This window comes from Streptomyces sp. NPDC002825, assembly GCF_040295385.1.
In the GTDB taxonomy this organism is placed as follows: Bacteria; Actinomycetota; Actinomycetes; order Streptomycetales; family Streptomycetaceae; genus Streptomyces.
In genome coordinates, this window is the sequence record NZ_JBEOVH010000024.1 from 1 (window position 1) to 56,661 (window position 56,661).

The following is a 56,661-nucleotide window of genomic DNA, read 5'->3' on the forward strand; positions in this document are numbered from 1 at the left end:
CGACGGGCGAGCTCGGCACCGGACCACTCGCGATGGGCCTGAAGCAAGGACAGCAACCGCAGAAGCCGCGCGGAGGTCTCCAACATGCGCGCGAGCAAGGGCGCCGTCCGTTGTGCCCACCCGTTCCGCCACGGGCGTAAGGGCGCGCCACAACGGCGTTCAGCCGGCCGCCGCTGAGAGGCGGGACGACAGGTCCCTCATGTACGTCACCAGTGACCCCGGGCCGTGGACCCTGAACGGGATGTCCATCAGGGCCAGCCGCAGGGCCAGCCATTCGACCGAGTCCGTGACGCGGGCGCGGAGCCGGCACGCGTCGGGGCCCTCCGCGACCGGGACGAGGTGGGACGGAAGGCGGGCCACGACGAACTCGGCCGGCGCCGCGAAGGTCACGTCGAGCTCGACCTCGCCCTGGGCCCGCGCCATCGAGCGGGCCATGTAGGTCGCCGCGTCGCCCGACGGCAGCTCCCGCGGGCTGAAGCGCGCGCCCGTCGGGAGCGGCTCGCTCACCCGGTCCACCCGGAAGGTCCGCCAGTCCTCCCGCCCCACGTCGTAGGCGACGAGGTACCAGCGCCGCCCCGTCGACACCAGCCGGTACGGCTCGACCAGCCGTTTCGTCTCCGTCCCGTCCCCCGCCCGGTAGCCGAACCGCAGCCGCTCGTGCCCGGTCACCGCGCCCGCGAGCGCCGTCAGCGTCGCGGGCGTGACCGTGGCGCCGTCGCCCCGGGTGAGCGGGATCGTCGCGTTCTGGAGGGTCGAGACCCGGTGCCGGAGCCGCGCGGGCAGCACCTGCTCCAGCTTCGCCAGGGCCCGTACGGACGCCTCCTCGACGCCCTCGATCGCGTGCCCGGCCCCGGCGCGCAGGCCGACGGCGATCGCGACGGCCTCCTCGTCGTCGAGGAGCAGCGGCGGCATGGCCGTACCGGCGACGAGGCGGTAGCCGCCGACCGCGCCCATGGTGGCCTCGACCGGGTAGCCGAGGTCGCGGAGCCGGTCGATGTCCCGGCGGATGGTGCGCGGGGAGACCGAGAGCCGTTCGGCGAGTTCGCTTCCGGGCCACTCGCGCGGGGTCTGGAGGAGCGAGAGCAGATTCAGGAGTCGTGCCGGGGTGTCCGTCATGTTTTCCAGGATGCGCCCTATCTAGGACATGACCTGACCTACATGACTTCTATCTTCTTCGTATGAGTTCACACGACGCCGCCACGGAAGCGGCAGCGGCCAGCGACAAGCGGCGCTGGATCGCCCTCGCCATCGTCATGACCGCCGCCTTCATGGACCTGGTCGACGCCACGATCGTCAACATCGCGATCCCCAGCATCGAGAAGGACCTCGGCGCCACGCCGGCGGTCATCCAGTGGATCACCGCCGGGTACGCGCTCGCGTTCGCCGCCGGTCTGATCACCGGTGGGCGGCTCGGGGACATCTACGGCCGCAAGCGCCTCTTCCTCCTCGGCACCGCCGGCTTCACCCTCGCCTCGGCGCTCTGCGGCTTCGCGGCCAACCAGGAGATGCTGGTCGCCTCCCGCCTCCTCCAGGGCGCGATGGCCGCCATGATGGTGCCGCAGGTCCTGTCGATCATCCACGCCACCTTCCCGGCGCACGAGCGCGGCAAGGTCTTCGGGATGTTCGGCGCGATCATCGGCCTCGGCGCGGTCTCCGGCCCGCTGCTCGGCGCGCTGCTCACGCAGTGGAACATCGCGGGCCTCGAATGGCGCCCGATCTTCCTGATCAACCTCCCGGTCGGCGTCGCCGCCCTGCTCCTGGGCCGGAAGTTCATCACCGAGTCGAAGGCCCCGAAGGCGCTCCGGCTCGACCTGGTCGGCGTGGTCCTGGTGACGGCCGCGCTGCTGATGCTGATCTACCCGCTGACGCGCGGCCGTGAGCTGGACTGGCCGCTGTGGGGCCACCTGATGATGGCCGGCAGCCTCCTCGTCTTCGGTGCCCTCGTCGCGTACGAGAAGTACAAGACGAAGAAGGACGGCTCGCCGCTCGTCGAGCTGTCGCTGTTCCGGGTGAAGAGCTTCGCCGCCGGTATCGCCGTGCAGCTGACCTTCGGTGTCGTGCTCGGCATCTTCTTCCTGGTCTGGACGCTGTACATGCAGATCGGGCTCGGCTGGACCCCGCTGAAGGCGGGCCTGACCGGGGTGCCGTTCTCGATCTCGGTCTCGGTGGCCGCGGGCATGTCCGTGCAGAAGCTGGTGCCGCGCTTCGGCCGGAAGGTGCTCCAGGCGGGCGCGCTGACGATGATCGCGGGCGTCCTGCTCTACCTGTTCGTGGCGGATCGTTACGGCACCGGCATCCACTCCTGGCAGATGATCCCGCCGCTGGTGGTCATGGGTCTCGGCATGGGCCTCATCGTGGCGCCGCTGACGGACGCGGTGCTGTCGGAGGTGCCGAAGGAGCACGCGGGTTCGGCCTCGGGTCTGATCAACACGACCGGGCAGATGGGCAACGCGCTCGGGCTCGGCCTGGTGTCCGTGGTCTTCTTCGGGCAGATCGACGACGAGCGGCTCGCGAAGGCTCCGGGCGAGATCGGGCAGGCGTTCGCGGACGCCTTCCAGAACGCGCTGGGCTGGGCGGCGGGCGTGCTCGCCGTGATCTTCCTGGTGATGTTCGCGCTGCCGGCGAAGCCGAAGCAGCACCTGGAGGGCGGCGGCGACGACGCCGACGAGGCGGGCGAGACCGTGACGGCCGACAAGGAGCCGGTGCTCACGCCCTGAGCCCTTCGCCCGGCTGGGGCCCTGCGCCCGGGATTCGTCCCGGGGGCAGGGCCCTTCGTCGTACGCGGCTCCGGGACCCATGTCCGTACCGGACAAGGCCCGATGTCCGCTCCCACCAGACGGATGTCCGTTTGTGCCCACATGAATGCCCGGATTCGTTTACTTGCCGGAAATCGAGGCGTAGCCTGACACTGAAACCACAGGTTCGGGCATCGAACGGACGTAGACAGGCATGTACGCACCCGAGCGCCAGCAAGAGATCCTCCGGATCGCCCGCGAGAGCGGACGCGTCGACGTCCTCTCCCTCGCCGAGGAGTTCCAGGTCACCGCCGAGACCGTACGGCGCGACCTCAAGGCCCTCGACCGGGCCGGGCTCGTCCGCCGGGTCCACGGCGGCGCCATCCCCGCCGGACGGCTCGACTTCGAGCCCGACATCGCCGAGCGCGAGTCCACCGCCGCCGACGAGAAGGACCGCATCGTCCGCGCGGCCCTCGCCGAACTCCCCACGGAGGGCAGCGTCGTCCTCGACGCCGGCACGACCCTCGCCCGCCTGGCCGCCGAGTTCCCCCTCGAGAGCGCGCTGACCGTCGTCACCCACGCCCTGCCCGTCGCCGCCCGCCTAGCCGACCACCCCGGCATCGACCTGCACCTCGTCGGCGGCCGCGTACGCCACCGCACCCGCGCCGCCGTCGACGCCTGGGCGCTCAGGGCGTACGGGGAGATCCGCGCCGACGTCGCCTTCCTCGGCGCCAACGGCTTCTCGGCCGAGCACGGGCTCACCACCCCCGACCTCGCCGAGGCCGCCGTCAAGCGCGCCGTCGTCGCCTCCGCCCGCCGGGTCGTGCTCCTCGCCGACTCCGCCAAGCACGGCCAGGAGCACTTCGCCCGCTTCGCCGACCTCGCCGACGTCGACCTGATCGTCACCGACAGCGGGCTCAGCCCCGAGGACGCCGAGGCCATCGAGGCCACCGGAACGGAAGTCGTACGCGCATGATCCTCACCGTCACCCCCAACCCCTCCCTGGACCGGACGTACGAGGTTCCCGGCCTGGAGCGCGGCGAGGTGCTGCGCGCCGCCGCCGAACGCGTCGACCCCGGCGGCAAGGGCGTCAACGTGTCCCGGGCCGTCGCCGCCGCCGGACACCGCACCGTCGCCGTCGTCCCCCTCGGCGGCGCCCCCGGCGCCCTCGTCGCCCAGCTCCTTGCTCGCCAGGGCATCGAGGTGGCCCCCGTCCCCGTCACCGGCCACACCCGCTCCAACATCGCCCTCGCGGAACCCGACGGCACCCTGACGAAGATCAACGCGCCGGGCCCCGAGCTGAGCGGCGAGGAGGCCGAGACCCTGCTCTCCGCCGTCGGCGCCTACTCGCCCGCCGCCGACTGGATCGCCTGCTGCGGCAGCCTCCCGCGCGGCCTCGCCCCCGAGTGGTACGCCCGGCTCGTCACCCGCGCCCACGGCGCCGGCGCCCGCATCGCCCTCGACACCTCGGGCCCGTCGCTGCTGGCGGCGCTCGCCGCCCGCCCGGACGTCGTCAAGCCGAACGCCGACGAACTCGCCGAGGCCGTCGGCCGCCCGCTCGCCACCGTCGGCGACGCGGTCAAGGCGGCCGAGGAACTGCGCGAGCTCGGCGCGGGCGCCGTCCTCGCCAGCCTCGGCGCCGACGGCCAGCTCCTCGTCTCCGCGGACGGCGTCTGGTACGGCCACGCGGCCGTCGCCGCCGTCCGTTCCAACGTCGGCGCGGGCGACGCCTCCCTCGCCGGCTTCCTCGCCGCCGGCGGCGAGGGCCCCGAGGCCCTCGCGGCCGCCGTCGCCCACGGGGCGGCCGCCGTGCAGCTGCCCGGCAGCGAGATGCCCACCCCGGGCGACCTGGACCCGGCGGCGGTCACGGTGACCGCCGACGTACCCCTCGACCGAGTACTCAGCGAGCAAGGGAGCCCGCGATGAGCAGGATGATCACCGCGGACCTGGTCGACCTCGACCTGTCCGCCGACAGCAAGGAAGCGGCGGCCCGTTCGCTCGCGGAGCGCATGGTCGCACGCGGCCGGGTCACCGACCTCGACGGCTTCCTCGCGGACGTCGCGGCCCGCGAGGCCCAGATGCCGACCGGCCTGGACGGCGGCATCGGCATCCCGCACTGCCGCAGCGCCCACGTCACCGAACCGACCCTCGCCTTCGGCCGCTCGGCCGCCGGCGTCGACTTCGGCGCCCCGGACGGCCCGGCGGACCTGATCTTCCTGATCGCCGCCCCGGCGGGCGCGGACGACGCCCATCTGACGATCCTGTCCTCGCTCGCGCGGCACCTGATGGACCCCGAGTTCACGGACGCGCTGCGCTCCGCGACGTCCCCGGCGGGGGCGGCGGCACTGATCGCGGGGGAGGAGGCGCCTGCTGCGGAGGAGGCGGTCTCGGAGGAGCCGGTTGCGGAGGAGGTGGTTCCGGAGGAGCCGGTCGCTGCCGGAATCCCCGCTGCTCCTGAAGCTCCCGCCGCTCCTGAAGCTCCCGCCGCTCCTGAAGCCCCGGCCGCTCCGGAAGCCCCGGCCGCCGGCGCGCCCTTCCGGATCGTCGCCGTCACCTCCTGCCCCACCGGCATCGCGCACACCTACATGGCGGCCGAGGCGCTGGAGAAGGCGGGCGAGGCCACGGGTGTCGAGGTCGCCGTCGAGACGCAGGGTTCGGCCGGGTTCACCCGGCTCGACCCGGCGGTCGTCGCTGCAGCCGACGGCGTGATCTTCGCGCACGACGTGCCCGTGCGGGAGAAGGAACGGTTCGCCGGGAAGCCGACCGTCGACGTCGGCGTCAAGGCCGGCATCAACCGCCCCGCCGAACTCATCGCCGAGGTCCGGGACAAGGCCGCGCGCGGCGAGGTCTCCGCCGCGAAGCCGACGCCCGTCGAGCGCGCGGGCGAGCCGGACGAGGGCTACGGCACCAAGCTCCGCAAGTGGCTGATGTCCGGTGTCAGTTACATGGTCCCGTTCGTCGCCGCGGGCGGTCTCCTCATCGCCCTCGGCTTCGCCATCGGCGGCTGGGACATCAACAAGGCACCCTCCGTCACCCAGCACTTCGACTGGGGGCAGGTCGACAGCTGGGCCGCGCTGATGTTCCAGATCGGCGGCCTCGCGTTCGGCTTCCTCGTCCCGGTCCTCGCCGGATACATCTCGTACGGGATGGCCGACCGCCCCGGACTCGTCCCCGGCTTCGTCGGCGGCGCGATCGCCCTCACCGTCAACGCGGGCTTCCTCGGCGGTCTCGCCGCCGGTCTGATCGCGGGCGGCACGGTCCTCGCGATCCAGCGGGTGCGGATCCCCGCCGTCCTCAGGGGCATCATGCCGGTGGTCGTGATCCCGCTGTTGTCCTCGATCGTCGTCGGCTTCCTGATGTTCCTCGTCGTCGGCAAGCCGATCGCGAGCCTCCAGAAGGCCCTGACGGACTGGCTGTCCGGCCTCTCCGGCGCCAACGCGGTCATCCTCGGCGTCATCCTCGGCCTGATGATGTGCTTCGACCTCGGCGGCCCCGTCAACAAGGTCGCGTACGCCTTCGCCGTCGGCGGCCTCGCCAACCCCAACGAGGGCTCCCTCAAGGTCATGGCCGCCGTGATGGCGGCGGGCATGGTGCCGCCGCTCGCGATGGCCCTCGCCACGACCGTACGGGGCCGGCTCTTCACGAAGACCGAGCGCGAGAACGGCAAGGCCGCCTGGGTCCTCGGGGCCTCGTTCATCTCCGAGGGCGCGATCCCCTTCGCCGCCGCCGACCCGCTGCGGGTCATCCCGGCGGCGATGGCGGGCGGCGCGGTCACCGGCGCCCTGTCGATGGCCTTCGACTGCACCCTGCGGGCCCCGCACGGCGGCATCTTCGTGATCCCGCTGATCGGAAACCCGTTCCTCTACCTGCTCGCCATCGCCGCCGGAACGGCCGTCAGCGCCGGCCTGGTGATCCTCCTCAAGAGCACCCGGAAGACCGCCCCCGAGGCCGAACCCGCGCCCGCCGCCGACACGGAGGTCACCGTGGCGGCCTGAGCCCGGCCCCCTGGGCAGGAGGGGGCCGTCCGAAGAGGGGCGGTGCGCACCGCGAGCGCACCGCCCCTCACCCCTGCCGTCAGCGCACCCGGGAGCGGGACTCCATCGCCCCGCGGGCCGCGTGCTCGTCCTCGTACACCTCGCACATGTGCCGGCCGTCCGGCGTCGCCGTGTGCTCGACCTCCCAGAGGCTGACCTCGCTGCCGTCGAGCAGCAGGAACTGGTGCTCGTAGAGGGTGAAGCCGGCGTCCCGGCCGCCCTCCACCGGGCAGTGGCGGCCGAAGGCCTGGGTGATGTGGTGCGCGAAGGCCAGCCGGAGACGGCGGGCCGTGCGCTCGCCCGGCCGGTCCGCGTTCTCCGCGCGGCGCAGGACGCGGCGCGCGTGGTCGGCGGAGTTGTCCGGCACGTACATCCGGGGCTGGGCGGGTATCGGCCGGGCGAGCAGGGCGCTCAGCAGCTCCAGGTCGTCGTCCTCGTCGAGGGCGCGGCCGTCGGTGCGCTCCGCCGTCCAGCCCGGCAGCGGCCCGGTCGGGAGCCGGGAGGCGGCGAGCCGCGCCTCCGCCTCCTCCAGGTACAGCTCGTGCTGCGTGGCGCCGTCCCGGCCGGCGTTGTGCACGAGCTCCCAGAGGCTGAGCGCGCTGCCGTCGGCGAGCAGGTACGTGTGGCGGTGGGTGGTGCGGTGCAGCGACGCGCTGTGGTGCGAGGAGTGCAGCGCGCTGGAGTGGGCGAGCGCCGTGCCGAGGCGCTCGACGGTGGAGTCGGGCAGGTCGAAGGAGTTGAGCGCCCGGCCGAGGAGTCGCTCAAGGTGCGTCTCGGTCGTCTCGTACGGATCGTGAGGATCCTGCGGATCGTTCAAGAGGGTCTCCAGGCCGTCGCCGCATGTCACTTGGTGCTTGCTTAACGTAGTCCCTGGGTCTGACATCGTGTCCGGGGTTCCGGCAAAACGAAGGGTCCGCGCGCGAAGTTCCCGCCCGATTTCTCCAACTCCCCTCCCCTTACCGGGAGTACGCCTCCGCCTCCGGCCCGTACAGCTCGCGGTACGAGGGGAAGTCGCCGCCGGGGCCGCGCAGACCGCCCGGGGCGGCGAGGAGGGCCCGGACGACGGCCCGGGTGACCAGGTCCGCGCCCGCCGTCAGGATCCCGTTCAGGGCGAGCGGCCCCTCCGGGAGGTCCCGGGCCCCTGTGGCGAGGGCGAAGACCGTGTCCCCGTCGTTCATCAGGTGCACCGGCCGCACCCCGCGCGCGATGCCGTCGTGCGCGGTGCCGGCGACCTTCAGGGCCTGGGCCCTGGTGAGCACCGCGTCGGTGGCGACGACCGCGAGCGTGGTGTTCAGCGGGGGCGGCGCGGACGCCTTCCGCGCCTCCGCGAGCCGCCGCAGGGCCGCCTCGTGGACGGAGGCGTCCGGGAAGGCGAGGGGACCCGCGCCGTAGTAGGCGCCGTACGGGACGCCGTTCGCCGGGTCGACCGCCGCGCCGGCCGCGTTCAGCACCACGAGCGCGCCGACCGTGATCCCCGACTCCAGGACGGTGCTCGCCGTCCCCACCCCGCCGCGCAGGCCGCCGGCCACGGTCCCGGTGCCCGCGCCGACCGCGCCCGTCTCCACGCGCGCGTGGTCCCCGCTCGCGGCGGCCGCCTCCACCGCCGCCCGGCCCGTCGCCGCGTCCGGGCGGGCCGTGAAGTCGCCGCCCCGGCCCAGGTCGAAGACGCACGCGGCGGGCACGACCGGCACGACGTGGGACGGATCGGGGCCCACGCGGACGCCCCGGTGCCGCTCCTCCAGCCAGGCCATCACCCCGGAGGCGGAGTCCAGGCCGTACGCGCTGCCGCCGGTGAGGACGACCGCGTCGATCCGCTGGACCACGTTCCGCGGGTCCAGGGCGTCCGTCTCCCGCGTGCCCGGACCGCCGCCCCGTACGTCCACGGCGGCGACGACCCCGCCCTCCGGGGCCAGGACGACGGTGGTGCCGGTCAGGGCGCCGGGGCGGTCCAGGCGCGCGTGGCCGACGCGGAGGCCGGTGACGTCGGTGATCGAGTCCTGGGGTGTCATGTCCCCTCCCTACCACGACGCTTGGCCGATCGCTCCGGTCAGCGCTTCGGTCAGCGCTTCGGGCCGAGGTAGGTGCCGCCCGAGGCGTCGATCACGGTGCCGGTGATCCAGCGGCCGTCCTCCGAGGCCAGGAAGGCCACCGGGTCGGCGATGTCCTCGGGCTGCCCGACCCAGGGCAGCGCCTGGCCGGCGATCAGCATCCCCTCGAGCTCGGGCACCGCGGCCATGGCGGCGGTGAGCGAGGCGGTCTGGGTCGGGCCGGGGGCGACGGTGTTGACGGTGATCCGGCGCTCCCCGACCACGTTGGCGAGGGTGCGGGTGAAGGTCTCCATGGCCCCCTTCGTCATCGCGTACGCCAGCTCGTCGGCGAGGGCGATCCGGGTGACGGCGGACCCGATGTTGATGATCCGTCCGCCGTCCCTGAGCATCGGCAGCAGGCCCTGCACGAGGAAGTACGGCGCCCGGACGTTGACGGCGAAGACGCGGTCGAACGCCTCCGGGGTCTCGTCCGCGAGGTGGCCGCCGGAGGTCGTCGCGGCGGCGTTGTTGACGAGGACGTCGAGGGCCGGCTCCCCGGTGTGGCCGGCGAGGCCGGCCCGGACGCCGTCGACCAGCGCGCGCACGCCGTCGTGCGTGGCGAGGTCGGCCCCGACGGAGAAGGCCCGCCCGCCGTCCCGGACGATCAGGTCCACGGTCTCCTGCGCGGCGGCGGCGTCCTGCCCGTAGTGCACGGCGACGACCATCCCGTCCCGGGCGAGCCGCCGGGCGAGGGCGCGGCCGATACCGCGGGAGGAGCCGGTGACGAAGGCGGTGCGGGGGTTGGCGGGGTTCTGCATGGTGGTCTCCTCGGTTCCGGTGCGCTGGGGCGGGTCCCCGGGGCACGAGAAGAAGGTCGCGCGACGCGCTGACGCCCCACTGACGACGCACTGACGCCGGTTGACGGGCGTTCGCCGGCCCCGCTGTGGGCAGGCGTTCCGCTCCGTTGTGGGCATGCGTTCCGCGCCCGTCGTTCCGTTGTGGGCAGGCGTTCCTCCCCCAGACTTCGTCCGGGAGGTGCCCCCAGGGCGGAACGGGTGAGCACAACGGAACGGCGCCCTTGCCGGTGCCAGAGGCTTCCGCGCCTGAACCCGCACCCGCAGGTACGGCACGTCGTGGTGCGGGTCCAGGCGCGGAACGCGGAGGCGCCGCTGAGGGCGCCGTCCCGTGTGCCCACCCTCCCCCAAGCTCTCGGCTTCGCTCGAGCAGGGGGGACCCCCATCGCCCCAGCGGGACGATTGCCCACACGGGGGGCGGACCGGGGCACCGCCCGCCCCGGGCGCGGGCACACGCGGGGCAGGGCGAGGCCCGGGCGGGTGGGGCGCGGGCAGGGCCGGGACGATCAAGAAGACGTTGCCGGTCGTGCCCCACCAAGCCCCGCCCCGCGCGCCGTCCTCTCCGCGCGCGTGCGGTCCGACTCCGCCGCCTCCCGGTCGCCCGACCTCTCGTGGACCGTCGCCCGGCGCCGGAGCAGGTCCACCACGTCCTCCGCGACTCCCAGTTCCTCGAAGAGCTCCAGGGCCTCCCCGAGCAGGGGCAGCGGATCGGCCGAGAGGCCCGCCAGGCCCTCCAGTGCCGTCGCCGTCCCCCATCGCTCCCCGAGCGCCCGGAACCCCGCCAGGGCCTCCCTCAGGAGCGGCTCCGCCTCCGTGGGCGCCGGCGTCAGCAGGGCGCGGCCCACGAGCCCCAGCGAACGGGACCAGGCGTCGTCGCCGAGCCGCAGGCCCTCCACCGGTCCCACGGACGTCGACCACAGGAACGCCGTGTACGGCTGCCGCAGCGGAGCCGTGCCCGCCGCGAGGAACCCCCGCGCCCGTTCGACGTGTTCGCCCTCCCGCAGGCCCGCCGCGAGCACGCACAGCGCGTACTCCTCGCCCCGCTCCTCCGTCGGCTCCACCCGGTCCAGGAGCTCCGCGACCGGCGCCGCCACCCTGCCCCGCAGCCCCCGCAGCCACCAGTACGGGCTGAGCGCGGCCACCAGCCGCAGTCCCTCCTCCGGCGTGCCCCGCCGCAGCGCCGCCCGCAGGTTCGCGTCCTCCGCGTCCAGCCGGGCCAGCCACTCCAGCTGCGCGGGCCCGCGCAGCTCGGGGTCGGCCGTCTCGGCCAGCTCCCGGTAGTACGCGTGGTGCGCGGCCGGCGCCGGGTCCCCGGCCGGGAGGCGCTCCGCGGCGTACGCGCGGATCGTCTCCAGCATCCGGTACCGGCCGTCGTCCCGGACCTCCACCAGCGACTTCTCCACGAGCGAGGCCAGCGCATACGCCCCCGGCCCGCACACCCGGGCCACCGCCTCCGCCGTCGCCCCGCCCCGGAACACCGAGAGCCGCGCCGCCAGTTCCCGTTCGCCGGGTTCGAGGAGCGACCAGCTCCACTCCACCACGGCCCGCAGGGTCCGGTGCCGCTCCGGCGCGGTGCGGTCCCCGCGCGACAGCAGCTCGAACCGCTCGCCCAGCCCGTCCGCCAGCTCCTCCACGGACAGCGTCCGGAGCCGGGCCGCCGCCAGCTCGACGGCGAGCGGCAGCCCGTCGAGCCCCGAGCAGAGCTCCGCCACGCGCGCGTGGCCCGTGAAGCCGGGCCGGACCGCCGCCGCACGCCGTACGAACAGCTCCTCCGCCGCCTCCGGTGCCAGCGCGCCGAGCGGCAGCAGGGACTCCCCGGTGATCCCGAGGGCTTCGCGGCTCGTCGTCAGGACCCGTAGCGCCGGGAGGGCGGCAAGCAGGCGCCGTACGAGGACGGCCGTCTCCACGACGACGTGCTCGCAGTTGTCCACGATCAGCACCACCGGCCGGCCGGCGAGCGCCGCTTCGAGCCGCGCCGCACCCCGCACCCCGAGACCGGCGGCGAACGCTTCCGCGACCTCACCGGACGCGGGACCCGAGCCGTCGCCCGTACCCGCCACCACCCCCAGATCCACGAACCGCACCTCGCCCCGCAGCCCCGCCCCCACCTCCAGGGCCAGGCGCGTCTTGCCCGCGCCCCCCGGACCCACCAGGGTCACCAGCCGCGCGGCGGCCATCAGGGCCGTCAGGCGCTCCCGCTCCCCCTCTCGGCCCACGAAGTCCGTCAGCGGTGCCGGGAGCGGCGGGAACGTCCGCTGCGAGGCCGTCGACTCCCCGCCCCGCAGCAGCTCCAGATGTACGGCGGACAGTTCCGGCGACGGATCCGCCCCCAGCTCCTCCGCGAGGGCCGCCCGTACCGCCTCGTACACGGCCAGCGCCTCCGCCTGGCGCCCCGCCGCGCCGAGGGCCCGCATCTGCAGGCCCCGCAGCCGTTCCCGTAGGGGATGCTCCCGGGACAGATGCTCCAACTCCCGTACGAGTAACGCAGGGTCACCGCCGGCCGTCAGCTCGGCGGCCGCCCACTCCTCCACCGCGTCGAGGCGCAGCGCGTCCAGCCTGGCCGCCTGGCCCGCCGCGAACGGCGCCTCCCGTACGTCGGCCAGCGCCGGCCCCCGCCACAGCCCGAGGGCCTCCCGCAGCAGGGCGGCCGCGCGGACGGGGTCGCCCGCCGCGCCGGCCCGCGCGCCCTCCCGGACCAGCGCCTCGAACCGGAGGACGTCGACGTCCTCGACGGCCAGCCGGTAGCCGGCGGGCGAGAACTCCACCGCCACGCCCGGCGGGAGCGCCCGGCGCAGCCGCGAGACCTGGGCCTGGAGCGCGCCCTGGGCGCCGGCCGGGGGTTCGTCCCCGTACAGGCCGTCGACGAGCCGCTCCACCGGGACCGTCCTGCCCGCGTCGAGGAGGAGCCGGGCGAGCAGGGCCCGGACCTTGGGGCCGCCGGTGACGGGGATCGGGGCGCCCGTGGCGTCGGCCACCGTGAGCGGCCCGAGGAGGCGGAACATCATGCGGCGGATTGTGCCCCGGTGGACGGCGGATCCTCCAGCCTCCCCGAGGGGGCGTCAGGTCGTCGCCCGCGCGCGCGTGACCGGGTTGCGGGCGGTCAGCGTGACCCCGACGGCGACCGTCGCCGCCGCGACGATCCCGGCCGCGAGGACCGCCCAATGGCCCGCGAACGTGCACATCAGGATCGCGAACGACGAGACCGGCAGGACCATTTGCTGCGCGATGCCGACCTTGAAGTAGCGGGCGTGCAGCAGCCACACCGACAGCAGGAACACGGCCGACGGGATCGTCACGGCGGCCGAGGCGGCGAGCGTGGAGATGTGGGCCTTGCCCACGGCCTGCTCGACGGCGATCTCCAGACCCGCCCCGACGGCGGCCGCCGACGCGAAGATCACATAGTGGCCGTAGCCCCACAGGAAGCCCTGGCGGCTGGAGGTCAGCCGGTCGTGGGCGGGCACGACGAAGTAGATCCACCAGGCGGCGAAGACGAGCAGCAGACCGCCCGCGGCGATCGGAAGCACCTCGCCGAGGGCGTCGTTCTCGACGATGCCCGTCTTCACGGCGACGGTCGCGGCGGCGACGGTCTCGCCGAGCACGATGATGGTGAACAGGCCGTAGCGCTCGGCGATGTGGTGCGGGTGCCAGGCACTGGGCGCGTCCTTCTCCGCGTACACCGGCACGGCCATCTCGGCGAGCGCCATCACCAGGAAGACCCACGGGCGGGCCGGCTCGGGCGCCAGGACCAGCGCGAGCCAGCCGACCTGGACGGCGAGGACCCCGCCCGCGTACCGGCGGCACATCGTCCGCTCGGCGGGGGCGGTGGCGTGGTGGGCGGCGCGGAGCCACTGCGAGGCCATCGCGAGGCGCATCACGACGTAGCCGAGGTAGACGACGAGGAAGTCGTGCTCCTCGAAGGCGCGCGAGACGCCGGCGGCGAGCACGAGGACGCCGGCGATCTGGATGAGGGTGACGACGCGGTAGAGGACGTCGTCGTTGTCGTACGCGGAGGCGAACCAGGAGAAGTTCATCCAGGCCCACCAGATCGCGAAGAAGACCATCGCGTAGTCGAGGATGCCCTGGCCCGCGTGGCCCTCGGCGATCGCGTGCACGAGTTCGGCGCCGGCCTGGGCGACGGCCACGACGAAGCACAGGTCGAAGAAGAGTTCCAGGGGTGTGGCGGCACGGTGCGACTCCTCGCGGGAGCGGGCGGTGAGGGGCAGGAACGGTTGTGTCATGTGCCCCAGCACACCAGAGCGGGCGGCGGGCCCCTCACATGGCACGCCCTTCGTACCGCGCCGTCCCGTGTGCCCACCCGTCCCGCCCTGCGGGACGATTGCCCACACGGAGGTGGGCAAGAGACCCGCGACCCCACGGAGTGGGGCCATGGCCGCCCAGCGGACACCGACCCTCGTCCTCATCGGCCACGGCATGGTCGTGTCACGCTGCCGGTGCTCCCGGTCCCTCCGTCCGGCCGGTGCCGGGCGCGCTGCCGGTCCCTCCGTCCCGTCGGTGACGGCCGCGCTGCCGGTCCCTCCGTCCTCCCGCTGGAGGGACCTACGCCCGACCTTCCGGCGACCATCGACTCTCACCTCCCCTCATGCCGCGGCGCAGCCTGGAAGAGCAAGGAAGCACCGTCCCGAAACATCAGGGAAGCGCCATGAGTTCCGTAGTCCAGGACAGCAGAACGGCCGGGCCGTCACCCGCCTCGTACGACACGGAGCAGTACCGTCCCGGCAAGCCGATCACCGACTGGGAGCCGGAGAACGAGCTCTTCTGGAAGTCCATCGGCAAGAAGGTCGCCACCCGCAACCTGTGGATCGCGGTGCCGGCGCTGCTCGTGGCCTTCGTCGTCTGGCAGGTGTGGTCGGTCACCGCGACCAACCTGAAGGACGTCGGCTTCGGCTTCTCGACCTCCCAGCTGTTCTGGCTGACGGCCGTCCCCGGTCTGACCGGTGGCACGGCCCGGATCTTCTACACCTTCCTCGGCCCGATGGTCGGCCAGCGCCGCTTCACCGCGCTGTCGACGGCCGTCCTCGTCGTGCCGCTGATCTGGCTCGGCGTCGCCATCCAGGACCCGACGACCCCGTACGCCGTGATGGTCGCGATCGCCGCCCTCTGCGGCATCGGCGGCGCGAACTTCGCGTCCTCCCTCGCCAACATCGGCTTCTTCTTCCCGAAGGCCAAGAAGGGCAGCGCGACAGGCATCAACGGCGGTCTCGGCAACCTCGGCGTCTCCGTCGTCCAGCTCCTGACCCCGATCGTCATCACCTGGTCGACCATCGCGATCGGCTCCGCCCAGCACAAGGCCGACGGCACCCCGGTCCATCTGCAGAACGCCGCGTTCCTGTGGGTCCCGGTGCTGCTGGTCCTCGCCGCGGTCGCCTGGTTCGGGCAGAACGACCTCAAGGTGGCGTCGACTCCCTTCCGCCGGCAGAAGGTCATCTTCAAGCGCAAGCACAACTGGCTGATGACCTGGCTGTACGTCGGCACCTTCGGTTCCTTCATCGGCTTCGCCGCCGCCCTGCCGATGCTGATCAAGACCACGTTCCCGGACTACCCGGTCGCCACGTACGCCTGGATGGGTCCCGCCGTCGGCGCCCTGGCCCGCTGGGGCGGCGGCTGGATCGCGGACAGGTGGGGCGGTGCGCGGGTCACGATCCTGTCCTTCGTGGGCATGGCCGCCTCGATCATCGGTGTGATCACCTTCCTGCCCTCGGGCGGTGACGGCGGCTCGTTCTACGGCTTCTTCTTCTGCTTCCTCGCCGCGTTCTTCTTCTCCGGCATCGGCAACGGCTCCACCTTCCGCCAGATCCCGGTCATCTTCCGCGGCACCCACCTCAAGGGCCTCACCGAAGGCACCCCGGAATACGCCAGGGCCCTGAAGCAGGCGGAAATGGAGTCCGGCGCGGTCACCGGCTTCACCTCGGCCATCGCCGCCTACGGCTTCTTCTTCATCCCGGCCCTCTTCGGCTCGGTGGCCGTGACCAGCGCGATGTGGGGCTTCGTCGCCTTCTACGTGAGCTGCATGGCCGTGACCTGGTGGTTCTACGCCCGCAAGGGTGCCGAGGCGCCCAGCTAGACCGGCCCGAGTGCCGCTGCGAAAGACCCCGCCCCGCGCGGGGTCTTTCCGCATGCCGGGGAAGGGACCTAGGGCCCCGGAATGGTGACCAATGCCGCCCGAAACGATCGATCAGAAGGAGTGGAATGAAGGTGAGCAACGACGCGATCGAATGATTCGAAGAAGGCGGTGCGGGCAGTGACTTCGACCCCTGCTGAGGCGACGGTGAACGAGCGGGCCTGGAAGGGCTTCAAGGGCGGGCTGTGGCGCGACGCCGTCGACGTCCGCGACTTCATCCAGCAGAACTACACGCCGTACGAAGGCGACGACTCCTTCCTCGCCGGGCCCACGGAGCGGACCAGGGCCGTGTGGAAGGTCCTCACGGACCGCTTCCCCGAGGAGCGCGCCAAGGGCGTGTACGACGTCTCGTACGACGTGCCCTCCACGATCACCGCCCACGCCCCCGGGTACGTCGACCGCGACAAGGACCTGATCGTCGGCCTGCAGACCGACGCCCCGCTGAAGCGCGCGATCATGCCGTACGGCGGCTGGCGCCTGGTAGCCGGAGCCCTGGAGACCTACGGCTACCCGGTCTCCGAGGACCTGGAGAAGGTCTTCACCGAGTACCGCAAGACCCACAACGCCGGTGTCTTCGACGCGTACACCCCCGAGATCCGCGCGGCCCGCAAGGCCGGCATCGTCACCGGACTCCCCGACGCCTACGGCCGCGGCCGCATCATCGGCGACTACCGCCGCGTCGCCCTCTACGGCGTCGACCGGCTCGTCGAGGTCAAGAAGGAGGAGAAGGCGGAGCTCGACTCCCTTCCCGCGGGCCGCCGTTCGCTGGAGGAGACGATCCGGCTGCGCGAGGAGCTGGCCGAGCAGATCCGCGCCCTCGGCGAGCTGAAGACGATGGCCGCCTCCTACGGCCACGACATCTCGCGCCCAGCCGCCACCGGCCACGAGGCGATCCAGTGGCTGTACTTCGCCTACCTCGCCGCCGTGAAGGAGCAGAACGGCGCCGCGATGTCGCTCGGCCGCACCTCCACCTTCCTCGACGTCTATCTCCAGCGCGACATCGAGGCCGGTCTCCTCACCGAGGAGCGGGCGCAGGAGCTCGTCGACGACTTCATCATCAAGCTCCGCATCGTCCGCTTCCTGCGCACGCCCGAGTACGACGAGCTGTTCTCCGGCGACCCCACCTGGGTCACCGAGTCCATCGCCGGCATGGGCGAGGACGGCCGCCCGCTGGTCACGAAGACCTCCTTCCGCTACCTCCAGACCCTCTACAACCTCGGCCCGGCCCCCGAGCCGAACATGACCGTCTTCTGGTCGCCGCGGCTCCCGCAGGGCTTCAAGGAGTTCTGCGCGCGGGTCTCCATCGACACCTCCTCCGTGCAGTACGAGTCGGACGAGCTGATGCGCCCCCGGTTCGGCGACGACACCGCCATCGCCTGCTGCGTCTCCGCGATGCCCGTCGGCAAGCAGATGCAGTACTTCGGCGCCCGGGTGAACCTCGCCAAGACCCTCCTGTACGCGATCAACGGCGGCCGCGACGAGAAGTCCGGCGACCAGGTCGGCCCCGCCACCGGCGCCATCACCGCGGACGTCCTCGACTACGACGAGGTCATGGCCAGGTTCGACGAGCAGATGGAGTGGCTCGCGAGCGTCTACGTGCACGCCATGAACGTCATCCACTACATGCACGACAAGTACGCGTACGAGCGCATCGAGATGGCGCTCCACGACCGTGACGTGCGCCGCACCATGGCCTTCGGCATCGCCGGCCTCTCCGTCGCCGCCGACTCCCTCGCCGCCGTGAAGTACGCCAGGGTCACCCCGGTCCGGGACGAGACCGGTCTCGCCACCGACTACGTCATCGAGGGCGAGTACCCCGCGTACGGCAACAACGACGAGCGCGTCGACGAGATCGCGGTCTGGCTGGTCGAGGAGTTCATGCGGAAGGTCCGCAAGCACCCCACCTACCGGAACGCCGAACACACCCAGTCCGTCCTGACCATCACCTCCAACGTCGTCTACGGCAAGAAGACCGGCAACACCCCCGACGGGCGCCGCGCCGGCGAGCCCTTCTCGCCGGGCGCCAACCCGATGAACGGCCGTGACACCCACGGCTACGTCGCCTCGGCCCTGTCGGTCGCCAAGCTTCCGTACGAGGACGCCGAGGACGGCATCTCGCTGACCAACACCGTCACCCCCGACGGCCTGGGCCGCACCCCCGAGGAGCGGATCAGGAACCTCGCGGGCGTCCTCGACGGCTACGTGGCCAGCGACGGCTTCCACATGAACGTCAACGTCCTCGACCGCGACGTCCTGAAGGACGCCATGGAGCACCCGGAGAACCACCCGCAGCTGACCATCCGGGTCTCCGGCTACGCGGTCAACTTCGTCCGGCTCACCCGCGAGCAGCAGCTGGACGTCCTGAACCGCACCTTCCACGGCTCCCTGTAGCCCCGTGACCGCGCCCGGGGCCGGTGGCCCTCACCCCGGCCCCGGGACGCGCCCCCACTTCCACGAAGGAGGCCCCGCCATGACCAGCCTCGCCCTCGGGCCCGCCGCCCCGGCCGTCTCGCCGGCCAGCACCCCGGCCGCCGCGGCCACCCAGCGCCCTTCCGAGGGCTCGGTCCACTCGTGGGACCTGTCGACCGGCGTCGACGGCCCCGGCACCCGCTTCGTCACCTTCCTCTCCGGCTGCCCCCTCACCTGCCTCTACTGCCACAACCCCGACACCTGGCGGATGCGCAACGGCATGGGGGTACCTCCCAGCGGTAGCTGGGGGAGCACCTCCGCCGACGCCGTGATCGCCGAGGCCTCCAAGTACGTCCGGTTCATCTCCGCGTCCGGCGGCGGGGCCACCGTCTCCGGCGGCGAACCCCTTCTCCAGCCCGTCTTCACCGGCGAGCTCCTGCACCGGATGAAGCACGAGCTCGGCCTCCACACGGCCCTCGACACCTCGGGCTTCCTGGGCGTGCGCGCCACCGACGCCCTGCTGCGCGACACCGACCTGGTGCTTCTCGACATCAAGTCCTGGGACCCGGACACGTACAAGAAGGTCACCGGGCGGCCGCTGCAGCCGACCCTGGACTTCGCCCGGCGCCTCGCCGACCTCGGCCAGGAGGTCCACGTCCGCTTCGTGCTCGTCCCGGGACTCACCGACGACCCCGCCAACGTGGAGGGTGTGGCCGCTTTCGCCGCCGGCCTCGGCAACGTGTCCCGCGTGGACATCCTGCCCTTCCACAAGCTGGGTGAAGCGAAGTGGCAAGCACTCGCCAAGCCGTTCACCCTGCACGACACCCCGTCCCCGGCCCCCGAGCAGGTCGCCGCGGCCCGCGAGGTGTTCCAGTCCCACGGCCTGCACGCCGTCTGAACCACACGTCACCCCCGACGCCTCGTCCCGGCACGTCCCCCCCCCGACACGTCATCCCCGGCGTCACCCTCACAGCAGACAAAACAGGACCAAGCAGAACATACGGCTTTACCGTGGCCGCGTGACCGAGCCACCGAAGACAGCCGAGCCGACCCCCGAACCCGGCCCCGCCCCGGCCCCCGCGCCCGGCCCGCCGGCGGCCGACGGCCCCGCCCCCGGCCTCCCGGCGGCCGACCGCCCCGCGCCCCGGACCCCCGCCGACGTGCGCCGCCGCGCCACCCTCGCCGGGACCGCCGTCTCCGTCCTGCTGATCCTCGCGATCGTCTTCGGCAGCCGCCTGCTCCGCGACTTCGACTCGGCCCTCCTGCCGTACGCCGTGGCCACCGTCTTCCTCGCCTTCGGCGTCGCCTACCGCTACACGGTCTGGATCTCCGCACCCGGCGCCCGCCGTCTCTTCCGGCAGGGCTGGCGCTCCTTCTTCTCCGCCGCGAACTTCCGCAAGGCGCCCACCGCCCTCCCGAGGATGATCGCCACCTACCTCGGCTTCCAGAAGTTCCTCGGCGCCCGCTCGCACGCCCGCTGGGCCGCCCACCAGCTCGTCTTCTGGGGCTGTCTGCTCGCCGCCGCGATCACCTTCCCGCTCACCTGGGGCTGGTTCACCTTCACCTCCTCCACCGGCTCGGGCCCCGGCTACGAGATGCGGATCTGGGGCTTCAAGGTCATCGGCTTCGACTCGCTGAACGTCGTCGGCTGGCTGATGTTCCACGGCCTCGACATCGCCGCCGTCCTCGTCATCGCCGGCGCCTCCTACTTCCTGTGGCGCCGCATGAAGGACCGCGGCGCCATCACCGGCCAGCGCTTCGCCTACGACCTGGTGCCGCTGATCGCCCTCATCGTCATCTCGGTGACCGGCCTGCTGCTCACCTTCTCGTCGATCTTCCTGCACGGCGGCGGCTACGAGTTCCTCGCCGTCCTCCACATGGTGTCCGTCGTCTTCACCCTGATCTACATCCCCTTCGGGAAGTTCTTCCACATCGTCCAGCGGCCCGCCGCCGTGGGCATGCAGCTGTTCAAGTACACGGCCCGCCGCAAGGACGAGGACGAGATCCTCACCTGCCGCCGCTGCCACGAGCCCATCGACACCGCCCCGTACGTGGAGAACCTCCAGGGCACCATGCGCGACCTCGACCTCGGCTTCGACGAGTGGGCCGAGTACTGCCCCCGCTGCAAGCGCGTCCTGCGCGGCACCGCCTACCTCGACCACGTGAAGAAGGGCTTCAAGTGACCGCGACGGACCCCGTGACCACCCCCGGCCGGCCGCTGCCGCTCGACCCCTCGCTCGCCCCGCCCGGCACCCGCAACTTCCGCGACGCCGGAGGCATCCCCGCCGACCGCTGGCACGCCGACCAGAACGGCGAGACCCTCGTCCCCACCCACTGCTGCTTCTGCGGCGTCCAGTGCGGCATGTACCTCCGCGTCGACCACCACGGCAAGGTCTTCGGCGTCGAGCCCCGCAACCACGACATCAACCGGATGCGGCTCTGCCCCAAGGGCATCAACGCCTACCAGCAGGTCAACCACCCCGACCGGCTCACCGCGCCCCTCATGCGCCGCAATCGCGACGAGGAGTTCCGCGAGGTCAGCTGGGAGGAGGCCCTCGACTTCACCGTCGCCGAGATCCGCCGCATCCAGGGCGAGTACGGCAACGACTCCTTCGGGCTCCTCGGCGGCGCCAGCCTCTTCTCCGAGAAGACCTACCTCGTCGGCAAGTTCGCCCGCGTCGCCCTCAAGTCCCGGCACGTCGACTACAACGGCCGGCTCTGCATGGTCTCCGCCGCCGGAGCCAACAAGCTCGCCTTCGGCATCGACCGCGCCGGCAACCCCTTCTCCGACATCCTCCTCACCGACTGCCTCCTCATCGCCGGCTCCAACGTCGGCGAATGCTTCCCCGTCATGACCCAGTACCTCTGGGGAGCCCGTGACCGGGGCGCCACCCTCATCGTGGTCGACCCCCGCGAGACCGCGATCGCCCGCACCGCCGACGTCCACGTCGCCCTCAAGCCCGGCACCGACTCCGCCTTCTTCAACGCCGTCCTCCACGTCGTCGTCGCGGAAGGCCTCACCGACGAGGCCTACCTCGCCGCCCACACCACCGGCTGGGACGAGGTGAAGAAGACCGTCGCCGACTACCCGCCCGCCCGCGCCGCCGAGATCTGCGGCGTCCCCGAGCAGCAGATCGTCCAGGTCGCCCGCATGTTCGCCGGCGCCGGCAAGGCCATGGCCTGGCACGCCCGCGGCGTCGAGCACCACTCCCAGGGCGTCGAGAACTGCCTCTCGATCATCAACCTGTGCGTCGCCACCGGGAACATCGGCAGGCCCGGCGCCGGCTACGGCACCATCACCGGCCAGGGCAACGGCCAGGGCGGCCGCGAGCACGGCCAGAAGTCCGACCTCCTCCCCGGCGGCCGCTCCATCACCAACCCCGAGCACCGCCGCCAGATCTGCGAGATCTGGGGCATCGACGAGGCCGAACTCCCGCCCGCCGGCACCTCCATGATGGAGATGGTCTGGCAGATGCAGCGCAAGGAGATCCGCGGTCTCGTCGGCATCTGCAACAACCCCTTCGTCTCCCTCCCGAACTACGCCACCGTCAAGGACGGCTACGACACCCTCGAGTTCCACGCCCAGTTCGACTTCTTCCTCTCCGAGACCGCGGCCAACGCGCACGTGGTCTTCCCCGTCACCGTGTGGGCCGAGGACGAGGGCGTCATGGCCAACGCCGAGGCCCGGGTCGTCAAGCACAACAAGGCCCAGGAACCCCCGGCCGGCGTCCGCACCGACACCTGGGTCATCTGCGAGCTGGCGAAGCGGCTCGGCGCCGGGGACAAGTTCGCCTTCCCCGACTCCCGCTCCGTCTTCGAGGAGCTCCGCACCGCCTCCGCCGGCACCGTCAACGACTACTACGGCATCACGTACGAGCGCCTGGAGGAGACCGGCGGCATCGCCTGGCCCTGCCCCACCACCGAGCACCCCGGCACCCCCCGCCTCTTCGAGGACGGCCGCACCTACCACCCCGACGGCAAGATCCACCTGCAGGTCGTCGAATGGCACCCGCCCATGGACCCGTACAGCGAGGAGTACCCCCTCTCGCTCACCACCGGCCGCACCGTCGCCCACTTCCTCTCCGGCAACCAGACCCGCCGCCTGGGCGCCCTCGTCGAACAGACCCCCCGTCCCTGGGTCGAGGTCCACCCCTCGCACGGCTTCCGCAACGGCGACCCCGTCCGCGTCGTCACCCGCCGCGGCAGCGAGGTCTTCCCCGCACTCGTCACCGAGGCCATCCGCCCCGACACCGTCTTCGTGCCCTACCACTGGCCCGTCCCGACGGCGGCGAACGCCCTCACCATCGACGCCCTCGACCCGCGCTCCAAGATCCCCGAGTACAAGGTGTGCGCCGCCCGCATCGAGGCCGCCGACCGCATCGACGAGGTCCCCGCCCCGCCCACCGCCCCCGGACACCAGGCCTACCCGGAGACCCAGGTCTCCCGCACCGACCCGCTGCCCCCCACCTCACCCCAGGGCCGCGGCACCGCGGAGAGGAGCTGACCCGCACATGATGGGCCGCACGATCTTCATCGACCCGGGCCGCTGCATCGGCTGCCAGGCCTGCGTCTCCGCCTGCCGCGAATGCGACTCGCACCGCGGGAAGTCGATGATCCACCTCGACTACCCCGACGAGGGCCGCTCCGTCGCCTCCCTCCCCACCGTCTGCATGCACTGCGAGGACCCCGTCGCCCCCTGTGCCGAGGTCTGCCCCGCCGACGCGATCCTCGTCACCGCCGACGGCGTCGTGCAGCAGGCCGACACCACCCGCTGCATCGGCTGCGCCAACTGCGTCAACGCCTGCCCCTTCGGCGTCCCCAAGATCGACCTCCAGGCGAAGCTGCAGATGAAGTGCAACCTCTGCTACGACCGCACCGCCTACGGCCTCGCCCCCATGTGCGCCACCGTCTGCCCCACCGGCGCCCTCTTCTACGGAACCCTCGACGAGCTCCGCGCCGAACGCCCCGGCGTCCAGGTCGCCGACTCCTTCACCTTCGGCAGCACCACCGTCTCCACCGGTGTGGCGATGGTCGTCCCCGCCGACAAGGTCCAGTGGCCGGTGCCCGGCGGCCTCCCCGTCGTCGAGATCAATGGAAGGGATGTCCGTTGAGCGTCACCGACCCCCAGCCGCCCGCTCCGGACGCCCGGACCGACGCGGCCCAGGAAGCGCTCCACGACCGGATCGCCGCCGACTCCCTCACCACCCGCCGCGACTACCTGCGGATCGTCGCCACCGTCTCCGGCGGCCTCGCCGTCGGGGGCATCGCCGTCGCCTCCGGCATCCTCCACCGGCACGGCGACAGCGAGGGCGCCCCCGAGCCCAAGCGGATCGCCGACCGGATCGAACCGGGGGAGTCCCTCGCCTTCCGCTACCCCGGCGAGGAGGACCGGGCGATCGCCGTCCGCATGGAGGACGGCACCCTCGCCGGCTACTCCGCGGTCTGCACCCACCTCGCCTGCGCCGTGCTCTGGCGCAGGGACCGGGGGAGCGAGGGCGAGCTGTACTGCCCCTGCCACGAGGGCGTCTTCGACGCCCGCACGGGAGAGGTCACCGCGGGCCCGCCGCCACGGGGCCTGCCGAAGGTGATCCTCGTCGAGGAGGTCGACGGCAGCGTCTGGGCCGTCGGCACGGCCCGCTCGGGCGAGAGCCTCGTCGAGGGCTTCTGCCGCCAGCAGGGCGACGACCGCCCGGGCTGCCCGGGCTTCGGCGCGGGCGCGCCCGCCGACAGGCAGGCCGATCCCGCCCGCACCCCGGCGGGTGCCGGCCCGAAGCCGGCCGAGAGGAGCGAGCGGACATGACCGAGAGCCCGTTCCCGAGGGACCCCGAGGCCCCACGCCCCACGGCCGCCGGGACGCCCGCGACACCGGCAGCACCCGGGGGGCCCGCGGCCCCCGCATCCGCCGGGGCACCCGGAACACCAGGGGCCTCCGTACCCCCCGCGGCAGCCGGAGCACCCGCCGCGCCCGGGTCCCCCACGGCCTCCGCCGCGCCCGCCGCGCCCGGGTCCTCCGCCGCCCCCGCCGTACCCCCGCGTCCCTCGTACACCCCCGGCAGTGCGCAGCCCCGGCTCAATCGGCCCGTGCGCGAGCGGTACCCGCAGATCCGGCCCACCAGCGGGTACGGCGATCCCCGGATCCGGCACACCGGGCCCGGTCCCGGGGCCGGCACGGAGCAGGAGCCGGAACGCTCCTCCAAGCTCTCGGCCCGCCTCGCCCTGGCGCTCACGGTGGTCATCGGCCAGCTGTGGGGCCTGACGATCGTCGTGGACGAGTGGATGACGGGCGACACCGGAACCGCCTGGTGGGGCGCGGGCTTCCTCGTCCTGTCGTTCCTCGTGGTCCTCGGACTCTGGCTGATCGATCCGAAGGACCGCTGATCAGGGGGGTCCGGGGCGGGTGAGCGGGCGTAGTCTGGATGAATGAGCACCGCCCCCGCCCACGGACCGCGAGACGCGAAGCAGCCCGGCAGGACGCCCAGTCCCGAGAACACTCCCAAGCCGGTACTCGTCTTCGACGATCCGCTGGACCAGCAATCCGCGGACGACACGGACCGCGGGTGGGGTGAGCGGCCTCCGGCCGGCGGCAGCGCCGGCGACCTCGCGCGCTTCCTCGACGAGAAGCCGCCGCACCACCTCTGAACCCGGCGTGCCGCGCCGGTCAGGAGGTGGAGTGCGCCCCGGCGCTGCCACTGCCGGCGACCCCGCTGCCCGGGTGCGTGTTGTTCACGGCCGGGATGCGCTGGGCGACCAGGTGGTCGCGGATCTCCTTGAGGACCTCCAGCTCGCTGATCTCCATGACCTCCTCGACGCCCTCCTTCGCCTTCTCCTGCGCGGCGCGCTTGGCGAGGATCTTGGCCATCGGCAGGACCATGAGGAAGTAGACGACGGCCGCGGTGATCACGAAGCTCAGCACCGCGCTGAGGACCAGGCCCCACTGGATCTGGATGCCCTGGACCTCGCCGTTGACCACCACGCAGGTGCCCTTGAGGCAGGACGAGTAGCCCTCCAGGTCCTTCGTGCCGAAGGCGCCGACGATCGGGTTGATGATGCCCTTGACCACCGAGTTCACGATGTTCGTGAAGGCGGCACCGATGACGACGGCCACCGCCAGGTCGATCACGTTGCCCCGCATCAGGAAGGCCTTGAAGCCTCCCAGCAGACTTTCCTTCTTCTCGGCCACCGAGGTGCCTTTCGTCGCGTGTGAAGTCACGTGTACCGCTGCGTGCGGTGCCATTAGGCCGTGAACGGCGCAGAGCCGTCCAATCCGTACACACGGGACGGTGACTTGACAGCGAGTCAGTGCGAATCAGCACACCGTCACCGCCAGTTGGGACGTGACACCGGCACCTGCCAGCGCCGTCGCCGTCGACCGCGGCACGGACAGGACGATCAGCGCCCCTCCGTCCGAACGAGTCTCGCCCGGCCCTGGGACTTCGGCCACTCGGGCGCCCGTCGCGACCACCCGGGCCTCTCCCGCCCCGCCCAGCGGCGAGTTGGGCGCGGCGGCGATCACGTCGACCCGGTCACCGGGCCTCAGCAGCCGTACGGTCGCGGCGTCGGCGATCCGTACCGGCGCGGACACCAGGGGCACGGCGGCGGGCGGCCGCGCGCGGGCGGGCGCCGGCGCAGGGGGAGCGGCCGGAGCCGCGCCCGTGTTCGCGACGGCCAGCGCGGCCGCCGTCAGCGCCAGGAGCAGCGCCGGACCGCGCCGCCCCCGCCGCAGGGCCCTGCGCAGCCGGTGCCGGGCGCCCCGCGCCCGTAGCGGTTCGAAGGCCGGCACCGTGCAGGGCGCGGGGACGGAGGAGGTGAGGGTCGTCGTCATGGGTGGTGCCGCCTGTCCGGTAGGAGCGAAACGAGAACGCCCCCACTCTCCCGACTCCGTTCCCACCCCGCTCCGGCCTGGGGATCACCTCGGGTCTGTGGACAACTCGCCCACACCCGCGGGTGGTTTACGGCAGCTCGATCCCCAGGTCCCAGCCGTCGTGCGCGTTCGTGCACAGGCAGTCCCGGTCCACCGTCGCCGGCAGGGCCCCCACGGCGTCGAAGAGGACCTCCCGCAGCCGGCCCACGTTCTCGCCGAACACCCGCAGCACCTCGGTGTGGGAGACGCCCTCGCCGGTCTCGGCGCCCGCGTCCAGGTCGGTGACGAGCGCGAGCGAGGTGTAGCAGAGGCCCAGCTCGCGGGCGAGGACGGCCTCGGGGTGCCCGGTCATGCCGACGACCGACCAGCCGGCGGCGGCGTGCCAGCGGGACTCGGCGCGGGTGGAGAAGCGGGGGCCTTCGACGACGACCATGGTGCCGCCGTCGACGGGCTCCCAGCCGCGGCCCCGGGCGGCCTTGACCGCGACCCGCCGTCCGTCGGGGCAGTAGGGGTCGGCGAAGGTCACGTGGACGACGTTCGGCAGGGCCCCGTCGGCCCGCCGCTCGCCGTCGAAGTAGGTCTGCGCCCGGCTCTTCGTGCGGTCGACGAGCTGGTCGGGCACGACGAGCGTGCCGGGCCCGTACTCCTCGCGCAGTCCGCCGACGGCGCAGGGCCCGAGGACCTGCCGCACGCCCACGGAGCGCAGCGCCCAGAGGTTGGCGCGGTAGTTGATCCGGTGCGGCGGGACGGTGTGGCCGCGACCGTGCCGGGGGAGGAAGGCGACCTGCCGTCCGGCGATGGAGCCGAGGAAGAGGGAGTCGCTGGGGCTGCCGTAGGGGGTGTCGACGGACACCTCGGTGACGTCCTCCAGGAACGAGTAGAAGCCGGAGCCGCCGATCACGCCGATGTCCGCGTACACGTCATGGTTGGCCATGGCGTTCACCCTAAGCGGCCCCCTGCGGAAACAGACGGCCTCCCCGGAAACGCCGAAAGCCCCGTCGCAACACGGCGACGGGGCCCTCGGGGAAAGATCAGGCGGCCGAGCTTCCGGTGCTCGACGAGGACGTCGAGGAGGCGGGAGCGGTCGACGCGGCCGGCTTCGAGTCCGAGGAGGACGACGAAGCGGACGACGACGAGGACGACGAGGACTTCGACGAGGCCGGCGAGCTGCTGGACGACGAGCCGCGGCTGTCGTTCCGGTAGAAGCCGGAGCCCTTGAAGACGATGCCGACGGCCGAGAACACCTTCTTCAGGCGTCCCTGGCAGCTGGGGCACACGGTCAGGGCGTCATCCGTGAACTTCTGCACCGCCTCGAGGCCTTCGCCGCACTCGGTGCACTGGTACTGGTAGGTCGGCACTTGACTTCCTCCTGGCACTCACACTCATCGAGTGCTAACGACGATCCATACTGACGTATTCCGGGGGATCAGTCCACCGTCACCGGCACGCGGTGACCGATACCACGTGCCGCGACCCGGCTCGCCTCGCGCGGCTTCAGCCGCGAGCGCAGGGCGAGCAGCGTGGCCAGGGCGAGGGCGGTGCCCGCCATCGGCACCAGGAATCCGGTGCTCGCGCCGTGGGCGTCGGCGAGGCGGCCGGCGACCGTGACGGCCGCGGCCTGGCCGAGCGCGACGGCGCCGGTGAGCCAGGTGAAGGCCTCGGTACGGGCCGAGGCCGGGATCAGGGTCTCGACGATGGTGTAGCCGGCGATCAGGGCGGGGGCGATGCACAGGCCGACGACCAGGCCCAGGGCGCCGAGGAGCAGCACCGAGTGCGTGGTCCACAGCAGGGAGGCGGCGACGGTGAGGCCGGCGTAGCCCGTGATCATGCGGCGGAGGGGGCCGCTCTTCCAGGCGACGGCGCCCATGGCGATGCCCGCGAGCATGTTGCCGGCGGCGAAGATCCCGTACAGCAGGCCGTTGGCGCCGGGGTTGCCGATCTCCTCGGTGAAGGCGGTGAGGGAGACCTGCATGCCGCCGAAGACGGAGCCGATGCCGAGGAAGGCGACGATCAGGACGCGGACGCCGGGGACGGAGAGCGCCGAGCGGTGGGGTTCGACGGCGGTGGCCGCGGACATCCCGTACGCGGGCTGGGTGGCGCGCTGCGCGGCGAAGAACAGGCCGCCGACGAGGGTGAGGGCGGCCTCGGCGATCAGACCCGCGGCCGGGTGGACGCCGGTGCACAGGGCGGTGGCGAGGACGGGGCCGACGACGAAGGTGAACTCGTCCGTGACGGATTCGAAGGCGGCGGCCGTCGGCATCAGCGGGGAGCCTCCCCCAGAGCCTTCGGCCTGGGAGGTACCCCCAAGCTTGGCGGCCCAGCGGGCCCGGACCATCGGCCCGACCTGGGGCACGGAGGCACCGGAGGGGACGGCGGCCAGGAACAGCGCCCAGAGCGGGGCGCCGGCCAGGGCGAGCGCGACGAGCAGCGAGACGGACGCGGTGTGGACGAGGACGCCGGGGATCAGGACGGCGCGCTGGCCGAAGCGGTCGGCGAGCTTGCCGCTCTGCGGGGCGAACAGCGCCATGGAGACGCCGGTGACGGCCGCGACCGCGCCGGCGCTGCCGAAGGAGCCGGTGGTGTGCTGGACGAGCAGGACGATGCCGATCGTCAGCATCGCGAACGGCTGCCGGGCGGCGAAGCCCGGGAGAAGGAAGGACAGTGCACCGGGTGTGCGCAGCAGCTGCCCGTAGCCGGGCCGCTTGTCCGTGATGACCGTGGACTCCACGGTCCTTGCCTTTCTGCCGCCTGGTAGCGCGCCTCCGCACGGTGGTGCGGGTGTCGCCGAGAGCTGTCCTCATGCGCGTTACTGCGGTAGATACCGGGCCGGCCCCACTGCGGAGGGGCGCCACGGCCGCCATACGGTCGCGCCAGCTCTGCGTCAGGCAGAGTTGGTTCGATCAGGTGTGCCTTCATGGTACAGGGAAGAGCGTCTTCCCGCCTGGGAAAACGCTCCCACCCCCGAAATAATGCCTGCGATTAACCGGAAGTTTTCTTGCGCCGGTCGCTGCCCGGAAGGTGCAGGCGCCCCGTGGGGGCCGGTTGCGAGGCCGCCGTCGCGCCCCCGGTGCCGAGCCAGCCGGCGAGCTTGCCGCCCTGTCCGACGGCCCGCAGCCGGCGCTCGGTGGCGTCCCGTACGGGGTCGGTGGCGACGACGAGGAGTTCGTCGCCGTGCCGCAGGACGGTCGCGGGTCCCGGTACGAAGCTGGCGTCCTCCCGTACGACGAGGGTGACGGCGGCTCCGGCGGGGAGGCGCAGCTCGGCGACCTCGACGCCGTGCATCCGGGAGCTCTCGGGGATGGCGACGGAGAGCAGGTGTCCGCGCAGCCGCTCCAGGGGTGCGGACTCGACGCCGAGGTCGGCGGTCCCGGTGGGGTCGCCCAGCTTGAGGGCCTTCGCCAGCCAGGGCAGCGTCGGGCCCTGGACGAGGGTGTAGACGACGACGAGGACGAAGACGATGTTGAAGATCCGCTCGCTGCCCTCGATCTTCGACACCATCGGGATGGTGGCGAGGATGATGGGGACGGCTCCGCGCAGGCCGGCCCAGGACATCAGCGCCTGCTCCTGCCAGGGGATCCGGAAGGGCAGCAGGCTGATCAGGACCTCCATGGGCCGTGCGACCACGGTCAGGACGAGGCCGATGACGACGGCGGGCCAGAAGTCGTGGCCGAGCTCGTGCGGGGTGACGAGCAGGCCGAGCAGGACGAACATGCCGATCTGGGCGATCCAGCCGAGTCCCTCGGCGAAGCCGCGGTTCGCGGGCGCGTGCGGCAGCTTGGCGTTGCCGAGGACCATCGAGGCCAGGTAGACGGCGAGGAAGCCGGAGCCGTGGGCCATGGCGCCGGCGGCGTACGCGACGACGGCGATGGCCATGACGGCGATGGGGTACAGGCCGGAGGCGGGCAGGGCGATGTGCTTGAGGCCGTAGGCGCCGATGAAGCCGACGGCGAGGCCGACGGCGACGCCGATGGCGAGTTCGAGGGCGATCTCGGCGATGAGCAGGTACCAGTGGTCGACCGGTCCGGCCGTGGAGAAGGCGACGACGAGGATGACGACGGGGGCGTCGTTGAAGCCGGACTCGGCCTCCAGGACGCCGGTGACCCGTGAGGGCAGGGGCACCTTGCGCAGTACGGAGAAGACCGCTGCGGCGTCGGTGGAGGAGACGACGGCGCCGATGATCAGGGCCTGCCGCCAGTCGAGACCGACGAGGTAGTGGGCGCCGGCGGCGGTGATGCCGACGCTGACGGCGACGCCGACGGTGGAGAGGACGACCGCGGCGGGCAGCGCCGGCTTGATCTCCTTCCACTTCGTGCCGAGACCACCCTCGGCGAGGATCACGACGAGGGCGGCGTAGCCGATGACCTGCGTGAGTTCGGCGTTGTCGAAGGCGACGTTGCCGATGCCGTCCTGTCCGATGGCGACGCCGATGCCCAGGTAGAGCAGGAGGCTGGGGAGCCCGCTCCGGGAGGAGATCCGCACGGCGGCGACGGCCACGAGCAGGACGAGGGAGCAGACGAGCAGGAGTTCGTTGAGCTGGTGGACAGTCAGTGGCCGTTCCTTCCCCTCACGTGCGGCTGGATCGTTCCTCCAGCGGCCGGGTACTTCGTTACCTTACCTAATCTTTAACGGTTTCTTGACGCCCCCTTTGCCTCTCCTCGCTCATCAGTACGGTTCTCTTCCTGACACCGCGTCCGGGCCGCCCGGACGCTGCGCCTAAGGTTGCTCCCGTACTCCAGGACCACCCTGCCCCTCGAAGGACAGCGATGCCCTCCAACACGACCGCGCCCCCCGGCAAGAAGACCGCCAAGAAGAAAGGGCGGCGCGCCCGCCTGATCCTCGTCGTCCTGGTCCTCGCACTGGTCGCGGGCATCGGCTTCGGCGGGTACTGGGGAGTCAGCACCGTCCGGGCCTCGTTCCCGCAGACGACCGGCGAGATCCGCCTCGACAAGCTCTCCGCCGACGTCGAGGTGAAGCGGGACGCGAACGGCGTCCCGCAGATCTACGCCGACAACGAGACGGACCTCTTCCGCGCCCAGGGCTACGTCCAGGCGCAGGACCGGTTCTACGAGATGGACGTCCGCCGGCACGTGACCGCGGGCCGGCTCTCCGAGATGTTCGGCGAGAGCCAGGTCGACACCGACGCCTTCCTGCGCACCCTCGGCTGGCGCCGGGTCGCGCAGCAGGAGTACGACACGGTCCTGTCGCCGGAGACGAAGAAGTACCTCCAGGCGTACGCGGAGGGCGTCAACGCCTATCTGAAGGACCGCGCGCCGAAGGACGTCTCCGTCGAGTACGCGGCGCTCGCCCTCACCAACGACTACACGATCGAGCCGTGGACCCCGGTCGACTCGGTGGCCTGGCTCAAGGCGATGGCCTGGGACCTGCGCGGCAACATGCAGGACGAGATCGACCGCTCGCTGATGACCAGCCGGCTGAGCGCGAAGCAGATCAAGCAGCTCTACCCGGAGTACCCGTACGCGCTCCACCAGCCGATCCTGGACAAGGGCGCCGTCGACGGGTCCACCGGGAAGTTCGACCCGAAGGCCGACGCGACCGAGGGCGACGGCACGTCCACCGGGGACACCCCCGGCACGGGGCCGGGCGGTTCGAGCGGCGGCGTGGCCTCCCAGCTCGGCGCCCTGTCCGAGGTCCTCGACACCGTCCCCGCCCTGCTCGGCCCGAACGGCAACGGCATCGGCTCGAACTCCTGGGTCGTCGCCGGGAAGTACACGACCTCCGGCAAGCCGCTGCTCGCCAACGACCCGCACCTCGCGCCCCAGCTGCCGTCCCTCTGGTACCAGATGGGCCTGCACTGCCGCTCGGTCTCGGCCACCTGCCGCTACGACGTCGCCGGCTACACCTTCTCCGGCATGCCCGGCGTGATCATCGGCCACAACGACAAGATCGCCTGGGGCCTCACCAACCTCGGCGCCGACGTGACCGACCTCTACCTGGAGAAGATCGGCCCCGACGGCTACCTCGTCGACGGCAAGGTCAAGGCCTTCAAGAGCCGCGAGGAGACCATCAAGGTCGCCGGCGGCACCGACCGCAAGATCACGGTCCGTTCGACCGACCGCGGCCCGCTCGTCTCCGACCGCTCCTCCGAGCTGGAGAAGGTCGGCCAGAAGGCCCCCGTCGGGAACTCCGCCCCCGACCGCGGCACCGGCTACGGCGTCTCCCTGCAGTGGACCGCCCTGCAGCCCGGCCACTCGATGGACGCGATCTTCGCGATCGACCGCGCCAAGGACTTCACCACCTTCCGGGCCGCCGCGAAGAACTTCGAGGTCCCGTCCCAGAACCTGATCTACGCCGACACCGAGGGCAACATCGGCTACCAGTCCCCGGGCAAGATCCCGCAGCGGACCAAGGGCGACGGCACCCTGCCCGCGCCCGGCTGGGACTCCTCGTACCGGTGGAAGGGCTACATCCCCTTCGAGAAGCTGCCCTACGAGTACAACCCCGACCGCGGCTACATCGTCACCGCCAACCAGGCCGTGATCGACCAGAAGACCTACCCCGACCTGCTCACCAAGGACTGGGGCTACGGCTCGCGCAGCCAGCGGATCAACGACCTCATCGAGTCGAAGACCAAGGACGGCGGCAAGATCTCGCCGGACGACATGCGGACCATGCAGACCGACAACCGCAGCGAGATCGCGACCCTGCTCAACCCGCTGCTGCTGAAGATCGACATCTCCGACCCGCAGGTCCGCGAGGCGCAGAAGCTCCTCGAGGGCTGGGACTACACCCAGGAGCCCGACTCGGCCGCGGCCGCCTACTTCAACGCGGTCTGGCGCAACGTCCTCAAGCTCGCCTTCGGGAACAAGCTGCCCAAGGAACTGCGCGCCGAGGGCGACTGCATCAGCGTCCGCCCGGCCGACGCCACCGGCCCGGTCGACGAGCAGAACAAGCTCGTCCGCGAGTGCGGCCAGCGCGACCCCGACTCGGCGCAGCCGGACGGCGGCGACCGCTGGTACGAGGTGGTCCGCCCGCTCCTCAAGCAGGAGAAGAACGAGTGGTGGAAGACCCCGGGCGACCGCCTGGACCCGCCCACCGAGACCCGTGACCAGCTGCTCGCCCGCGCCATGAAGGACGCCCGCTGGGAGCTGACCGCCAAGCTCGGCAAGGACGTCTCCACCTGGAGCTGGGGCCGGCTGCACCAGCTGACCCTGAAGAACCAGACCCTCGGCACCGCGGGCCCCGGCGTCGTGCAGCAGCTCCTCAACCGCGGCCCGTGGAACCTGGGCGGCGGCGAGGCGGCCGTCGACGCCACCGGCTGGAACGCGGCCGGCGGCTACGAGGTCATCTGGGTGCCGTCGATGCGGATGGTCGTGAACGTCGGCGACTGGGACAAGTCCCGGTGGGTCAACCTGACCGGCGCCTCCGGGCACGCCTTCCACTCGAACTACACCGACCAGACGGACACCTGGGCGAAGGGCGAGCTGTACGACTGGGCCTACGGCAAGGCGGCGGTCGACGCGACGGCGAAGGACACCCTCACGCTGAAGCCGTGAATCGGGTGACCCCCTCCGGGGTCACCACCGCCTGAACGGGGTGGTCGTGCGGTTCCTCCGGGACCCGGGCGACCACCTCGTCCGCGTAGAGGAGCACCACCAGGGCCGGATCCACGCCCGCGCGTGCGAGCCGGGCGAGGACCCGGTCGTACGAGCCGCCGCCCCGCCCGAGCCGCATCCCGCGCCCGTCGACCGCGAGGCCCGGCAGCAGGACGGTGTCGGCGGTGCACACCGCGTCGGGGCCGAGCCGCGGGCCGGTCGGCTCCAGGAGGCCGCGCCCGGCCTTCACCAGGGCCTCGGGCCCCTCGTACGCCGCCCAGTCGAGGTCGTTGTCGGGCAGCAGGACCGGGAGCAGGACCCGCACCCCGCGCGCGTGGAGGGCGTCGAGCAGCGCGCGCGTGCCCGGTTCGCGGCCGACGGACACATAGGCGGCGACGGTGGCCGCCCCGGAGAGCTCGGCCAGCTCCAGTCCGTGCCGGGCGAGGGATTCGGCGGCGTCCTCGAGGACGACGGGGGCCAGGGCGGCCCGGGCGCCCAGAAGTCGACTGCGCAGCAGGGTCTTTTCGGACATCTCAGGTGTCATCGTGGCCTCATGTGCAAGTACGAAATTCTTGTAAGTGTCTTTATGTGAAGGAAGTTAACCGAAGCCACATCTTCCTCTCATTACGAACGGCTAAGGTGCACCGCATGAATCAGTCGTTCCCCAGGCTCGGTCGGATCAGCAAGGCTGTCATCCCCGCCGCCGGTCTCGGCACCCGCTTCCTGCCGGCGACCAAGGCGACCCCGAAGGAGATGCTGCCGGTCGTCGACAAGCCGGCCATCCAGTACGTCGTCGAGGAGGCCGTCGCGGCCGGCCTCTCCGACGTCCTGATGATCACCGGCCGGAACAAGCGGCCCCTGGAGGACCACTTCGACCGGAACTACGAGCTGGAGGAGGCCCTGCTCCGCAAGGGCGACGAGGAGCGCCTCTCCAAGGTCCAGGAGTCCAGCGACCTCGCCACCATGCACTACGTCCGCCAGGGCGCCCCGCGCGGCCTCGGCCACGCCGTGCTCTGCGCCGCCCCGCACGTCGGCGACCAGCCCTTCGCGGTGCTCCTCGGCGACGACCTGATCGACCCGCGCGACCCGCTGCTCGCGCGGATGGTGGACGTGCAGGAGCGGGAGGGCGGCAGCGTCATCGCCCTGATGGAGGTCGAGCCCTCGCAGATCCACCTCTACGGCTGCGCGGCGGTCGAGCCGACCGGCGACTCGGACGTGGTCAAGGTGACGGACCTGGTCGAGAAGCCGGATCCGGGCGAGGCGCCCAGCAACTACGCGATCATCGGACGTTACGTCCTGGATCCTGCCGTTTTCGACACCCTGCGGGAGACCGAGCCGGGCCGCGGCGGCGAGATCCAGCTGACCGACGCCCTGCAGAAACTCGCCTGCGACGAGAAGATCGGCGGCCCGGTGCACGGTGTCGTGTTCAAGGGGCGCCGCTATGACACCGGCGACCGCGGGGACTATCTGCGTGCCATTGTCAGACTCGCGTGCGAACGTGAAGATCTGGGACCGGACTTCCGGGCCTGGCTCCGGAGATACGTCAGCGAGGAGATGTAGCACCTTGAGCAGCAGCGCGGCACACGGCCACGACCATCAGGACGGCGCGGCGGACCCCTGCGCGGGCCCGGCCCGCGGCCTGTGGTCGGTCGACGAGCACCTCGCCGACATCCTCGCCACGGTCTCCCCGCTCGAACCGATCGAGCTGCAACTCCTCGACGCCCAGGGCTGTGTCCTCGTCGAGGACGTGACGGTGCCGGTCGCGCTGCCCCCCTTCGACAACAGCTCCATGGACGGGTACGCGGTCCGGGTCGCCGATGTCGCCGGGGCCACCGAGGAGTTCCCGGCCGTCCTCACCGTCATCGGCGACGTCGCCGCGGGCGCCGGCGGCCTGCCCGAGGTCGGACCCGGCCAGGCCGCCCGGATCATGACCGGCGCCCCGCTGCCGCCCGGCGCCGAGGCCGTCGTCCCCGTCGAGTGGACCGACGGCGGTACGGGCGGGGGCGCGGCCACCGGCATGACCGCCGCGAGCACCGCCCCCGAGGGCGCCGAGGGCGAGGTCCGGGTCCACCGCTCCGCCGCGGCCGGCGCGCACGTCCGCAGGGCCGGCAGCGACGTACGGGCCGGGGAGCTGGCCCTCGCGGCGGGCACGGTCCTGGGGCCGCCGCAGATCGGCCTGCTCGCCGCGATCGGCCGGGGCACCGTGCAGGTCCGCCCCCGCCCCCGCGTGGTCGTCCTCTCCACCGGCAGCGAGCTCGTGCAGCCCGGGGAGCCGCTGGGCGAGGGCCAGATCCACGACTCCAACAGCTTCGCGCTCGCCGCCGCCGCCCGGGACGCCGGCGCCCTGGCCTACCGGGTCGGGGCCGTCGCCGACGACGCGGAGTCGCTGCGCGCCACCATCGAGGACCAGCTCATCCGGGCCGACCTGATCGTCACCACCGGCGGGGTGAGCGTCGGCGCGTACGACGTGGTGAAGGAGGCGCTGACCGCCGACGGGCAGGTCGACTTCCGCAAGCTGGCGATGCAGCCGGGCAAGCCGCAGGGCTTCGGCGCGATCGGCGCCGAGCAGATCCCGCTGCTCGCCCTGCCGGGGAACCCGGTCTCCTCGTACGTCTCCTTCGAGCTGTTCGTGCGCCCCGCGATCCGCGCACTGATGGGCGTGAAGGACCTGCACAGGCCCCGGGTCCGGGCGCTCCTCACCGCCGAGAAGTCCCTCTCGTCCCCGGCCGGCCGCCGCCAGTTCCTGCGCGGCACCTACGACCCGGAGGCGGGCACCGTCACCCCCGTGGGCGGCCAGGGCTCCCACCTGATCGCGGCCCTCGCGCACGCGGACTGCCTGCTCGTGGTCCCGGAGGAGACGGAGAGCGTGGACCCGGGCACCGAGCTGGAAGTGGTCCTCCTCGGCTGAGGGGGCGACGCTGGGGGTACGGTGTCGTCCCACACAGCGACCGGGAGTGTCACGGCCATGAGCACGCAGCAAGGTCTCACCCACATCGACGAGGCGGGCGCGGCCCGCATGGTCGACGTATCGGCGAAGGACGTCACGTCCCGCACCGCCCGCGCCAGCGGGCGGGTGCTCGTGTCGCCGCGCGTGATCGAGCTGCTGCGCGGCGAGGGCGTCCCGAAGGGCGACGCGCTCGCCACCGCCCGGATCGCCGGGATCATGGGCGCGAAGAAGACCCCGGACCTGATCCCGCTCTGCCACCCGCTGGCCGTCTCGGGCGTCACCCTGGACCTGGCGGTCACGGACGACGCGGTCGAGATCCTGGCGACGGTGAAGACCACGGACCGCACGGGCGTCGAGATGGAGGCCCTCACGGCGGTCTCGGTGGCGGCCCTGACCGTCGTCGACATGGTGAAGGCGGTCGACAAGGGCGCGGTCATCTCCGACGTGCGGGTGGAGGAGAAGACGGGCGGCAAGTCGGGGCACTGGACGAGGGCCGAGGCGTGACGCGCGCGGGCCGGGTGGCCGGCGTCCACGAGCACGGGGAGCGGGAGCCGGCGGGTGCGCCCGAGGAGGTTCCGGCGGCGGCGTACCGGGCGCTCGTCGTCACGGCATCGAACCGGGCCTCGGCCGGGGTGTACGAGGACAGGGGCGGCCCGCTGATCGCCGAGGGCCTGACCCGGATGCGTTTCGCCGTGGACGGCCCGCAGGTCGTCCCGGACGGGGCGCCGGTGGAGGCCGCCCTGCGGGCCGGGGTGGCGGCGGGGTACGACCTGATCGTCACGACCGGCGGTACGGGCATCTCGCCCACCGACGAGACGCCCGAGGTGACCCGCCGGGTCCTGGAGCGGGAGATCCCGGGCATCCCGGAGGCGATCCGCGCGTACGGCCGGGAGAAGGTCCCGACGGCGGCGCTCTCGCGCGGTCTGGCCGGGGTCGCGGGCTCGACGCTGATCGTGAACCTGCCGGGGTCCCCGGGCGGGGTGCGGGACGGGCTCGCCGTCCTGGAGCCGCTCCTGAGCCACGCCGTCGACCAGATCCGCGGCGGCGACCACCCGAGAGCGTCGTGATCCCGTCCTGGCCGGTGGTGCTCGTCGACGGCGACGTGCTGCTCCGGCCGATAAAGATGCGCGACCAGGCGGCCTGGCGCGAGGTGAACCGGCGCAACCGCGAGTGGCTGCGGCCCTGGGAGGCGACGGTCCCGCCGCCGCCTCCGGGCGGCCCGGTGGCGCACCGGCCGACGTACCGTCAGATGGTGCGCCATCTGCGGTCGGAGGCGAACGCAGGCCGGATGCTGCCGTTCGTGATCGAGTACCGGGGGCGGCTCGTCGGCCAGTTGACGGTGGCCGGGATCACCTGGGGCTCGATGTGCTCGGGGCACGTGGGGTACTGGGTGGACAGCGAGGTGGCCGGGCGCGGGGTGATGCCGACGGCGGTCGCGCTCGCCGTCGACCACTGCTTCCGTGTCGTGGGGCTGCACCGCATGGAGGTGTGCATCCGCCCGGAGAACGGGCCTTCGCGCCGGGTGGTGGAGAAGCTCGGTTTCCGCGAGGAGGGCCTGCGGCCGCGCTACCTCCACATCGACGGTGCGTGGCGGGACCATCTGGTGTTCGCGCTGACGGCGGAGGAGGTGCCGGAGGGGCTGTTGCGCCGCTGGCATCACGCAAGAATGCAATAAGTGTTCGAATTTAATCGCCAGTTGGCGGTCAATCGATCTGAACAATCACAAAAAAGTTCAGTGATATCAGCCAGATCGTGCGACACACCGGGCCAATTGGCCGATGCGTGTTACAGAACCCCTCTACCGTGTGAGGCGTGAGCAGCAGCGGCCTCATCTACGCAGTCATCGTCGGGGCCTGGGCCGCCTACTTGGTGCCGATGTGGCTCCGCAGGCAGGACGAGCTGAACGAAGCCCGTCCGACGGAACGCTTCAGCACCGCCATCCGGCTGCTTTCCGGACGGGCGGGCATGGAGCGCCGGTACGCCAAGGAGCTCAAGGAGCGGGACCGTACGGCGGAGGGACCGACGCCCGACGTGGACCCGGACGCGGAGACCGAGCAACTGAGCTCGGTCGACGTCCGGGCCTTCTCCGCGCCCGCGGCCAGGACGGAGGCGCGCCTGGAACTCCCGGAACCCGAGCCCGGACCGGCGCCCGCGCCGGCCCGGCCCGCCCCGGGAGCCGCCGCCGAGCGCGCCCGCCGCGGCAAGGTCCTCGCCCGGCGCCGCCGGACCACGACGCTCCTCTTCGCCGCCTTCACCCTCGGCGCGGTCGTCGCGGCCGTCGGCGGGGTCGCCTTCCTGTGGGCCCCGGCGGTCCCCGCGCTGCTCCTCAGCGCGTACATCGTCCATCTGCGGATCCAGGAGCGCCGCCGCTTCGTGTACGTGATGGACCGGCGCCGCGCCGAAGCGGCCGCCGCCCGGCTGCGCGAGAGCCGCCGCCCGGCCCCTACGCCGGAGCCGGAGGCCGCGCAGGCCCCGGCGGTCACTCCGCAGGAGGCGGACCGGCGCGCCCTGGTCGAGCAGACGGACCACGCGGAGTGGGTCGACCAGCAGCGCGAGCGCGGCCCGGCCCGCGGCGACAGCTGGGACCCGGTCCCGGTGCCGCTGCCCACCTACGTCACCGCCCCGGTCGCCCCGCGCGCCACGAGCGGCATCGACATCACGGACCCGGAGACCTGGAGCGCGGCCCGCTCCTCCACGGCGGCCGACCCGGCCCCCGCGCCGTCCCCGGCACCCCGCCAGCGCACCACCCCGCCCCGCCGCGGCCGCGACCACGGCCGCACCCCGCTCTTCGACCAGTACGCGGACGACGACCGCCCCCGGGCGGCCAACGAATGACCCCCGGCCGGGGTGCCGCGACGGCCCCCGGCTGACCTGCGGGGGAAGCGATTTTTGTTCTTCCCGATCGGGATGCTAATGTTTCACACGTCGCAAGGGCCTGTGGCGCAGTCTGGTAGCGCACCTCGTTCGCATCGAGGGGGTCTGGGGTTCAAATCCCCACAGGTCCACAGACAACGAGATCCCGCCCGGTCGGAAGACCGGGCGGGATCTTCGTCGTTCAGGAGCCTTTGCGGGGGTCCCCGCTCAGGAGTCCTCCGCGGACCGTCAGGCGCCTGCCGTCGCCACGGCCGTCAGCCAGGCGTTCCAGTCGCTCTCGTAGTCCAGCGAGGTGAGGAAGGAACGCGCGGCGGCCCAGTCCCCGCTGCGGTAGTGGCCGAGCACGGTGGCCACGTCGGCCGGGTGCCTCTCGACCATGTAGCGGGCGGCGAGGTAGCCCCAGTTGTAGGTGCGGCTGACGTCGCTGTTGGCGTAGGTGGTGTCGAACAGGGTGCGCAGCGCGTACGTGTGCTTGCCGGCCTCGGCTATCGCGTTGGTGTACGTGACGCCGCGGTAGGAGTAGGAGACGTACTCCGCTATGCCCTCGCCCCACCACACGGTGGGGGTGCTCTGGCTCGCGTCGAAGTCGCCGTACAGGTCGAAGCGGCCGTCCAGGTAGTGCGTGTACTCGTGGTTGAGGTTCCAGATCTGCCAGCCGGGGCTCACGTCGGTGCGCTCGTAGCAGATGAAGCGCGGCTGGTTGCCCGCCTTGGCCGGGTCCCCCTCCAGGTACATGCCGCCGTTGTTCGTGTCGATGCCGTAGATCCTGCCCGCGTAGGTCTTGTAGTCGGCGCTCGAGTTGAAGACGTCGACCTCCAGGGTGGTGTTGAAGTCGTTCGCCACCGGTCCCGGGTCGTTCACGACGCTGTGGAAGTAGGCGTCCTGGTTGGCCAGGCTCGCGCAGGTCGCCGTCAGTTGGGCGGCGGTCATCTCCTGGGCCCGGATCCGGAGCGAGGAGCTGCACTCGTGGACGATCGGCAGGATCCGTGATTCCAGCCTGCCGCCGGTGGTGCCGGTCGCGCCGGGGGCGCCCTTGGCGGTGCCGTGGGCCGGGCGCTGGGCCGGGTCCGCGAAGGCGTGGTCCGGCGAGGGGCCGGCCTGGGCGGCCTGGGCGGGGGCGGCCGCGAGGGCGGCGGTGAGCAGGGCGGTGGCGAGGGCCATGATGCGCAAGACGCACTCCTGGTGGGGGAGTTGGGGTCCCGTCCAAGACGGGCTGCGCAGTAAAATGGCACATGTCACATGGCTTGAACAGTCCTGCGAACGCAGAAATCCCGCCCGATCGCAGGATCGGGCGGGATCTCGGGTGTTCCGGTCGCTGCCGGAGGCTTCAGTCCAGCGGCTTCGCGAAGCAGCGGCTGTTGGGGTAGTCGCGGTAGTAGCCGAACTTGGTGCAGGGTTCGTAGCCGCTGGAGAGGTAGAGGGCGATGGCCTCCGGCTGGGCGGTGCCCGTCTCCAGGACCATGCGGGTGCGGCCGGCGGCGCGGGCGTCGGATTCGAGGGCCGCGAGGATCCTGCGGGCCAGGCCGAGGCCGCGGGCCTCGGGTATCACGTACATGCGCTTCAGCTCGGCGTCGCCGTCCGCGTAGCCCTCGTCGTTCGCGTCCTGGGTGCGCCAGCCGCCCGTCGCGACCGGCCGGCCCTCGGAGTCGTACGCGAGGAGGTACAGGCCGTGGGGCGGGGCGAACATTCCGGCGTCCAGCCGTGTGACGTCGCCCTCGCCGCCGTAGCGGACGGCGTACTCCGCCTGGACCGCATCGTCGAGTTTGACGGCGTCGGGGTGGTCGTAAGGCGTGGGCTGGATGTGCATGCGGTGGATCGTACATCTATGCAGCGGCTGGCGTCTGTATTCTCCCGGGATGCTCACTGTCACGACCGCGAATGTCAACGGACTCCGTGCCGCCGCCAAGAAGGGCTTCGTCGAGTGGCTGGCCGGCACCTCCGCCGATGCCGTCTGCCTCCAGGAGGTCCGCGCCGAGGAGTCGCAGCTGCCCGAGGAGGTGCGCAGCCCCGAGGGCTGGTTCACCGTCCACGCCCCCGCCGCCGCCAAGGGGCGCGCCGGTGTGTCGCTCTACACACGGCGCGAGCCCGACGCCGTCCGCATCGGATTCGGATCCGCCGAGTTCGACACCAGCGGCCGGTACGTCGAGGCCGACCTGCCCGGCGTGACCGTCGCCAGCCTCTACCTGCCCTCCGGTGAGGTCGGCACCGAGCGCCAGGACGAGAAGTACCGCTTCATGGGCGAGTTCCTGCCGTACCTGAAGGAGCTCAGGACCCGCGCCGCCGCCGACGGGCGCGAGGTCGTCGTCTGCGGCGACTGGAACATCGCCCACCGGGAGGCCGACCTCAAGAACTGGAAGGCCAACAAGAAGAACGCCGGCTTCCTGCCCGAGGAGCGGGAGTGGCTGAGCAGGGTGCTCGACGAGGGCGACGGCGGGTACGTCGACGTCGTGCGGGCGCTCCACCCCGAGCAGGAGGGGCCCTACTCCTGGTGGTCCTACCGCGGGCGCGCCTTCGACAACGACAGCGGCTGGCGGATTGACCTGATTGTCAGTTCGCCTCGCTTGGCCGAGCGCTGCGTGAAGGCGTACGTGGAGCGGGCGGCGAGCCACGCGGAGCGGTGGAGTGACCACGCGCCTGTGACCGCCGTGTTCGACGTGTAGGGACCGGCTGCGGAAAGCCCCGCCCGGCTGTCTTGCTCGCCGTCGCCGGACGGGGCCGCATGGGGGCGCTAAACGCGGTTCACGCTTTCTGGCGGGGCCAGCCATTCACGGCCCCCGCCTTCGGGCGCCGTAGGGCGCTTCTGGCGCTCGCTCGGGAGCTGGGCGGGGTCCTCGTAGTCCAGAATCACGTCCCGCAGGACGCCGACCCGTCCCGCGCGGTCTTTCACACGCTGCCCGATGTCCGCCGAGGTGACCATCAGTGCCCCTCGGGGTGGCGCCGCATGAAGATGTTGCAGTCGCTGACGGTCGACCCGTCGCCCACGACGCGAGCACGACCCCGTACGGCAGCCAGTTCAGCGCAACCCGCGCACCCCTCGGCGGGGTCGGGCTCCCGCTCCAGGTCCAGCGGCAGTTCGATCGGCGGGGTGCTGTAGCGCGTGGGCTCGCTCATGGCGCGATCGTCGCGCCGGTCGTCAGGACGGGGGAACCTCGTACGTTTCCCACTTCGGGACGTCCCGTCGCGTGTAGAACGTCCCTCAGGATGCCCGGGAGTCGAGGGGGCGCACGTATGCAGAACGAGCGACTTCGAGCCGTCATGGAGGCCGGCGGTTGGACGCACGCCGCTCTGGCCGACGTCACGGGCGTCGACCCCAAGTCCGTGGAACGGTGGGTCAACCTCGGGCGCACTCCGCGCCGGGCAACTGCACTGGCGGCAGCGGAAGCGCTCGGAGAGGACGTGCATGCCCTGTGGCCGGCACTCCGGCAGGCGCGTGCCGCACGCGCCGTGAGCCCCGAACTCGTCGCCTTGTACGGACAACGGGCGGATCTTCCCGTGTCGGTCTTCGTCGATCTCTTCTCCCAGGCACGGCAGCGAATCGACGTGCTGGTGTACGCGGCCGTCTTCCTGCACGAGGCGTACCCCCGCCTCAATGACCTCCTGTGTGAACGGGCCGACGACGGATGCGCGGTCCGCATCGCGGTGGGTGACGCCGACGACCCCAACGTCCAGCAGCGCGGACGGGAAGAGAAGTTCGGCCACGGTATCGAATCCCGCTGCCGACTCGCGCTCCTGCACTATCGGCCCCTCGCGGACGTACCGGGCATCGAGCTGCGCACCCACGGAACGACCCTCTACAACAGCCTGTACCGCGCCGACGATCAGATGCTGGTCAACGGACACGTGTGGGGCGTCAACGCCTACGGCGCGCCCGTGTGGCACCTCCGGCGCCACGGCGACGGGGGCATGTTCGACACCTACGCAGGGAGCTTCGACGCCGTATGGGAAACGGCCCACCGCGTGGAAGGCTGAGCACCGTGGCCCGAACCGAGTACTACGACGATCCGAACGCCCCCCGGCCGAACAGCCTGGTCGTGGCAGCCTCTGCCGTCGTCACCGATGGGGAGGGCCGCGTACTCCTCCAGCGGCGCCGGGACAACGACTTGTGGGCGCTCCCGGGCGGAGCCATGGACATGGGCGACTCCCTGCCCGGCACGGCCGTGCGAGAGGTCAAGGAGGAGACCGGTCTGGACGTCGAGATCACGGGACTCGTCGGCACGTACACGGACCCCCGTCATGTGATCGCGTACAGCGACGGAGAGGTGCGCCGACAGTTCAACGTCTGCTTCATTGCCCGGGTCGTCGGCGGCGCCCTGGCCATCTCCGACGAGAGCACGGAGCTCCGCTTCGTGGCGCCGGAAGAACTCGACTCGCTTCCCATGCACCACACGCAGCGGCTGCGCATCCGGCACTTCCTGGAGCACCGCGTCGCCCCGTACCTGGGATAGGGCCACCGGTCGCGGTGGCGTCACTGCCCCAGCCGACTACGTGCACCGGCCAGCAGTTCATCAGGAGTAGAAGCCCTGGCCGTAGTCCTCCCGCCTCAGAGTGAAGTCGTCCGGACGATCACGACGAAGCTTCTCGTATCGCTGCGCGAAGATGTCGATCGCCTCGTGAAGCGTGCAGCCCGACGCTTCGCGGATCGCCATGAGCGCGGAGATGATCCGCTGCTCCAGGATGTCGCGGTCTACGGCCTCGGGCAGATGTTCCATGGGGCCGCGAGCCTACCCGGCATGGATGACCGACTTCTGTGGCACAGGACAACGCCCCACAGAAGCACCCTGATCAGCCACGCGATAGTTTCCCCTCCCACACGTGCTGGTCGATGGCGGAAGGGGGGCACCGCCCACCCCTTCCGCGCAAGCGGACGTGGTTGCGGGTCTCGTCGCCCCACTCCCACGCGAGCACACTGCGCGCTGCTCCCCGCTCGGCGGCGCGGGGCTGCGATGGCGGAGTGACGAATGGAGCCCCTGATCTGTTTTTCTCGTACTTTTCTATGTGCAATCAAAAAAGTAGGGAGAACCGTCACTCCGTCATCGCTCTGCCTCTGTGAGCGGGAGCCGCGAGCGGTGCTCAGGCTGTCTGCCGCTGCTTTTCTCTCGGCCGGGGAAAGCGATCGACAGGCGCTCCAGTGCGCGGCGCTTCATGTCCACCGGGCGCCCCCCGCGCTGGCCCTTCGCGCACTCCAGGCGGGTCCCGGTGTCGAGCAGCATGAACCGCCGTTCCCGGGCGTCGGCGATCCTCCAGTAGTCGGCGTAGGTCTTCCCCGTGGGAACCAGTTCCGTGCGTTCCTTCTGCACCGGAGTCGCTTCGAGGACCTCGGCGCGGCCCTCCAGCGCGTCCACCTGCTCCTGCCAGATGGCGAGGCCGACGCGTGATCGCCTGGATTCGCGAACGGCGTACAGCTCACGGAGCTCGGTGGTGATCTCCTCCAGTTCGGGGCGGGGGTCGTAGCCGGGGTACGTCACCTGCTCCAGTACGGGGAAGCCTCCCCACTCCTTCAGGAACTCCCGCTCCGCGTACTCCTCCACCCAGTCGGTCTTGATGGCTGCCGGAGCCTCGCAGGGGAGTCCCTTGGTGCGGGTCCGGCATACGTAGACCGAGTAGCCGTGTGCGGGGACCCGGTACATGCGGCCCTTGCAGGAGGCGCAGTGCAGAACACCGAGCAGGAGCGCGCCCGTGTCCTTGCGGGTCCCGGCTGCCCCTTTGGGGCGCTCACCAAGGGCAGCCTTGATCTCCTCGAACCGGTCTCGCGTCAGAACCGGGTCGGCGGTGATGCTCACCGGCAGGCCGTTGCGGTCCCGGACGACGGAGCCCGCGTAGGTCTGGTGGCCGAGGAGCGACGGGGACAGAAGGACACGCTTGACGGTCTGGCCGACCCACTTGCGCCCCTTCGGAGTCCGCCCCTGCCGAACGTCGTTCCAGTCGCGAGGCGTCAGGATGCCCTCGCTGTTCAGATGGAACGCGATGGCGTTCGGGGCGCTGCCGTCCAGCAGCATCCGGATCATCGTCTCGATGGCTTCGACGCGCTGCGGGTCCCGGGCCAAGGTCCACCCCTCGCCGGCCGGACGCTGCACGGGCATGTATCCGTATGGAGGGAGCCCTCCGGAGTACCGCCCCATGGCCCGAAGCGCCGCATTGGCGCTCGTGACGCGCTCCTTGATGGCCTGGCTCTCCATCTGCGCGGCGAAGGCCAGCAGCATGATGATCAATTCGGACATGATTGAAGTCATGTCCAGCTCCAGTGAGCTGCCTCCCGGGCCCTCCGCGAAGACCAGCCGCTTGCCGTGGCGCTTCGCCCAGCGCGTCAGCTCGGCCATGTCGCCCATGGAGCGGACGGCGCGGTCCAGACGCCACCAGATGATCACGTCGAAGTCGTCGGGCCTGGCCAACCAGTCGCCCAGTTCCGGCCGTTCGAACGGGGTCGTCCTGGTGGCGGAGACGTCCAGATCCTCCGCGTAGCCGACGACCTCGGCGCCAAGTCGTCTGGCCTCCGCCTGACCGGCTTCCCGCTGGCGCTTCGGCGATGTCGACTCGTCTGTCCTGACGCTCAGTCGTACCGCGACGAGTGCCCGCAGGCGTGGGTGATCGTTATCCGTAAGGGTCATGCGAGTCCCCCTCCCGGAGCAAACTGTATCTTCATTTCAATGGGTTGGCGGATCGACTACCAGATCGCCACCCCCGGACTCGCCGCCAAGGCCGTAAAGGCCTACGTCGAGCGGGCCGCCACCCACGGCGAGCGCTGGAGCGACCACGCCCCTGTGACCGCCGTCTACGAGGTCTAGTGCTGCATCAGCCAACGTTTGCCCTGCACGTACGTCGGGACATGGATGCCAGCGGCCACCCGACGCTTGGCTGGCCGCCGGAGACGATCGAGGAGTACCGGGCGCAGCAGCTTCAGGAGTAGGCGTCAGAGGCTTGACCAGCCGAGGAGAAACAGAACCCCGCGGACGCGACGCCCACGGGGTTCTGCCCTGCTCGGCCGGCCGAGTGGGAGGTCGGCGTCACTTCCCGCACTTGACCTTGAAGCCGTCCAGCAGAGCCTTGCCGGCATCGGAGTTGTCACGTACATACACGCTACCGCTGATGCTGATCGAGGTGTCACTGATCGAGATGGGCTCGCTGCCGGTCCGCTCGTTGCGGGTGTCCTCTCCAGCGACCGTCCAGATGATCTGGGACTGATCCTTGTTGAACTCGCCGGTGCTGGTCACGTCCGGCTTCTCATAGACACCATCGCAGTCGTACTCATGATGCGAGACGCTGTTGCCCTTGACAACCAACTGGCCGAGGTCGGACGTGCCGTTGACGTCCTTGATGTAGTAGGTACCGTCGCGCTTGCTGCCGCTGCCGCTGGCGCTGTCGCTGCTTCCGCTGCAGGCGGTGAGTATGAGTGAGCCCGCGGCCAGGGCCCAGATGGACACGGCGATCTTGGCCTGCGTCCTACGAGTGGTCCTGGTGATGCCCATGGCGTTCCCCGTTCGTTCGTTCTGGATAGTCGGTTTGAGATAGAAGGCGGGTCAAAACATCCTATGGATAACTGGCTTTGACTGACCCGGACCGCCTGTCAGGCGCCTTCTCGGAGGTTGTTGAGCCGATGCTCAGTCAGCGCGAGCGCGACCTCGGCCTGATTGAGCGCGTGTTCGCCGTCCTGGATGCGCCAGTGCAGACGCTGCACGGGCGGGGCGTCTGCTCCTTTGACAGCCAGGTCGCCGAGTTCACGCAGCTCCGCCTACGCTCCCTGCATCTGTTCCTCGTGGTGTGCTGACCGGATCCTGAGGCGGCCGGCCCGCTCTTCCCACCTTCGTTGCGCGAGGGGGTGGTCGACGGCATCAGCCACGAGGGCCTTCGGGTCCTGCTCCATCTGGAGGAACAAGAACGCTGCCGATGAACGGCTACGCGATCTCGTCAAGGGCGAACGTTGCCTGATGTGGCACTAGTACGCGGTACGGTGCTGGGCCATTGACGGGACCGGGTGGGGGGCATCGTTGAGCGCGCGCATTCTCATCGCCGAGGACGACGAAAAGCAGTCGCGGCTGATCCGGATCTATCTGGAGCGGGAGGGGAATGCCGTCCAGGTCGTCGCCGACGGGCGCGCGGCTCTGGAACGGATTCGGAGCGCCCGGCCGGATCTCGTCGTTCTCGACGTGATGCTGCCTTTCGTCGACGGGCTCGACGTGTGCCGCATTCTCCGCTCCGAGGGATCCGACGTCCCGATCCTGCTGCTCACCGCCCGCAGCACCGAGGAGGACATGCTCCTCGGCCTCGACCTCGGCGCCGACGACTACCTCACCAAGCCGTACAGCCCGCGCGAGCTCACCGCCCGGGTCCGCGCCCTGCTCCGCCGCTCCCGGGCCACCGGCGCGGCCGCCCGCGAGGAGCTGCTGCGGGTCGGCGAGGTCGAGCTCGACACCGCCCGCTTCGAGGTCCGGGTCGCCGGCCGCCCGGTGGCCCTGACCTCGAAGGAGTTCTCCCTCCTCGAGGTCCTGGCCCGCGAGCCGGGCCGGGTCTTCACCCGGGCCCAGATCATCGAGCGGGTCTTCGGCTTCGACAGCGACGTCCTGGAGCGCACGGTCGACGTCCACGTCCGCAACCTGCGGCTGAAGATGGAGGACGATCCCGGCCGGCCCCGCCATCTGGAGACCGTGTACGGGCGCGGATACCGGCTCTCCGACGAGGCAGCGTGAGCTTCCGGCTGCGGGTCTTCTCGCTCGTCCTGCTCGTCGCCGTCGCCGCCAGCGGCGCCACCGCCTGGCTGACCCTGCGGCAGCTCACCGGACAGGTCCGCGAGTCCGCCGCCGCCGACCGCGAGTCCATCGCGGCCATCACCGAGGAACTGCGCGCCTACGGAGCCGGCCACGGCACCTGGGAGGGCGTCGCCGCCACCGTGCGCACCCTCGCCGAGGAGACCGGGCAGCGCATCCGGATCAGCACCGACCGGCAGGGCCAGCTCGCCGACTCGGACACCCTCCTCGGCCGCGACCCGCGCCCCGGCGGCACCGCGCCCGCCCTCCTCGTCGACCCGAGGCCCGAGCTGGAGTTCCCCGCGGAGTGGGAGACCGGCTCGATGCGCAAGGTGACGTCCACGGTGATCGCCCGGTACGGCGCCAACGTCACCTACGCGGCCTGCCTGACCCGGCTCGGCCAGCCGGTCACCGTCCTGCGCGGCAAGTTCGGCATGCCGCTCTACCGGGCCGGCGGGCAGTCCCCGGCCGGGCCCTGCGTCGACGGCTCGGGCACCGTGCGTCCGGCCGACATCACCGCGGCCGAGGCCTGCCGCGCCACGGGGCGCGCCCAGGCGCTCGCCTGTCTGCGCCGGGTCTTCACCGAGCGCACCGCCGCCGTCGGCCCCCAGCCGCTGACCGTGCGGCTCGGCGCCGTCGACGACGCCGGACAGACCCTGGCCGCGGGACCGACCGTGCTCGTCGCGGCCGGGGTGGCCGCCGCCGTCCTGGCCTGCGCGCTGCTCCTCGGCCGGGCCGTCCTCCGCCCCGTACGCGCCCTCACGGCGGCCTCCCTGGGGCTCGGCGAGGGCGACCTGGGGCGCAGGGTGCCCGCCTCCGGCAAGGACGAGATCGCGGAGCTCGGCCGGTCCTTCAACCGGATGGCCGGCTCCCTCCAGGACAGCGAGGAGCGGCAGCGCCGGCTCGTCGGGGACATCGCCCACGAGCTGCGCACCCCGCTGGCCAACCTGCGCGGCTATCTGGAGGCGCTCCGGGACGGCGTCCTGGAGGCCGACGCCGAGCTGCTCGACTCGCTGCACGAGGAGGTGCTGCTCCAGCAGCGGATCGTGGACGACCTCCAGGACCTGGCGCTCGCCGAGGCGGGCGCCCTCACGTACCACCGCAGGCCGCTGGACGCGCGGGAGCTGGTCGAGGCCTGCCGGACCGCGCACAGCGCCCGGGCGGCGGCGGCCGGGGTCGCCCTGGAGGTGGCGGGCGCGGGCCCCGGCACCGTACGGCTGCACGGCGACCCGGACCGGCTGCGCCAGGCCCTCGGGAACCTCGTGGGCAACGCGGTGCGGCACACGCCGCCCGGGGGCCGTGTGCGGCTCGAACTGGGCGAGCGGGACGAGATGGTGCGGATCGCGGTGGGGGACACCGGCAGTGGCATCCCGGCCGCCGACCTGCCGTACCTCTTCGACCGCTTCTGGCGGGCGGACGCGGCCCGCGGGCGGGCCACCGGCGGCAGCGGGCTCGGTCTTTCGATCGCCCGGCAGATCGTGGCGGACCACGACGGGGCCGTCGAGGTGACGTCCGAGGTGGGCGTGGGGTCCGTGTTCACGGTGGTGCTGCCGGCCCCGGTCGCCCACCCGTAGCGGTTCAGCAGGGGAGCGGGGAGCCGTAGCCGTTCAGGAGGCTGTCCTTGATCCAGCCGGAGATGCCGGTGGTCTCGTCGCGGACGTGCGACCAGGTGCCGTCCTGACCGGCCACCCAGCAGTGCAGGACGAGGCTGTGGCTCGTCTGCGCCTGGCCGAGTGCGACGCACTCGGTCGTCGGGCCGCTGCGGATGTTCACGTAGTCCGTGTTCGTGCTGCCGGCCCGGCCGTCCCTGTTGGCCCAGGCCGGGCTGGTACAGGCGGCGGCACCTTCCGGCGCGGCCACGGCCGCCGTGGCGGGCAGGACCAGGCCGCCGGTGGCCGCGACGGCGGCGAGGGCCGTCGCGGCGAGCTTCGTCCGAGGACGCATCGATCTCTCCTGAACTCGTGGTCGTTCCCGCCCGGCGGGGCGCCGGACGGGCGTGCGGGTTCGTTCGAGTGCGGGGAGAAGAATTGCCCGGAGGGGAGAGAGCGTTCAACGGGCGGACAGGGTGTCGGCTTCTTTTCGGCGGTGGATATCCGGCAGGGCCGGGAGCGGCGTTCCGGGGGTGTTGCGGGCGACGACCGGAGCGGCTTCCGCCTTCCGTTCTCCGGGCTCGCGGTGCCCGTGACGGGGGCCCGGGGGCGGGCGATTCGCTTCCGGTCCGCCGGAATTCCGGAGTCCGTGCCCCGGGGAAACGACGGGAAGCGGCCAACCCCGTCCCGGGTGGTGCCCGGACGAGGTTGGCCGCTTCCCGGGGGCCGCGCTCCTCAGGTGCCGGCCAGGGCCACCGTCGGCGCCAGACGGCTCGCCCGTACCGCCGGATAGAGCCCCGCGATCACCCCGATCACCAGCGTCGCCCCCACCCCGGCCGCCGTCGCCCACGCCGGGACGACCGTCGGCCAGTTCCGGCTCACCGCGTACGCGGCGGTGATCACCGTCCCGAGGACGGTCCCGCCGAGGCCGCCGATCACCGACAGGAGCAGGGACTCGGTGACGAACTGGGCGCGGATCTGGCCCCGGGTGGCGCCGAGCGCCCGGCGCAGCCCGATCTCCGGGCGCCGTTCGAGGAGGGAGATCACCATCGTGTTCCCGACGCCGACCCCGCCGACGAGCAGCGCGACGCCGCCGAGGCCGAGGAGCAGACCGGTCAGCGCCGACTCGGTTGCCTCGCGGGCCGCGAGCGCGTCCGAGGGCCGGGAGACCCGCACCTCCGCGGGCTTCTCCGGGTTCGCCGTGGCCGGCAGCACCGCCCGTACCACCGCGACGGCGCTGTCCTCGGTGCGGACGTAGACCGTCGAGGGATGACCGTCGAACCGCAGGTACGTCCGGGCCGCGGGCCCGCCGACGAGCGCCGCGCCGTCCAGCTCGGGAGCCAGCGGTACGGGGTCGAGGACGCCGACCAGGGAGAACCAGCGGCCGCCGATCCACAGCCGGTTCCCCGGGGTGTACACGTCGAGCCGCTGGGCGGCCGTCGCGCCGAGCACGACCGCCGGGTAGCGCTCGGTCGCCGCGTCCAGCCAGCGCCCCCGGCGCACCTGCCCGCCGACCGCGGGGAGCAGGCCGTCGTCCGCCGCCAGGACGGAGAGGGAGCCGGTGCGGCCGACCGCGATCCGCTCGTTGCGGTAGATCTTCGCGTCGACCCTGCCGGTGGCGGCGACCTCACGCACCGGCGGGATGCGGTCGACCATGCGGACCGCCTCGGCCGGGAGCTTCGTCTGCTGCCCGTTCAGGGTCGTGCCGGGCTCGACCCGCAGGAGGTTCGTGCCGAGCGCGTCGAGCCGGCGGTCCACCTCCGCCTGGCCCGAGCCGGAGATGCCGACCACCGCGATCATGGCGGCCACGCCGATCGCGATGCCGAGCGCGGAGAGGAACACCCGCAGCGGGCGGGTGCGCAGACCGGTGCCGCCGAGCCGGACGATGTCGGCGGGGCGCAGCCGGGCCGGACGGAGCTGTGTCCGCCTGTCCGTCGCGCTTCTTCTGCCTCGGGGGGCGGGGATCATCCGTGCGCTCCGATCGGATCCGTGGCGCCGTCCGCGACCACCCGGCCGTCGCGCATCTCGATGCGGCGGGGGAGCGCGGCCGCGATCTCCCGGTCGTGGGTGATGACGACGACGGTCGTGCCCGAGGCGTGCAGCTCCCGCAGGAGCGCCAGGACGGCCGCACCCGACGCCGAGTCCAGGTTCCCCGTCGGCTCGTCCGCGAGCAGGACCGCCGGGCCGCCGACCACCGCCCGCGCCACGGCGGCCCGTTGGCGTTCGCCGCCCGACAGCTGGTGGGGCAGATGGTGGACGCGGTGGCTCAGCCCGACCCGGGCCAGGGCCGCCGCCGCACGCGCCCGGCGGCGGCGCAGCGGGATCCCGGCGTACAGCAGGCCGTCGGCGACCGAGTCCAGGACCGGGACGCCGACCGCCAGGTGGAACTGCTGGAAGACGAAGCCGATCCGGGTCGCCCGCAGCGCCGACACCTCCCGGTCCGTCAGCTCCGCCACGTCGTGGCCGTCGACCAGGACGTGGCCGGCGGTGGGCCGGTCGAGGCTGCCCATCAGGTTCAGCATGCTGGACTTGCCGGAGCCCGACGGGCCGACGATCGCGACGAGTTCGCCCCGCCGGACGCGCAGGCTGACGTCCCGGACCGCCGCCACGCCCCCGGGGTACGTCTTCGAGACCTGCCGGAACTCCACGACGGCGTCGGGGGCGCAGACCGTGCCCGTGCTCACTGCGGGATCCTCACCTTCAGGCCCGCGCGGAGCGCCGGACCGCTCACCTCGACCATGCCGTCGGCGAAGAGGCCCGTGCGGGCGGCGACGAAGCGGCCGTCCTCGGTCTCCAGGCCGTGGCCTCCCTCGGCGAGCGCCACCAGGGCCGCGACCGGGACGGTCAGGACGTTCTCGCGCTTCCTGCCCACGTACTCGACGGAGACCGGGCCGCTCTCCAGGCGGCCCAGGGAACGCTGGTCGGGGATGGTGATCGTGACCGGGACCGTCGGCGGCGTACCGCTGTCGCCTTCCCCCTCGGGCGGGGCCGCCTGCCTGCCGACCGAGGCGACCTCGCCCTTCACGGGGGTGCCGTCGGGCAGCCCGACGGTGACCTCGCTGCCGCGCACGGCCCAGGAGGCTTCGAGGGCCGAGGCGTCGACGACGACCTTGCGGGTCGTGCCGGTGTGGCCGAGGACGTTCTCGCCGGCCGCGGCGCCGAGGCGGACGCCCGCCTGGCCGAGGCGGATCCGGCCGGTGGAGTACACGACGTCCCCGAGGCCGATCCGGCCGGTCTCGGGAAGGCCCAGGGACTTCTGCCAGCGTTTGACGGCCCGTTCGGTGCCGGAGGTGAACTTCTCGTCGACGGTGAAGCCGGTGTAGCCGAGGGCGGCGAGATTGGACTCGAACTGGAGGACGTCCATGCCGCGGAGGGGCTGGGGGGAGGCGGAGGCGGGGGGTGCGGGCTGGGTGTCCGCGCCTGTACTCGTGCCCGTACCGGTACCCGTGCCGGTGCCTTTGTCCGTACCCGTACCTTTGCCCGTACCCGTACCCGTACCCGTACCCGTACCCGTACCCGCACCTTTGCCCGTGTCCCCGCCGCCCTCCGACGCCGGCGGGGTCGCGGTCGTCATGCCCAGCTCGCGGTACATCGGCAGCGTCCCGTACAGCAGGACCACCGGCCGGTCGTCCACGCGGAGCAGGGTGTCCCCGCGCTCGGCGGTCGTGCCCGCCTCCGGGAGCCAGGTGACGGTGCCGGAGGCCTTGACCGGCAGCGGGATCTCCGCGCCGTAGCCCAACCGGCCCTCGACCTTGGTGCGTTCGACGAGGGTCTGCCGGGCGACCGGGACCGTGGAGCCGGCCCTCGGCGGGGCGGTGGGGCCCGCGCCCCCGCCGCCGCCCAGGCCGAGCCGGCCGACGACGGCGACTCCCGCGACCACGACGCAGGCGGCGGCGACGAGGACGGTACGGCTCCGCCGGCGGCGCGGGGCGCGCGGGGGAGCCGTCCCCTCCTGCACCGGCTCCGCCTCCGCCTCGCCCGCCGTCTCCTCGTCCCTGTCCGTGAAGATTCCGCTCACCGTGCTCAGCCCTTGCCCGGGCCCTGCTCGACGGGGTCGCCGGTGAGCGGTCGGCAGGTGCGGGCGGCCTGCTTGGCCGCGGCGCTGGTGGAGTCCCACGGGACGTCCCCGTACACATGGCCGTCGGGCTCGGGGTCGGGGAAGTCGGGGGCGCCGTTCTTCTGCATGCAGTCGGCGAACTCGAACTGCTTCTTGATCTGTTCGGGGGTGAGCTTGGGGGCGGTCCTGCGCTCGATCTCGGCGGGGACCGGCACCTGGAACTCGGCGCACTTCATCGAGGCCCTGACGAAGACCGGGTTCTTCTTCAGGCTGCCGTCGCCCAGTTCGACGCGGCCGTCGGCGTCGGGGTCCGGGGCGTCGAAGCCGTTCTCCCGCATGCACTTCACGAAGGCGCGCTGGGACTCGACGTACGCGCCGACCTCGTCCTTGCCGTTGCCGCTGCCGGCCGTGGTCTTCCCCTTGCCGGCGGTGGACGTGCCGTCGCCGGCCGTCGGGATCTTCCCGGCCCCGTCGTCTCCGCCCCCGCCGCAGCCGGTCAGCGCGAACGCCATGACCGCGGCGACGGCCGGCAGCAAGCGGTTCGTCCTCATCGGTTCTCCCGTTCCTCGGTAGGTGCGGCCGACCGTAGGGCGGAGGTGATGAAGAACTGTTGAAGAACCTGTCAGGCGGTCATGAGGCCGGTCCTCCGGGGCGCAGCCGCCGGTCGAGGGCCATCGACAACTCGGCCTCGACCACGCTCTTGGCGAGCGGGCGCAGCCGCCACAGGTCGTCGTCCTCGGCGTGGGTGCGCAGGAGTTCGGTGAAGAGTTCGGCGAGGGCGTCGGCGTGTTCGCGGACGCGGGCGCCCGCCTTGAGGACCTCGGCGAGCGGGACGCCCTCCCGGACGAGGGCGGCGGAGACGTCGAGCAGCCGGCGGCTGATGTGGACGATCTCCTCGCCGTCGGTGACGAGGTAGCCGAGGTCGAGCGCGGCGGCGAGGTTCTCGGCGGTGACCTCGCCGGCGAAGTGGTCGGCGAGCTCCTCGGGGGTGAGGCGGACGGGCTCCTCCTCGGAGGGGGCGGGCAGCGCGAGGACCTCGCGGACGTTGCGGCCGCTCTCGAAGGCGGCGGTGAGGTCGGCGATGCCGTTGAGGGTGTGGCCGCGCTCCAGGAGGGCGGCGATGGTGCGCAGCCGGGCCAGGTGGTTGTCGTCGTACCAGGCGATGCGGCCCTCGCGGCGGGGCGGTGGGATCAGGCCGCGCTCGCGGTAGAAGCGCAGGGTGCGCACGGTGATGCCGGCGGCGGTGGCCAGCTCTTCCATGCGGTACTCGCGCACGCCTGCCCCCGCGGCCTCGTGCGGGCCGTCCTGTGCGCCCGTCTCGGGACGTGATCCTTCTGCCACACCCGCCAGCCTATGTTGTACCGCCGGTAACTTTCCCTCGTCGTACCCCTACCGCTCGGTATGGAGCTGCTCTACAGTCCCGACTGTGCCAGTGATTGCTGGCGGAATCTTGGCCGGGCGCACGGGAGGCGGCATGGCGAAGCACGAGCACGTAAGGGTGGCGGTGATCGGGTCGGGATTCGGCGGCATCGGGGCCGCCGTCCGGCTCCGCCGCGAGGGGATCACCGACTTCGTCGTCCTGGAGCGGGCCGACTCCGTGGGCGGCGCCTGGCGCGACAACAGCTACCCCGGCTGCGCCTGCGACGTCCCGTCCCACCTCTACTCCTTCTCCTTCGCGCCCAACCCGGACTGGCCCCGCACCTTCTCCGGACAGCACCACATCCGCGCCTACCTGGAGCACGTCACCGACACCTTCGGGATCCGCCCGCACCTGCGCCTGAACCACGAGATGCTCCGGGCGCGCTGGGACGCGGAGACGCTGCGCTGGGAGATCGAGACGAGCGGCGGCACCTTCAGCGCCGAGGTCCTCGTCTCCGCCGCCGGACCGCTCTCCGACCCCAAGATCCCGGACATCCCCGGCCTCGCCGACTTCCCCGGCAAGGTCTTCCACTCGGCGCGCTGGGACCACGACTACGACCTGCGCGGCAAGCGCGTCGCCATGGTCGGCACCGGCGCCTCCGCCATCCAGATCGTGCCCGAGATCCAGCGCGAGGTCGGAAGGCTCACCCTCTTCCAGCGCACGCCCCCCTGGGTCATGCCCCGCATGGACCGCTCGATCAGCGCCCCCGAGCGCTGGCTCCACCGCACGCTCCCGGCCACCGCGACCCTGCGCCGGGGCATCCTCTGGGGCATCCGCGAGCTCCAGGTCGGCGCCTTCACCAAGCACCCGAACGAACTCGGCCTGGTCGAGAAGCTCGCCAAGGCCAACATCGCGCGCTCCATCAAGGACCCGGAGCTGCGGGCCAGGCTGACGCCCTCGTACCGGATCGGCTGCAAGCGGATCCTGCTCTCCAACACGTACTACCCGGCGCTCGCCCAGCCCAACGTGGACGTCGTCGCCGCCGGGCTCCGCGAGGTCCGCGGCTCGACCGTGGTCGCCGCCGACGGCACCGAGACCGAGGTCGACGCGATCGTCTTCGGCACGGGCTTCCACGTCACCGACATCCCGATCGCCGAGCGCGTCACCGGCGCCGAGGGCCACACGCTCGCCGAGTCCTGGAAGGACGGGGTCCAGGTGCTGCGCGGGGCCACCGCCGGCGGCTTCCCCAACCTCATGATGATCATCGGGCCGAACACCGGCCTCGGGAACTCCTCCATGATCCTGATGATCGAGTCCCAGCTGAACTACCTGGCCGACTACCTCCGCCAGATCGACCTGCTCGGTGGCCGCGCCGCCCTCGCCGTCCGCCCCTCCGCCGTGAACGCCTGGAACCGCAAGGTCCAGACCCGGATGGAGCGGACCGTGTGGAAGTCCGGCGGCTGCAACAGCTGGTACCTCGACGC

General features: G+C 72.1%; 51 protein-coding genes, 1 tRNA gene and 2 pseudogenes (1 of these 54 only partly in view). 29 read left to right on the forward strand and 25 right to left on the reverse strand.

Features of this window, described 5'->3' with window-relative positions; all coding sequences use genetic code 11:
* Positions 1–159: 159 nt before the first annotated feature.
* Positions 160–1,116: a helix-turn-helix transcriptional regulator gene (locus ABT041_RS26550; protein ID WP_351188609.1), complete on the reverse strand. Its 957-nt coding sequence runs from the start codon at positions 1,114–1,116 to the stop codon at positions 160–162.
* A gap of 62 nt (positions 1,117–1,178) precedes the next feature.
* Between ABT041_RS26550 and ABT041_RS26555 the strand changes: the two genes are divergently transcribed.
* The 4 genes from ABT041_RS26555 (at position 1,179) to ABT041_RS26570 (ending at position 6,730) form a co-directional block, all read left to right on the forward strand.
* Positions 1,179–2,717: an MFS transporter gene (locus ABT041_RS26555; protein ID WP_351188611.1), complete on the forward strand. Its 1,539-nt coding sequence runs from the start codon at positions 1,179–1,181 to the stop codon at positions 2,715–2,717.
* 232 nt (positions 2,718–2,949) lie between these two features.
* Positions 2,950–3,711 carry a DeoR/GlpR family DNA-binding transcription regulator gene (locus ABT041_RS26560; protein ID WP_351188613.1) on the forward strand — a complete coding sequence of 254 codons (762 nt, stop codon included), beginning with the start codon at positions 2,950–2,952 and terminating at the stop codon, positions 3,709–3,711.
* Entirely contained in the window at positions 3,708–4,661 is a 954-nt protein-coding gene (gene pfkB, locus ABT041_RS26565) for a 1-phosphofructokinase (protein ID WP_351188615.1), read from the forward strand. The genes ABT041_RS26560 and pfkB overlap by 4 nt, the downstream gene beginning before the upstream one ends.
* Complete coding sequence (locus ABT041_RS26570) at positions 4,658–6,730, forward strand: PTS fructose transporter subunit IIABC (RefSeq protein ID WP_351188618.1); 2,073 nt, start codon at positions 4,658–4,660, stop codon at positions 6,728–6,730. Before pfkB ends, ABT041_RS26570 begins: the two co-directional genes overlap by 4 nt.
* Before the next feature lie 79 nt (positions 6,731–6,809).
* Here ABT041_RS26570 and ABT041_RS26575 read toward each other — a convergent pair whose 3' ends face one another.
* The 5 genes from ABT041_RS26575 to ABT041_RS26595 form a co-directional block, all read right to left on the reverse strand.
* Positions 6,810–7,652 (reverse strand): DUF6227 family protein, encoded by an 843-nt coding sequence (locus ABT041_RS26575; protein WP_351188621.1) that lies wholly within the window; start codon positions 7,650–7,652, stop codon positions 6,810–6,812.
* A 73-nt stretch (positions 7,653–7,725) separates the two neighbouring features.
* Positions 7,726–8,778 (reverse strand): P1 family peptidase, encoded by a 1,053-nt coding sequence (locus tag ABT041_RS26580; protein WP_351188623.1) that lies wholly within the window; start codon positions 8,776–8,778, stop codon positions 7,726–7,728.
* A gap of 50 nt (positions 8,779–8,828) precedes the next feature.
* The gene (locus ABT041_RS26585) at positions 8,829–9,614 is read right to left on the reverse strand and encodes an SDR family oxidoreductase (protein ID WP_351188626.1); all 786 of its coding nucleotides are present in this window, start codon (positions 9,612–9,614) and stop codon (positions 8,829–8,831) included.
* Positions 9,615–10,156: 542 nt separating this feature from the next.
* Positions 10,157–12,655: an ATP-binding protein gene (locus ABT041_RS26590; RefSeq protein WP_351188629.1), complete on the reverse strand. Its 2,499-nt coding sequence runs from the start codon at positions 12,653–12,655 to the stop codon at positions 10,157–10,159.
* A gap of 54 nt (positions 12,656–12,709) precedes the next feature.
* Positions 12,710–13,888: a low temperature requirement protein A gene (locus ABT041_RS26595; RefSeq protein WP_351188632.1), complete on the reverse strand. Its 1,179-nt coding sequence runs from the start codon at positions 13,886–13,888 to the stop codon at positions 12,710–12,712.
* 422 nt (positions 13,889–14,310) lie between these two features.
* Here ABT041_RS26595 and ABT041_RS26600 point away from each other — a divergent pair, with 422 nt between their 5' ends.
* The 9 genes and pseudogenes from ABT041_RS26600 (at position 14,311) to ABT041_RS26640 (ending at position 24,837) form a co-directional block, all read left to right on the forward strand.
* Entirely contained in the window at positions 14,311–15,732 is a 1,422-nt protein-coding gene (locus ABT041_RS26600) for an MFS transporter (RefSeq protein ID WP_351188635.1), read from the forward strand.
* Between the two features lie 177 nt (positions 15,733–15,909).
* On the forward strand, positions 15,910–18,180 hold the full coding sequence (gene pflB, locus ABT041_RS26605; RefSeq protein ID WP_502976598.1) for a formate C-acetyltransferase: 2,271 nt from the start codon (positions 15,910–15,912) through the stop codon (positions 18,178–18,180).
* A 79-nt stretch (positions 18,181–18,259) separates the two neighbouring features.
* On the forward strand, positions 18,260–19,096 hold the full coding sequence (pflA, locus tag ABT041_RS26610) for a pyruvate formate-lyase-activating protein (protein WP_351188641.1): 837 nt from the start codon (positions 18,260–18,262) through the stop codon (positions 19,094–19,096).
* A gap of 121 nt (positions 19,097–19,217) precedes the next feature.
* Positions 19,218–20,381, forward strand: a complete 1,164-nt coding sequence (locus ABT041_RS26615; protein WP_351188644.1) for an MFS transporter — start codon at positions 19,218–19,220, stop codon at positions 20,379–20,381.
* A complete protein-coding gene (locus ABT041_RS26620; protein WP_351188647.1) occupies positions 20,378–22,702 on the forward strand; it encodes a molybdopterin oxidoreductase family protein in 2,325 nt (774 codons plus the stop codon). The genes ABT041_RS26615 and ABT041_RS26620 overlap by 4 nt, the downstream gene beginning before the upstream one ends.
* 7 nt (positions 22,703–22,709) lie before the next feature.
* Positions 22,710–23,309: a 4Fe-4S dicluster domain-containing protein gene (locus ABT041_RS26625; protein ID WP_086832060.1), complete on the forward strand. Its 600-nt coding sequence runs from the start codon at positions 22,710–22,712 to the stop codon at positions 23,307–23,309.
* Entirely contained in the window at positions 23,306–23,998 is a 693-nt protein-coding gene (locus ABT041_RS26630) for a QcrA and Rieske domain-containing protein (protein WP_351188650.1), read from the forward strand. The genes ABT041_RS26625 and ABT041_RS26630 overlap by 4 nt, the downstream gene beginning before the upstream one ends.
* Positions 23,999–24,193: 195 nt before the next feature.
* A pseudogene (locus tag ABT041_RS26635) lies at positions 24,194–24,576 on the forward strand (hypothetical protein); the annotation flags it as partial.
* A gap of 42 nt (positions 24,577–24,618) precedes the next feature.
* Complete coding sequence (locus tag ABT041_RS26640; protein ID WP_351188652.1) at positions 24,619–24,837, forward strand: hypothetical protein; 219 nt, start codon at positions 24,619–24,621, stop codon at positions 24,835–24,837.
* Positions 24,838–24,856: 19 nt separating this feature from the next.
* Here ABT041_RS26640 and mscL read toward each other — a convergent pair whose 3' ends face one another.
* The 6 genes from mscL to ABT041_RS26670 all read right to left on the reverse strand — a co-directional run bounded on the left by mscL (position 24,857) and on the right by ABT041_RS26670 (position 30,607).
* The gene (gene mscL / locus ABT041_RS26645) at positions 24,857–25,378 is read right to left on the reverse strand and encodes a large conductance mechanosensitive channel protein MscL (RefSeq protein WP_351188654.1); all 522 of its coding nucleotides are present in this window, start codon (positions 25,376–25,378) and stop codon (positions 24,857–24,859) included.
* Between the two features lie 126 nt (positions 25,379–25,504).
* Entirely contained in the window at positions 25,505–26,020 is a 516-nt protein-coding gene (locus ABT041_RS26650) for a hypothetical protein (RefSeq protein WP_351188656.1), read from the reverse strand.
* A 127-nt stretch (positions 26,021–26,147) separates the two neighbouring features.
* Entirely contained in the window at positions 26,148–26,993 is an 846-nt protein-coding gene (locus ABT041_RS26655) for an S-methyl-5'-thioadenosine phosphorylase (protein ID WP_351188658.1), read from the reverse strand.
* 97 nt (positions 26,994–27,090) lie between these two features.
* Positions 27,091–27,417, reverse strand: a complete 327-nt coding sequence (locus ABT041_RS26660) for an FmdB family zinc ribbon protein (protein ID WP_351188660.1) — start codon at positions 27,415–27,417, stop codon at positions 27,091–27,093.
* Between the two features lie 68 nt (positions 27,418–27,485).
* Positions 27,486–28,787 carry an MFS transporter gene (locus tag ABT041_RS26665; protein ID WP_351188662.1) on the reverse strand — a complete coding sequence of 434 codons (1,302 nt, stop codon included), beginning with the start codon at positions 28,785–28,787 and terminating at the stop codon, positions 27,486–27,488.
* Positions 28,788–29,038: 251 nt separating this feature from the next.
* Positions 29,039–30,607: a potassium/proton antiporter gene (locus ABT041_RS26670; protein WP_351188883.1), complete on the reverse strand. Its 1,569-nt coding sequence runs from the start codon at positions 30,605–30,607 to the stop codon at positions 29,039–29,041.
* Between the two features lie 215 nt (positions 30,608–30,822).
* Between ABT041_RS26670 and ABT041_RS26675 the strand changes: the two genes are divergently transcribed.
* Positions 30,823–33,573, forward strand: coding sequence for a penicillin acylase family protein (locus ABT041_RS26675; protein WP_351188664.1), 2,751 nt, complete (start codon positions 30,823–30,825; stop codon positions 33,571–33,573).
* On the opposite strand, the gene ABT041_RS26680 is transcribed toward ABT041_RS26675, so the two are convergent.
* Complete coding sequence (locus ABT041_RS26680; RefSeq protein WP_351188667.1) at positions 33,557–34,156, reverse strand: 5-formyltetrahydrofolate cyclo-ligase; 600 nt, start codon at positions 34,154–34,156, stop codon at positions 33,557–33,559. The genes ABT041_RS26675 and ABT041_RS26680 overlap by 17 nt on opposite strands.
* Before the next feature lie 104 nt (positions 34,157–34,260).
* Between ABT041_RS26680 and galU the strand changes: the two genes are divergently transcribed.
* The 7 genes from galU (at position 34,261) to ABT041_RS26715 (ending at position 39,564) form a co-directional block, all read left to right on the forward strand.
* Positions 34,261–35,172: a UTP--glucose-1-phosphate uridylyltransferase GalU gene (gene galU, locus ABT041_RS26685; RefSeq protein WP_351188669.1), complete on the forward strand. Its 912-nt coding sequence runs from the start codon at positions 34,261–34,263 to the stop codon at positions 35,170–35,172.
* A 4-nt stretch (positions 35,173–35,176) separates the two neighbouring features.
* Positions 35,177–36,520 carry a molybdotransferase-like divisome protein Glp gene (gene glp, locus ABT041_RS26690; RefSeq protein ID WP_502976599.1) on the forward strand — a complete coding sequence of 448 codons (1,344 nt, stop codon included), beginning with the start codon at positions 35,177–35,179 and terminating at the stop codon, positions 36,518–36,520.
* A gap of 57 nt (positions 36,521–36,577) precedes the next feature.
* Entirely contained in the window at positions 36,578–37,063 is a 486-nt protein-coding gene (moaC, locus tag ABT041_RS26695; protein ID WP_116160486.1) for a cyclic pyranopterin monophosphate synthase MoaC, read from the forward strand.
* Entirely contained in the window at positions 37,060–37,626 is a 567-nt protein-coding gene (locus tag ABT041_RS26700) for a MogA/MoaB family molybdenum cofactor biosynthesis protein (protein WP_351188673.1), read from the forward strand. Before moaC ends, ABT041_RS26700 begins: the two co-directional genes overlap by 4 nt.
* 14 nt (positions 37,627–37,640) lie before the next feature.
* Positions 37,641–38,234, forward strand: coding sequence for a GNAT family N-acetyltransferase (locus ABT041_RS26705; RefSeq protein WP_351188888.1), 594 nt, complete (start codon positions 37,641–37,643; stop codon positions 38,232–38,234).
* A gap of 137 nt (positions 38,235–38,371) precedes the next feature.
* A complete protein-coding gene (gene sepX / locus ABT041_RS26710; RefSeq protein ID WP_351188676.1) occupies positions 38,372–39,394 on the forward strand; it encodes a divisome protein SepX/GlpR in 1,023 nt (340 codons plus the stop codon).
* 96 nt (positions 39,395–39,490) lie between these two features.
* Positions 39,491–39,564: transfer RNA gene (locus ABT041_RS26715), tRNA-Ala, on the forward strand.
* Between the two features lie 97 nt (positions 39,565–39,661).
* Here the strand turns inward: ABT041_RS26715 and ABT041_RS26720 are convergent.
* Both ABT041_RS26720 and ABT041_RS26725 read right to left on the reverse strand, forming a co-directional pair.
* Complete coding sequence (locus tag ABT041_RS26720; protein WP_502976601.1) at positions 39,662–40,594, reverse strand: collagenase; 933 nt, start codon at positions 40,592–40,594, stop codon at positions 39,662–39,664.
* Between the two features lie 166 nt (positions 40,595–40,760).
* Positions 40,761–41,240 (reverse strand): GNAT family N-acetyltransferase, encoded by a 480-nt coding sequence (locus ABT041_RS26725; RefSeq protein ID WP_351188679.1) that lies wholly within the window; start codon positions 41,238–41,240, stop codon positions 40,761–40,763.
* A 49-nt stretch (positions 41,241–41,289) separates the two neighbouring features.
* Between ABT041_RS26725 and xth the strand changes: the two genes are divergently transcribed.
* A complete protein-coding gene (xth, locus tag ABT041_RS26730) occupies positions 41,290–42,093 on the forward strand; it encodes an exodeoxyribonuclease III (protein WP_351188681.1) in 804 nt (267 codons plus the stop codon).
* A 256-nt stretch (positions 42,094–42,349) separates the two neighbouring features.
* Here xth and ABT041_RS26735 read toward each other — a convergent pair whose 3' ends face one another.
* Positions 42,350–42,544 (reverse strand): hypothetical protein, encoded by a 195-nt coding sequence (locus ABT041_RS26735; protein ID WP_351188684.1) that lies wholly within the window; start codon positions 42,542–42,544, stop codon positions 42,350–42,352.
* A 117-nt stretch (positions 42,545–42,661) separates the two neighbouring features.
* On the opposite strand from ABT041_RS26735, the gene ABT041_RS26740 reads away from it, so the two are divergent.
* Positions 42,662–43,402, forward strand: a complete 741-nt coding sequence (locus ABT041_RS26740) for a helix-turn-helix domain-containing protein (RefSeq protein WP_351188686.1) — start codon at positions 42,662–42,664, stop codon at positions 43,400–43,402.
* Positions 43,403–43,407: 5 nt separating this feature from the next.
* Positions 43,408–43,878, forward strand: a complete 471-nt coding sequence (locus ABT041_RS26745) for an NUDIX domain-containing protein (protein WP_351188688.1) — start codon at positions 43,408–43,410, stop codon at positions 43,876–43,878.
* Positions 43,879–43,938: 60 nt separating this feature from the next.
* Here ABT041_RS26745 and ABT041_RS26750 read toward each other — a convergent pair whose 3' ends face one another.
* The gene (locus ABT041_RS26750) at positions 43,939–44,142 is read right to left on the reverse strand and encodes a hypothetical protein (protein ID WP_351188690.1); all 204 of its coding nucleotides are present in this window, start codon (positions 44,140–44,142) and stop codon (positions 43,939–43,941) included.
* 321 nt (positions 44,143–44,463) lie between these two features.
* Positions 44,464–46,038 (reverse strand): recombinase family protein, encoded by a 1,575-nt coding sequence (locus ABT041_RS26755; protein WP_351188692.1) that lies wholly within the window; start codon positions 46,036–46,038, stop codon positions 44,464–44,466.
* Between the two features lie 42 nt (positions 46,039–46,080).
* Here ABT041_RS26755 and ABT041_RS26760 point away from each other — a divergent pair.
* Positions 46,081–46,215, forward strand: a pseudogene (locus ABT041_RS26760) (exodeoxyribonuclease III); the annotation flags it as partial.
* 219 nt (positions 46,216–46,434) lie between these two features.
* On the opposite strand, the gene ABT041_RS26765 reads toward ABT041_RS26760, so the two are convergent.
* A complete protein-coding gene (locus ABT041_RS26765; RefSeq protein WP_351188694.1) occupies positions 46,435–46,896 on the reverse strand; it encodes a hypothetical protein in 462 nt (153 codons plus the stop codon).
* 77 nt (positions 46,897–46,973) lie between these two features.
* Between ABT041_RS26765 and ABT041_RS26770 the strand changes: the two genes are divergently transcribed.
* The 3 genes from ABT041_RS26770 (at position 46,974) to ABT041_RS26780 (ending at position 49,745) form a co-directional block, all read left to right on the forward strand.
* Positions 46,974–47,195 carry a hypothetical protein gene (locus ABT041_RS26770; protein WP_351188696.1) on the forward strand — a complete coding sequence of 74 codons (222 nt, stop codon included), beginning with the start codon at positions 46,974–46,976 and terminating at the stop codon, positions 47,193–47,195.
* 220 nt (positions 47,196–47,415) lie between these two features.
* Complete coding sequence (locus ABT041_RS26775) at positions 47,416–48,114, forward strand: response regulator transcription factor (RefSeq protein ID WP_351188699.1); 699 nt, start codon at positions 47,416–47,418, stop codon at positions 48,112–48,114.
* Positions 48,111–49,745, forward strand: a complete 1,635-nt coding sequence (locus tag ABT041_RS26780) for a HAMP domain-containing sensor histidine kinase (protein ID WP_351188702.1) — start codon at positions 48,111–48,113, stop codon at positions 49,743–49,745. Before ABT041_RS26775 ends, ABT041_RS26780 begins: the two co-directional genes overlap by 4 nt.
* Before the next feature lie 4 nt (positions 49,746–49,749).
* On the opposite strand, the gene ABT041_RS26785 is transcribed toward ABT041_RS26780, so the two are convergent.
* The 6 genes from ABT041_RS26785 to ABT041_RS26810 all read right to left on the reverse strand — a co-directional run bounded on the left by ABT041_RS26785 (position 49,750) and on the right by ABT041_RS26810 (position 55,077).
* A complete protein-coding gene (locus ABT041_RS26785; protein WP_351188705.1) occupies positions 49,750–50,115 on the reverse strand; it encodes an SH3 domain-containing protein in 366 nt (121 codons plus the stop codon).
* Between the two features lie 380 nt (positions 50,116–50,495).
* Complete coding sequence (locus tag ABT041_RS26790; RefSeq protein ID WP_351188708.1) at positions 50,496–51,728, reverse strand: ABC transporter permease; 1,233 nt, start codon at positions 51,726–51,728, stop codon at positions 50,496–50,498.
* A complete protein-coding gene (locus ABT041_RS26795) occupies positions 51,725–52,444 on the reverse strand; it encodes an ABC transporter ATP-binding protein (protein ID WP_351188711.1) in 720 nt (239 codons plus the stop codon). Before ABT041_RS26795 ends, ABT041_RS26790 begins: the two co-directional genes overlap by 4 nt.
* A complete protein-coding gene (locus ABT041_RS26800; RefSeq protein WP_351188714.1) occupies positions 52,441–53,778 on the reverse strand; it encodes a peptidoglycan-binding protein in 1,338 nt (445 codons plus the stop codon). Before ABT041_RS26800 ends, ABT041_RS26795 begins: the two co-directional genes overlap by 4 nt.
* A 5-nt stretch (positions 53,779–53,783) precedes the next feature.
* A complete protein-coding gene (locus tag ABT041_RS26805) occupies positions 53,784–54,368 on the reverse strand; it encodes a hypothetical protein (protein ID WP_351188717.1) in 585 nt (194 codons plus the stop codon).
* 79 nt (positions 54,369–54,447) lie between these two features.
* Positions 54,448–55,077 carry a MerR family transcriptional regulator gene (locus ABT041_RS26810; RefSeq protein ID WP_351188891.1) on the reverse strand — a complete coding sequence of 210 codons (630 nt, stop codon included), beginning with the start codon at positions 55,075–55,077 and terminating at the stop codon, positions 54,448–54,450.
* Positions 55,078–55,291: 214 nt separating this feature from the next.
* On the opposite strand from ABT041_RS26810, the gene ABT041_RS26815 reads away from it, so the two are divergent.
* Positions 55,292–56,661 carry the 5' portion of a flavin-containing monooxygenase gene (locus tag ABT041_RS26815; protein WP_351188720.1) on the forward strand. Its footprint extends 154 nt past the window's final position, so only the first 1,370 of its 1,524 coding nucleotides appear in the window; the start codon lies at positions 55,292–55,294; the stop codon falls past the right edge of the window.

Bases quoted from the DNA above. Each gene is read 5' to 3' on its own strand.
- ABT041_RS26550 (WP_351188609.1), bottom strand. From the start codon at position 1,116: ATGACGGACACCCCGGCACGACTCCTGAATCTGCTCTCGCTCCTCCAG.
- ABT041_RS26555 (WP_351188611.1), top strand. From the start codon at position 1,179: ATGAGTTCACACGACGCCGCCACGGAAGCGGCAGCGGCCAGCGACAAG.
- ABT041_RS26560 (WP_351188613.1), top strand. From the start codon at position 2,950: ATGTACGCACCCGAGCGCCAGCAAGAGATCCTCCGGATCGCCCGCGAG.
- pfkB (WP_351188615.1), top strand. From the start codon at position 3,708: ATGATCCTCACCGTCACCCCCAACCCCTCCCTGGACCGGACGTACGAG.
- ABT041_RS26570 (WP_351188618.1), top strand. From the start codon at position 4,658: ATGAGCAGGATGATCACCGCGGACCTGGTCGACCTCGACCTGTCCGCC.
- ABT041_RS26575 (WP_351188621.1), bottom strand. From the start codon at position 7,652: ATGTCAGACCCAGGGACTACGTTAAGCAAGCACCAAGTGACATGCGGC.
- ABT041_RS26580 (WP_351188623.1), bottom strand. From the start codon at position 8,778: ATGACACCCCAGGACTCGATCACCGACGTCACCGGCCTCCGCGTCGGC.
- ABT041_RS26585 (WP_351188626.1), bottom strand. From the start codon at position 9,614: ATGCAGAACCCCGCCAACCCCCGCACCGCCTTCGTCACCGGCTCCTCC.
- ABT041_RS26590 (WP_351188629.1), bottom strand. From the start codon at position 12,655: ATGATGTTCCGCCTCCTCGGGCCGCTCACGGTGGCCGACGCCACGGGC.
- ABT041_RS26595 (WP_351188632.1), bottom strand. From the start codon at position 13,888: ATGACACAACCGTTCCTGCCCCTCACCGCCCGCTCCCGCGAGGAGTCG.
- ABT041_RS26600 (WP_351188635.1), top strand. From the start codon at position 14,311: ATGAGTTCCGTAGTCCAGGACAGCAGAACGGCCGGGCCGTCACCCGCC.
- pflA (WP_351188641.1), top strand. From the start codon at position 18,260: ATGACCAGCCTCGCCCTCGGGCCCGCCGCCCCGGCCGTCTCGCCGGCC.
- ABT041_RS26625 (WP_086832060.1), top strand. From the start codon at position 22,710: ATGATGGGCCGCACGATCTTCATCGACCCGGGCCGCTGCATCGGCTGC.
- ABT041_RS26640 (WP_351188652.1), top strand. From the start codon at position 24,619: ATGAGCACCGCCCCCGCCCACGGACCGCGAGACGCGAAGCAGCCCGGC.
- ABT041_RS26650 (WP_351188656.1), bottom strand. From the start codon at position 26,020: ATGACGACGACCCTCACCTCCTCCGTCCCCGCGCCCTGCACGGTGCCG.
- ABT041_RS26655 (WP_351188658.1), bottom strand. From the start codon at position 26,993: ATGGCCAACCATGACGTGTACGCGGACATCGGCGTGATCGGCGGCTCC.
- ABT041_RS26675 (WP_351188664.1), top strand. From the start codon at position 30,823: ATGCCCTCCAACACGACCGCGCCCCCCGGCAAGAAGACCGCCAAGAAG.
- ABT041_RS26680 (WP_351188667.1), bottom strand. From the start codon at position 34,156: ATGACACCTGAGATGTCCGAAAAGACCCTGCTGCGCAGTCGACTTCTG.
- galU (WP_351188669.1), top strand. From the start codon at position 34,261: ATGAATCAGTCGTTCCCCAGGCTCGGTCGGATCAGCAAGGCTGTCATC.
- moaC (WP_116160486.1), top strand. From the start codon at position 36,578: ATGAGCACGCAGCAAGGTCTCACCCACATCGACGAGGCGGGCGCGGCC.
- ABT041_RS26720 (WP_502976601.1), bottom strand. From the start codon at position 40,594: ATGGCCCTCGCCACCGCCCTGCTCACCGCCGCCCTCGCGGCCGCCCCC.
- ABT041_RS26725 (WP_351188679.1), bottom strand. From the start codon at position 41,240: ATGCACATCCAGCCCACGCCTTACGACCACCCCGACGCCGTCAAACTC.
- xth (WP_351188681.1), top strand. From the start codon at position 41,290: ATGCTCACTGTCACGACCGCGAATGTCAACGGACTCCGTGCCGCCGCC.
- ABT041_RS26735 (WP_351188684.1), bottom strand. From the start codon at position 42,544: ATGAGCGAGCCCACGCGCTACAGCACCCCGCCGATCGAACTGCCGCTG.
- ABT041_RS26740 (WP_351188686.1), top strand. From the start codon at position 42,662: ATGCAGAACGAGCGACTTCGAGCCGTCATGGAGGCCGGCGGTTGGACG.
- ABT041_RS26750 (WP_351188690.1), bottom strand. From the start codon at position 44,142: ATGGAACATCTGCCCGAGGCCGTAGACCGCGACATCCTGGAGCAGCGG.
- ABT041_RS26755 (WP_351188692.1), bottom strand. From the start codon at position 46,038: ATGACCCTTACGGATAACGATCACCCACGCCTGCGGGCACTCGTCGCG.
- ABT041_RS26765 (WP_351188694.1), bottom strand. From the start codon at position 46,896: ATGGGCATCACCAGGACCACTCGTAGGACGCAGGCCAAGATCGCCGTG.
- ABT041_RS26785 (WP_351188705.1), bottom strand. From the start codon at position 50,115: ATGCGTCCTCGGACGAAGCTCGCCGCGACGGCCCTCGCCGCCGTCGCG.
- ABT041_RS26790 (WP_351188708.1), bottom strand. From the start codon at position 51,728: ATGATCCCCGCCCCCCGAGGCAGAAGAAGCGCGACGGACAGGCGGACA.
- ABT041_RS26805 (WP_351188717.1), bottom strand. From the start codon at position 54,368: ATGAGGACGAACCGCTTGCTGCCGGCCGTCGCCGCGGTCATGGCGTTC.
- ABT041_RS26810 (WP_351188891.1), bottom strand. From the start codon at position 55,077: ATGGAAGAGCTGGCCACCGCCGCCGGCATCACCGTGCGCACCCTGCGC.